The sequence below is a fragment of the Thalassospira sp. CH_XMU1448-2 genome (assembly GCF_037027285.1).
In the GTDB taxonomy this organism is placed as follows: Bacteria; Pseudomonadota; Alphaproteobacteria; order Rhodospirillales; family Thalassospiraceae; genus Thalassospira; species Thalassospira profundimaris_C.
Genome location: NZ_JAYMEA010000003.1, coordinates 286,228 through 341,894, shown reverse-complemented (window position 1 = coordinate 341,894; position 55,667 = coordinate 286,228). Strand labels below are relative to the sequence as shown.

General features: G+C 53.8%; 60 protein-coding genes (1 of these 60 running past the window's edge). 36 read left to right on the top strand and 24 right to left on the bottom strand.

Annotated features, from left to right (window positions below; genetic code table 11):
* Together WA318_RS14105 and WA318_RS14100 are read left to right on the top strand one after the other, a co-directional pair.
* On the top strand, positions 1-1,635 hold the final stretch of the coding sequence (locus tag WA318_RS14105; RefSeq protein WP_336082088.1) for a hypothetical protein. The gene continues 1,866 nt to the left of window position 1, outside the view; the window shows 1,635 of its 3,501 coding nt (coding positions 1,867-3,501); the start codon falls outside the window, past its left edge; the stop codon is at positions 1,633-1,635.
* A 99-nt stretch (positions 1,636-1,734) separates the two neighbouring features.
* On the top strand, positions 1,735-3,054 hold the full coding sequence (locus tag WA318_RS14100; RefSeq protein WP_114098498.1) for an SEL1-like repeat protein: 1,320 nt from the start codon (positions 1,735-1,737) through the stop codon (positions 3,052-3,054).
* A gap of 145 nt (positions 3,055-3,199) precedes the next feature.
* Here WA318_RS14100 and fliP read toward each other — a convergent pair whose 3' ends face one another.
* The 5 genes from fliP to csrA all read right to left on the bottom strand — a co-directional run bounded on the left by fliP (position 3,200) and on the right by csrA (position 5,877).
* Positions 3,200-4,018, bottom strand: a complete 819-nt coding sequence (fliP, locus tag WA318_RS14095; RefSeq protein WP_181850272.1) for a flagellar type III secretion system pore protein FliP — start codon at positions 4,016-4,018, stop codon at positions 3,200-3,202.
* Entirely contained in the window at positions 4,015-4,416 is a 402-nt protein-coding gene (locus WA318_RS14090) for a FliO/MopB family protein (protein ID WP_336082083.1), read from the bottom strand. Before WA318_RS14090 ends, fliP begins: the two co-directional genes overlap by 4 nt.
* Before the next feature lie 175 nt (positions 4,417-4,591).
* A complete protein-coding gene (locus WA318_RS14085; RefSeq protein ID WP_336082081.1) occupies positions 4,592-4,927 on the bottom strand; it encodes a hypothetical protein in 336 nt (111 codons plus the stop codon).
* Positions 4,924-5,352: an EscU/YscU/HrcU family type III secretion system export apparatus switch protein gene (locus WA318_RS14080; protein WP_114098501.1), complete on the bottom strand. Its 429-nt coding sequence runs from the start codon at positions 5,350-5,352 to the stop codon at positions 4,924-4,926. Before WA318_RS14080 ends, WA318_RS14085 begins: the two co-directional genes overlap by 4 nt.
* A gap of 246 nt (positions 5,353-5,598) precedes the next feature.
* A complete protein-coding gene (gene csrA / locus WA318_RS14075) occupies positions 5,599-5,877 on the bottom strand; it encodes a carbon storage regulator CsrA (RefSeq protein ID WP_114098502.1) in 279 nt (92 codons plus the stop codon).
* 282 nt (positions 5,878-6,159) lie between these two features.
* On the opposite strand from csrA, the gene flgB reads away from it, so the two are divergent.
* From flgB to WA318_RS14040, 7 genes are all read left to right on the top strand, one after another.
* Entirely contained in the window at positions 6,160-6,561 is a 402-nt protein-coding gene (flgB, locus tag WA318_RS14070) for a flagellar basal body rod protein FlgB (protein WP_114098503.1), read from the top strand.
* A gap of 23 nt (positions 6,562-6,584) precedes the next feature.
* Complete coding sequence (flgC, locus tag WA318_RS14065) at positions 6,585-6,992, top strand: flagellar basal body rod protein FlgC (RefSeq protein WP_044829525.1); 408 nt, start codon at positions 6,585-6,587, stop codon at positions 6,990-6,992.
* Positions 6,993-7,038: 46 nt separating this feature from the next.
* Positions 7,039-7,365 carry a flagellar hook-basal body complex protein FliE gene (fliE, locus tag WA318_RS14060; protein WP_336082074.1) on the top strand — a complete coding sequence of 109 codons (327 nt, stop codon included), beginning with the start codon at positions 7,039-7,041 and terminating at the stop codon, positions 7,363-7,365.
* Between the two features lie 166 nt (positions 7,366-7,531).
* Positions 7,532-7,801: a flagellar biosynthesis protein FliQ gene (gene fliQ / locus WA318_RS14055; RefSeq protein WP_068517466.1), complete on the top strand. Its 270-nt coding sequence runs from the start codon at positions 7,532-7,534 to the stop codon at positions 7,799-7,801.
* 68 nt (positions 7,802-7,869) lie between these two features.
* A complete protein-coding gene (gene fliR / locus WA318_RS14050; protein ID WP_336082070.1) occupies positions 7,870-8,634 on the top strand; it encodes a flagellar biosynthetic protein FliR in 765 nt (254 codons plus the stop codon).
* A 50-nt stretch (positions 8,635-8,684) separates the two neighbouring features.
* Positions 8,685-9,755 (top strand): flagellar biosynthesis protein FlhB, encoded by a 1,071-nt coding sequence (gene flhB, locus WA318_RS14045; protein WP_336082068.1) that lies wholly within the window; start codon positions 8,685-8,687, stop codon positions 9,753-9,755.
* A gap of 323 nt (positions 9,756-10,078) precedes the next feature.
* Positions 10,079-12,700 (top strand): hybrid sensor histidine kinase/response regulator, encoded by a 2,622-nt coding sequence (locus WA318_RS14040; protein WP_336082066.1) that lies wholly within the window; start codon positions 10,079-10,081, stop codon positions 12,698-12,700.
* A 60-nt stretch (positions 12,701-12,760) separates the two neighbouring features.
* On the opposite strand, the gene WA318_RS14035 is transcribed toward WA318_RS14040, so the two are convergent.
* Complete coding sequence (locus tag WA318_RS14035; RefSeq protein WP_336082063.1) at positions 12,761-13,660, bottom strand: DMT family transporter; 900 nt, start codon at positions 13,658-13,660, stop codon at positions 12,761-12,763.
* Positions 13,661-13,932: 272 nt separating this feature from the next.
* Between WA318_RS14035 and WA318_RS14030 the strand changes: the two genes are divergently transcribed.
* Together WA318_RS14030 and WA318_RS14025 are read left to right on the top strand one after the other, a co-directional pair.
* The gene (locus WA318_RS14030; protein WP_336082061.1) at positions 13,933-14,691 is read left to right on the top strand and encodes a substrate-binding periplasmic protein; all 759 of its coding nucleotides are present in this window, start codon (positions 13,933-13,935) and stop codon (positions 14,689-14,691) included.
* A gap of 675 nt (positions 14,692-15,366) precedes the next feature.
* Positions 15,367-15,987: a substrate-binding periplasmic protein gene (locus tag WA318_RS14025; protein WP_336082059.1), complete on the top strand. Its 621-nt coding sequence runs from the start codon at positions 15,367-15,369 to the stop codon at positions 15,985-15,987.
* Positions 15,988-16,000: 13 nt separating this feature from the next.
* Here the strand turns inward: WA318_RS14025 and WA318_RS14020 are convergent, their stop codons facing one another.
* A complete protein-coding gene (locus WA318_RS14020; RefSeq protein WP_114098512.1) occupies positions 16,001-16,762 on the bottom strand; it encodes a PH domain-containing protein in 762 nt (253 codons plus the stop codon).
* Positions 16,763-16,958: 196 nt separating this feature from the next.
* On the opposite strand from WA318_RS14020, the gene WA318_RS14015 reads away from it, so the two are divergent.
* Positions 16,959-17,858 carry a DMT family transporter gene (locus WA318_RS14015; RefSeq protein ID WP_336082055.1) on the top strand — a complete coding sequence of 300 codons (900 nt, stop codon included), beginning with the start codon at positions 16,959-16,961 and terminating at the stop codon, positions 17,856-17,858.
* On the opposite strand, the gene WA318_RS14010 is transcribed toward WA318_RS14015, so the two are convergent.
* Together WA318_RS14010 and WA318_RS14005 are read right to left on the bottom strand one after the other, a co-directional pair.
* A complete protein-coding gene (locus WA318_RS14010; RefSeq protein ID WP_336082052.1) occupies positions 17,841-18,365 on the bottom strand; it encodes a carboxypeptidase-like regulatory domain-containing protein in 525 nt (174 codons plus the stop codon). The two genes, WA318_RS14015 and WA318_RS14010, sit on opposite strands and share 18 nt — an antisense overlap.
* A complete protein-coding gene (locus WA318_RS14005) occupies positions 18,365-19,159 on the bottom strand; it encodes a DUF4198 domain-containing protein (RefSeq protein ID WP_336082050.1) in 795 nt (264 codons plus the stop codon). The genes WA318_RS14010 and WA318_RS14005 overlap by 1 nt, the downstream gene beginning before the upstream one ends.
* Before the next feature lie 98 nt (positions 19,160-19,257).
* Between WA318_RS14005 and nikR the strand changes: the two genes are divergently transcribed.
* The 3 genes from nikR to WA318_RS13990 all read left to right on the top strand — a co-directional run bounded on the left by nikR (position 19,258) and on the right by WA318_RS13990 (position 21,548).
* The gene (gene nikR / locus WA318_RS14000; RefSeq protein ID WP_336082048.1) at positions 19,258-19,737 is read left to right on the top strand and encodes a nickel-responsive transcriptional regulator NikR; all 480 of its coding nucleotides are present in this window, start codon (positions 19,258-19,260) and stop codon (positions 19,735-19,737) included.
* A 284-nt stretch (positions 19,738-20,021) separates the two neighbouring features.
* Entirely contained in the window at positions 20,022-21,095 is a 1,074-nt protein-coding gene (gene recA / locus WA318_RS13995) for a recombinase RecA (RefSeq protein WP_114098517.1), read from the top strand.
* Between the two features lie 105 nt (positions 21,096-21,200).
* Positions 21,201-21,548: an NIPSNAP family protein gene (locus WA318_RS13990; protein ID WP_336082045.1), complete on the top strand. Its 348-nt coding sequence runs from the start codon at positions 21,201-21,203 to the stop codon at positions 21,546-21,548.
* On the opposite strand, the gene WA318_RS13985 is transcribed toward WA318_RS13990, so the two are convergent.
* Positions 21,534-22,175 carry a helix-turn-helix domain-containing protein gene (locus tag WA318_RS13985; RefSeq protein ID WP_336082043.1) on the bottom strand — a complete coding sequence of 214 codons (642 nt, stop codon included), beginning with the start codon at positions 22,173-22,175 and terminating at the stop codon, positions 21,534-21,536. The two genes, WA318_RS13990 and WA318_RS13985, sit on opposite strands and share 15 nt — an antisense overlap.
* Before the next feature lie 511 nt (positions 22,176-22,686).
* On the opposite strand from WA318_RS13985, the gene WA318_RS13980 reads away from it, so the two are divergent.
* The 6 genes from WA318_RS13980 to alaS all read left to right on the top strand — a co-directional run bounded on the left by WA318_RS13980 (position 22,687) and on the right by alaS (position 28,038).
* A complete protein-coding gene (locus WA318_RS13980; protein WP_336082041.1) occupies positions 22,687-23,739 on the top strand; it encodes an alpha/beta hydrolase family protein in 1,053 nt (350 codons plus the stop codon).
* Positions 23,740-23,959: 220 nt separating this feature from the next.
* Entirely contained in the window at positions 23,960-24,100 is a 141-nt protein-coding gene (locus WA318_RS13975; protein WP_114098520.1) for an entericidin A/B family lipoprotein, read from the top strand.
* 78 nt (positions 24,101-24,178) lie between these two features.
* Complete coding sequence (locus WA318_RS13970) at positions 24,179-24,355, top strand: DUF1328 domain-containing protein (RefSeq protein ID WP_114098521.1); 177 nt, start codon at positions 24,179-24,181, stop codon at positions 24,353-24,355.
* Positions 24,356-24,562: 207 nt separating this feature from the next.
* Positions 24,563-24,706: an entericidin gene (locus WA318_RS13965; RefSeq protein WP_336082037.1), complete on the top strand. Its 144-nt coding sequence runs from the start codon at positions 24,563-24,565 to the stop codon at positions 24,704-24,706.
* The gene (locus tag WA318_RS13960; protein WP_336082035.1) at positions 24,699-25,214 is read left to right on the top strand and encodes a GNAT family N-acetyltransferase; all 516 of its coding nucleotides are present in this window, start codon (positions 24,699-24,701) and stop codon (positions 25,212-25,214) included. Before WA318_RS13965 ends, WA318_RS13960 begins: the two co-directional genes overlap by 8 nt.
* Before the next feature lie 169 nt (positions 25,215-25,383).
* Positions 25,384-28,038, top strand: coding sequence for an alanine--tRNA ligase (alaS, locus tag WA318_RS13955; RefSeq protein WP_336082033.1), 2,655 nt, complete (start codon positions 25,384-25,386; stop codon positions 28,036-28,038).
* Between the two features lie 94 nt (positions 28,039-28,132).
* Here alaS and WA318_RS13950 read toward each other — a convergent pair whose 3' ends face one another.
* The gene (locus tag WA318_RS13950) at positions 28,133-29,029 is read right to left on the bottom strand and encodes a DMT family transporter (protein WP_336082030.1); all 897 of its coding nucleotides are present in this window, start codon (positions 29,027-29,029) and stop codon (positions 28,133-28,135) included.
* Positions 29,030-29,172: 143 nt separating this feature from the next.
* Between WA318_RS13950 and WA318_RS13945 the strand changes: the two genes are divergently transcribed.
* Positions 29,173-29,613 (top strand): Lrp/AsnC family transcriptional regulator, encoded by a 441-nt coding sequence (locus tag WA318_RS13945; protein WP_114098527.1) that lies wholly within the window; start codon positions 29,173-29,175, stop codon positions 29,611-29,613.
* Here the strand turns inward: WA318_RS13945 and WA318_RS13940 are convergent.
* A complete protein-coding gene (locus WA318_RS13940; protein ID WP_336082027.1) occupies positions 29,602-30,525 on the bottom strand; it encodes a LysR family transcriptional regulator in 924 nt (307 codons plus the stop codon). The genes WA318_RS13945 and WA318_RS13940 overlap by 12 nt on opposite strands.
* A gap of 95 nt (positions 30,526-30,620) precedes the next feature.
* Here WA318_RS13940 and WA318_RS13935 point away from each other — a divergent pair, with 95 nt between their 5' ends.
* From WA318_RS13935 to WA318_RS13925, 3 genes are all read left to right on the top strand, one after another.
* Complete coding sequence (locus tag WA318_RS13935; RefSeq protein WP_114098529.1) at positions 30,621-30,851, top strand: DUF2798 domain-containing protein; 231 nt, start codon at positions 30,621-30,623, stop codon at positions 30,849-30,851.
* A gap of 228 nt (positions 30,852-31,079) precedes the next feature.
* On the top strand, positions 31,080-31,790 hold the full coding sequence (locus tag WA318_RS13930) for a TetR/AcrR family transcriptional regulator (protein ID WP_336082024.1): 711 nt from the start codon (positions 31,080-31,082) through the stop codon (positions 31,788-31,790).
* Positions 31,791-31,856: 66 nt separating this feature from the next.
* Positions 31,857-33,116 (top strand): MFS transporter, encoded by a 1,260-nt coding sequence (locus WA318_RS13925; protein ID WP_336082022.1) that lies wholly within the window; start codon positions 31,857-31,859, stop codon positions 33,114-33,116.
* 62 nt (positions 33,117-33,178) lie between these two features.
* On the opposite strand, the gene WA318_RS13920 is transcribed toward WA318_RS13925, so the two are convergent.
* The 8 genes from WA318_RS13920 to WA318_RS13885 all read right to left on the bottom strand — a co-directional run bounded on the left by WA318_RS13920 (position 33,179) and on the right by WA318_RS13885 (position 41,227).
* Positions 33,179-34,030, bottom strand: a complete 852-nt coding sequence (locus WA318_RS13920) for a tetratricopeptide repeat protein (RefSeq protein WP_336082020.1) — start codon at positions 34,028-34,030, stop codon at positions 33,179-33,181.
* Positions 34,031-34,199: 169 nt separating this feature from the next.
* The gene (locus tag WA318_RS13915; protein ID WP_336082018.1) at positions 34,200-34,973 is read right to left on the bottom strand and encodes a hypothetical protein; all 774 of its coding nucleotides are present in this window, start codon (positions 34,971-34,973) and stop codon (positions 34,200-34,202) included.
* Between the two features lie 12 nt (positions 34,974-34,985).
* Entirely contained in the window at positions 34,986-36,410 is a 1,425-nt protein-coding gene (locus tag WA318_RS13910; RefSeq protein ID WP_336082016.1) for an aldehyde dehydrogenase family protein, read from the bottom strand.
* A gap of 70 nt (positions 36,411-36,480) precedes the next feature.
* A complete protein-coding gene (locus WA318_RS13905; RefSeq protein ID WP_336082013.1) occupies positions 36,481-37,212 on the bottom strand; it encodes an MBL fold metallo-hydrolase in 732 nt (243 codons plus the stop codon).
* Positions 37,212-38,327, bottom strand: coding sequence for an ABC transporter ATP-binding protein (locus WA318_RS13900; protein WP_336082011.1), 1,116 nt, complete (start codon positions 38,325-38,327; stop codon positions 37,212-37,214). Before WA318_RS13900 ends, WA318_RS13905 begins: the two co-directional genes overlap by 1 nt.
* Positions 38,324-39,115 carry an ABC transporter permease gene (locus WA318_RS13895; protein WP_336082009.1) on the bottom strand — a complete coding sequence of 264 codons (792 nt, stop codon included), beginning with the start codon at positions 39,113-39,115 and terminating at the stop codon, positions 38,324-38,326. Before WA318_RS13895 ends, WA318_RS13900 begins: the two co-directional genes overlap by 4 nt.
* Before the next feature lies 1 nt (position 39,116).
* Positions 39,117-39,980, bottom strand: coding sequence for an ABC transporter permease (locus WA318_RS13890; RefSeq protein WP_114098538.1), 864 nt, complete (start codon positions 39,978-39,980; stop codon positions 39,117-39,119).
* 158 nt (positions 39,981-40,138) lie between these two features.
* Positions 40,139-41,227 (bottom strand): ABC transporter substrate-binding protein, encoded by a 1,089-nt coding sequence (locus WA318_RS13885; RefSeq protein ID WP_336082005.1) that lies wholly within the window; start codon positions 41,225-41,227, stop codon positions 40,139-40,141.
* A 142-nt stretch (positions 41,228-41,369) separates the two neighbouring features.
* Here WA318_RS13885 and WA318_RS13880 point away from each other — a divergent pair, with 142 nt between their 5' ends.
* The 9 genes from WA318_RS13880 to WA318_RS13840 all read left to right on the top strand — a co-directional run bounded on the left by WA318_RS13880 (position 41,370) and on the right by WA318_RS13840 (position 50,016).
* A complete protein-coding gene (locus WA318_RS13880) occupies positions 41,370-41,990 on the top strand; it encodes a TetR/AcrR family transcriptional regulator (protein ID WP_336082003.1) in 621 nt (206 codons plus the stop codon).
* A gap of 171 nt (positions 41,991-42,161) precedes the next feature.
* The gene (locus tag WA318_RS13875) at positions 42,162-42,737 is read left to right on the top strand and encodes a YdeI/OmpD-associated family protein (protein WP_336081999.1); all 576 of its coding nucleotides are present in this window, start codon (positions 42,162-42,164) and stop codon (positions 42,735-42,737) included.
* 219 nt (positions 42,738-42,956) lie between these two features.
* Positions 42,957-43,952 carry a helix-turn-helix transcriptional regulator gene (locus WA318_RS13870; RefSeq protein WP_336081997.1) on the top strand — a complete coding sequence of 332 codons (996 nt, stop codon included), beginning with the start codon at positions 42,957-42,959 and terminating at the stop codon, positions 43,950-43,952.
* A gap of 143 nt (positions 43,953-44,095) precedes the next feature.
* Positions 44,096-44,944, top strand: coding sequence for an AAA family ATPase (locus tag WA318_RS13865; RefSeq protein ID WP_114098543.1), 849 nt, complete (start codon positions 44,096-44,098; stop codon positions 44,942-44,944).
* A 5-nt stretch (positions 44,945-44,949) separates the two neighbouring features.
* Positions 44,950-46,137: a vWA domain-containing protein gene (locus WA318_RS13860; RefSeq protein ID WP_114098544.1), complete on the top strand. Its 1,188-nt coding sequence runs from the start codon at positions 44,950-44,952 to the stop codon at positions 46,135-46,137.
* Between the two features lie 137 nt (positions 46,138-46,274).
* The gene (glpQ, locus tag WA318_RS13855; RefSeq protein ID WP_336081993.1) at positions 46,275-47,324 is read left to right on the top strand and encodes a glycerophosphodiester phosphodiesterase; all 1,050 of its coding nucleotides are present in this window, start codon (positions 46,275-46,277) and stop codon (positions 47,322-47,324) included.
* A 108-nt stretch (positions 47,325-47,432) separates the two neighbouring features.
* Entirely contained in the window at positions 47,433-48,035 is a 603-nt protein-coding gene (gene wrbA / locus WA318_RS13850) for an NAD(P)H:quinone oxidoreductase (RefSeq protein ID WP_114098546.1), read from the top strand.
* Positions 48,036-48,217: 182 nt separating this feature from the next.
* On the top strand, positions 48,218-49,081 hold the full coding sequence (locus WA318_RS13845; RefSeq protein ID WP_336081989.1) for a pirin family protein: 864 nt from the start codon (positions 48,218-48,220) through the stop codon (positions 49,079-49,081).
* Positions 49,082-49,257: 176 nt separating this feature from the next.
* The gene (locus tag WA318_RS13840) at positions 49,258-50,016 is read left to right on the top strand and encodes a substrate-binding periplasmic protein (RefSeq protein ID WP_336081987.1); all 759 of its coding nucleotides are present in this window, start codon (positions 49,258-49,260) and stop codon (positions 50,014-50,016) included.
* Positions 50,017-50,092: 76 nt separating this feature from the next.
* Here the strand turns inward: WA318_RS13840 and WA318_RS13835 are convergent, their stop codons facing one another.
* From WA318_RS13835 to WA318_RS13825, 3 genes are all read right to left on the bottom strand, one after another.
* On the bottom strand, positions 50,093-51,088 hold the full coding sequence (locus WA318_RS13835) for a TapB family protein (protein ID WP_336081985.1): 996 nt from the start codon (positions 51,086-51,088) through the stop codon (positions 50,093-50,095).
* Positions 51,089-51,197: 109 nt separating this feature from the next.
* Positions 51,198-51,983, bottom strand: a complete 786-nt coding sequence (locus tag WA318_RS13830; protein WP_336081983.1) for a hypothetical protein — start codon at positions 51,981-51,983, stop codon at positions 51,198-51,200.
* Positions 51,973-52,503, bottom strand: a complete 531-nt coding sequence (locus WA318_RS13825; RefSeq protein ID WP_114098551.1) for a sigma-70 family RNA polymerase sigma factor — start codon at positions 52,501-52,503, stop codon at positions 51,973-51,975. Before WA318_RS13825 ends, WA318_RS13830 begins: the two co-directional genes overlap by 11 nt.
* Before the next feature lie 197 nt (positions 52,504-52,700).
* On the opposite strand from WA318_RS13825, the gene WA318_RS13820 reads away from it, so the two are divergent.
* On the top strand, positions 52,701-53,570 hold the full coding sequence (locus tag WA318_RS13820) for a hypothetical protein (protein WP_336081979.1): 870 nt from the start codon (positions 52,701-52,703) through the stop codon (positions 53,568-53,570).
* Positions 53,571-53,787: 217 nt separating this feature from the next.
* Here WA318_RS13820 and WA318_RS13815 read toward each other — a convergent pair whose 3' ends face one another.
* Entirely contained in the window at positions 53,788-55,002 is a 1,215-nt protein-coding gene (locus WA318_RS13815) for an NADP-dependent isocitrate dehydrogenase (RefSeq protein WP_114098553.1), read from the bottom strand.
* A gap of 421 nt (positions 55,003-55,423) precedes the next feature.
* Here WA318_RS13815 and WA318_RS13810 point away from each other — a divergent pair, with 421 nt between their 5' ends.
* The gene (locus tag WA318_RS13810) at positions 55,424-55,597 is read left to right on the top strand and encodes a hypothetical protein (RefSeq protein ID WP_181850277.1); all 174 of its coding nucleotides are present in this window, start codon (positions 55,424-55,426) and stop codon (positions 55,595-55,597) included.
* The last annotated feature ends 70 nt before the right edge of the window (positions 55,598-55,667 follow it).

Genomic DNA, 55,667 nt, shown 5'->3' with positions numbered 1-55,667 from the left:
GCCGAAAGCGGAGATGAACACCGCAACAAGGCCCGCCTTGAACTTGCGCAATATTATCTGGCCAACGGCCTTGGGCCAGAGGCCAATGCTGTTGTTTCCACAATGGAAGGCGACGATCCGCTGATTGCCCAGAAACTGCAATTCCGTGCGCTTAAGGCTGCTGTGAAGTTTCTGTATCGCGATTACGCCGAAGCGGAGCGTCTTCTTGAAGACGAACGGTTACGCGCCATTCCGGAAATGCAGTTGTGGCGGGCTGTGACCCTTGCTGCACTGGGGCGTCCGAATGAAGGTGCGCGTGATCTGCTTGAAAGTGTCCACATCCTTGATTTCTATCCGCCAGAGCTTCTGTCGCGGTTAGGGCCGCTTGCGACCGAGCAGGCCCTGATTGTTGGCAACCCGGAAGCCGGTATGGATCTGATCGACAAGATGCTGCTGACGGATGGACTTTCCGAGTCCAAGATCATGGATGTGCAATATCTTAAAGGGTTCTTTGAAGAAGAGGCCGGTGAACTCGAACAGGCGGTCGCCACCTGGGATCAGGTGGCCGAAGGAGATAACCGCAAGGCGCGCGCGCATGCAATTTTTGATCGTACCGAGCTTCTTATGCGTCTGGAACGCCTGACGATCGAAGATGCGATCGAACAGCTCCAGCAGCTGCGTTTTGCCTGGCGTGGCGACGGTTTCGAGATGGCGTTACTCAAACGCATTGGCGAGTTGCAAATCGAGAACAAGGATTTCCGCGACGGGCTTAATACGCTTCGTCAGGTTGCGATTTTCTTCCCGAACAAGCCGGTCGCAACCGAGGCGACTGACATGATGCATACCACGTTCGAGAACCTCTATCTCGGCGATGACATCAACAATATTTCGGCGATCAAGGCGGTTGCGCTTTATGACGAATTCCGCGAACTGACCCCGGCGGGCGAGAAGGGGGATGAATTGATCCGCAGGCTTGCCGACCGTATGGTCGATGTCGAGTTGTTTGAACGTGCCGAGGACCTTCTCGAGCATCAGGTCGATTTCCGACTGCAGGGGGTTGAAAAGGCCCGTGTCGGGGCCAGACTTGGTCTGGTCTATCTGCTTGATAGCAAGCCCGAGGAAACAATACGCGTCATTGACAATACGGAGACCCCCGATCTGTCCGACGAGCTGTCAACCCAGCGCCGTCACCTGAAGGCGCGGGCTTTGCTTGATACCGACCGGGGAGCTGAGGCAATTGCGTCTCTTGAAGGTGATTTTTCGAAGAATGCGGAGCTTTTGCGGGTCGATTATTATCGCCAGACGCGGGACTATATGTCGGCGGCTGAGACCTTCCAGCGTCTTGTCGGCGATGATGAAAAAAGCCCGACCGGTGAAATTTCGAATGAGCGCGCCCGCTATCTTTTGAACTGGGCGGTCAATCTTGCAATGGCTGGTCAGGAAAGAACACTTAACATGCTCAAACGCCGTTACGGCGAGGGCATGGCACAAAGCCCGTTCGCCGAGGCATTCAATCTGATTACGTCATCTCCGACGCAAGGCTTGATTGATTACCGTACCCTTGCCGACAAGGTCGACGAGGTTGAAAACTTTCAGGGCTTCCTTGCGACCTATCGCGACCAGTTGGAAAAGTCACAGCTTAGTGCTATAAATTAACGTTCGATAAATGTGTAACGTGGGTGACGTTCGCCAAAATGCGAGGTTTTCGCCCATTTTCTGCTGGTTTGAACGTGTGATTGCGAGTGTAGTGCTGTGATGGATCGTGCACTTAAAATGGTCTATTACGATGATGCGAATGTCGAAAAGGACATTTTTGCACAGCTTTCGCTTGCCCAGAAACATTTTCAAGGCGATGGAATGCCGCGCGACGAGTCTGCGACCCGTCGTATTCTGGACCAGATTCACCGCCAGAGCCGTGCATTTGCAGCCGTTTGCTATGGCTATATGCGTAGCAAGGGACTCGGTGTTTCCGAAGATCTGGGCGAGGGGCAGCAGTGGTATCGTGAAGCGGCCTACTGGTTCCATGAAGAAGCATCCTCTGGCGAACCGGTTTCGGCCAATAATCTTGGTTATCTCTATGCCAAGGGATTGGGCGTTCAGGAAAATGCCGAAACCGCCGCTCACTGGTTTGAAGAAGCCATCGAGTTCGGTTCGGTCGCAGCGCTTTATAATCTTGGTGTCTGCTATCTGAATGGCTGGGGCGTTGCCCAGGATGACGAAAAGGCAATCGAATATTTCGAACGCGCCAGCGACCTTAACGATCCGTCTGCGGCCAGCGTTCTTGCCTATCTTTATCTTGAAGGCCGCGGCGTGCGCCGTGATCCGGCAAAATCGTTTGAATTCAACATGCGCGCAGCACGCGCCGGCAGCATCGAAGCCGCATCCGCACTTGGCTATGCGCTGGGTGTCGGGCTTGGCGCGGAACGCAATATTGCCGAAAGCATCAGCTGGTTTGAGCTTGCCGCAAGCGAAGGCGATGCCTATGCGCAGGCAAACCTTGCGATGTATTTCTGTCATTCGCCGGATTTGAAGCTTTTCAATCGCGGCTGGACCATGTTGATGAATGCCTGCGATCAGGGCGATGCATCTGCGAAATATCAGATGACGCAAATCCTGATTTTCGGCGTGCCCCATCGCGAACCCGATTATTCCAGTGCGCTTGATCTGGCGATGGATCTGGCCGAGCTTGGGCATCCGGGCGGTTATCACCTGATCGGGGTGATGTATGAACATGGTCTTGGCGTGCCGGTTGATATGGCGCGTGCGGCCACCTGGTATGAACGTGCGGCCCGCAAGGGTTCCGCGAATGGTCAGGCAGCCCTTGGGCGTCTCTATGCGATTGGCAGTGGCGTCGAACAGGATAACATTCTTGCCTATTACTGGCTGCGGATGTCGTCACCGACAGAAGGCAGTCAGGCCCAGCGCGAGATGGGGGCAATCCATGCCCGCATGACAGAGCGTGAACGTAACATTGCGGAGAAATTCGTGGCCGACAACCCTGGTCCGCGCCGGGGCAGCTTTGGTCTGAAACCGCTGGAACAAGATGTATTCAAAACCGTCAGACGACGGTCCTGACGGTCTTGCGCACGATGTGCGTATGGGGATCTGGCAGCTGCCAGAGTGCCTGAGTCTAGGGAAGTAAAGGGGTGAAACCCCGAAAAAAGCCGCCAGCTTGTGCTTGGCGGCTTTTATCATTCCGGTCGATGCTGGGTTACCCTGGCTAACGCCCGAAACTTTCGACAAGCGATCCGGCAATCAGATACCAGCCATCGACCATTACAAAGAAGATCAGCTTGAATGGCAGGGAAATGATGACCGGTGGCAGCATCATCATCCCCATCGACATCAGGATACTGGCGACCACCATGTCGATGATCAGGAACGGAATAAACAGCAGGAAGCCGATTTCAAACGCGCGGCGCAATTCGCTGATCATGAAAGCCGGGATCAGGGAGCGCAGCGGAATGGTTTCGGGGGTGGTGACTTCAACGCCGGCCAGATTGACAAACAGCTGAAGGTCACGTTCACGCACCTGCGTCATCATGAAATCATGAACCGGTCTTACGGACCGCTCGAACCCTTCGAATTCGTCAATATTGCCGTTGATCATCGGCTGCAATCCCTCGTCCCAGACGCGTTCCAAGGTCGGCATCATGATAAACAGGGTCAGAAACATCGCCAGACTGATCAGGACCTGGTTTGGGGGAGATTGCTGAATGCCAAGAGCTGTCCTGAGCAGGCTGAGCACCACGATGATTCGGGTAAAGGATGTCACCATCATCAGGATGGCGGGCGCAATGCTCAGAACCGTGATCAGACCGATCAACTGAATAAGGCGACCCGATGACGTCACACCGGGGCCATCACCAAGATCAAAATTAAAGGTCTGTGCCTGAACCGTGTCGCCCCCGGCAATCAGTGCGATCAAAGGGATCAGCGACCAAGTCGCACACAAGGTCAACCAGCGCGGCGCGTGCCATCCTGTTTTGCCCGGTTGTGTCTTGGGGGCAGTGGGTGTCTTAAGGTCGGTGCGGCTCATGCAGGGTTGTTCCTGTCGTTGGTCGTCGGGCGCGGACCGGTCGGGGTTGCTTCGGGTATATCTGATGACGTATCGGCTTTGTCTTTTTCGGGGGCAAAGTCGGTGGTGGATGTGTCGATCAGATCAACAAAATGGGTGCCGATATTACGTTCAATCACCATATCGCCCTGCGGACCAAGCATGACAAGATGTTCGGTATCATCGCGACGCAGAAGAACAAGTCGTCTTTTTGTGTCGACCGGAACAACTTCAACCACGGACAGGCGACGCTTCGAACCCCGTCGGTTGATATTGCGCGCACCGGGAATAATCCGCCGTGCAACCAGTGCGAAGATGCCAATAATCCCCAGCACAAAAAGCAGAGCGGCAACAAACCGGTAATAGGCGCTTAAATCCATCAGGTCGCTTTCCCCGTGAACAATCCCGAACTCTGGTCAGAATGACCGATGTGATTGTTGTCTGTGTTTGCCATCGGTATTTCTGTTTACCGCGCCACCGACATACAGGCAAGTTGCCATCGAACAGATCATCGATGGCAGTTTGTTTGAAATCAGCCATTTGGCCGATCACGGCCTATTTGGTGCGGGCAGCCTGCGCATAGGCATTTGTTGCCTGTGCGGTGTTACTGATGCCGCGCAACTGGCGCTGAATATCGGAATATTCTTTTTGCATGTTGGTTTCGAGCTGTCCGAGTTCGTCACCAAGAGCAGCCAGAAGCGGCGCAATGTCGCTACGCTGTTCGGGACCCATGGCACGTGCCTGTTCACACAGATCGGCAATCCGGTGCTCAAGGGCCGATAACTCGACAACCTTGCCATCGTCCAGATATCTCTGTCCGGTCCGGATCAGGGACAGAACGCGTTTTAGATCCTTCTTGAACTGATCGGGCTTGAATTGTTCAGGGCTCATGACTGGCCTTCCCCGTTGCGATCAAAATTTCGATCAAATGATGTCGTCGCCTTGACCGTGTCTTGTGGTTCGGTCTTGCTGCGTGACGAACCACCGTAAATGCGGTTGATCCGATAGATGTAGTTCAGAATTTCGGCAACAGCCGCAAAGGCCTCCAGCGGGATTTCGCTATCGACATCGACTGCCATCAGAATTTCAGCAAGATCACTGTCCTTGCGGACCTTGATCCCGTTGGCAAAAGCGACTTGCAATATCTGTTCCGCAACGCTGCCTTCGCCCTTGGCACTTAGTATGGGGGCATTGTCACGTCCATGCGCATACCGAAGTGCGACGGCTTTCTGGCCATCTTCGCCCGGTGCCGCAAGATTGCCTGTCCTGCCTGCCGGTTCGTCGGTGATGTCATAGGTGGTTTTTTTCCCGCTCATACGACCCTTCAATTCAGGACGCTGTTGCCTGATCTCTTCATCAAGCCTCGACCATAGATCAGAGATGGTCAACAAATCGTTGTCGAACCAGCATCGGACAGTAGAGGAAATTCTCGAAGATAAAAAAGCGGGGGAGAGCCGGGTCGGGGGTCAATATCCTGGCTACCTGCCCGGAAGATGACGGTGCCTGTTGCCAGGCAAAAGATATATTACAGGCGCCGGTCATTCCGGCCTTGCCCGGATCAATCAGCTGTTACCGACATTCTCGTCGGTGTCTGCTTCTTTTTCGTTGGTGTCCTTGGCCGGACTGTTCACCCCGCCGAGATGGCGAATGATGTCTTCGCTAACGGCCGCCGAACGGTTTTCTTCCTGAATACGGTCATAGAGTTCGCGTCGAAGAACCTGAACATCTTCGGGGAAGGTAAAGCCAAGCTTGACGGTCTTGCCACGGACCTCAACGACGGTGACTTCGATATTGTCATCAATGACAACGGAGTCGCCAACTTTTCGTGTGAGATAGAGCATACAGTGTCCCGGTTTCGATAGATGGCAAACAAAATTTACCAGATCGGACACAATATGCCCGCTTTCAAACGCGGGGTCTAGTGCCCGCCGTTAATTGGGTGAAATGCCGTCAATTTCAAAGATCTTTTGGTCTTTGGCACGCTTCATGCATTTCAGTTTGCAAGGTCAATCGAGGCGGCAAAATCATCCGTCCGGGAGATCCGGTCCCGATGAGGGCGATGGCGTTAACGTCGGCTTTACCCGCGCGATCAATACTCGGAAAGCGCAGACAAGGAGCAGGAAATGGATATCGGCAAACTTGGCATGTTCGCCAACATGAAAGAAAAGATGGACTGGCTGACACAGCGCCAGGAAGTCATTGCGCAGAATATTGCCAACTCCGATACGCCAAACTACCGCGCCAGCGATCTCAAGAAATTCGACCCGAAGAATATTGGTCGTGACCGCCAGTTCATCCTTGCGATGGAGGCAACCACGCCGGGCCATAGTCAGGGGCTTCAAAAACCCCAGAACTTCAAGGATGAGGAAGTGCGCAAGAACTATGAAGTCGCGCCGGGCAAAAACGCCGTCATCCTTGAAGAACAGATGGTCAAGATGAACGAAAACCAGGTCGATTATCAGACCATGACCCGGCTGTATGCCAAACAGAAATCAATGTTCATTTCGGCCCTTGGTCGCGTGTAATCCGAAGCTGGAGAGTTAGAACCATGGAACTTTACAAGGCTTTTAAAATCTCGGCTGCCGGCATGCGCGCACAGGGAACCCGTCTTCGTATTGCTGCGGAAAACGTGGCCAACGCCGACAGTCTTCCGACCGCACCGGGTCAGGACCCGTATCGCCGCAAGCTTCTGACATTCAAGAACGTCATGGATCGTGAGGTCGGTGTCGAAATGGTCAAGGTCAATAAGGTAATGCCAGACCGTTCCGATTTTGGTATGAAGTACGAACCAAGCCATCCGGCGGCCAACGATCAGGGCTATGTTCAGACCCCGAATGTTGAAACGCTTGTTGAGATGATGGATATGCGTGAAGCGCAGCGTTCCTACGAGGCCAACCTCAATGTGATCCAGTCTTCGCGGAGCATGTTGCTCAAGACCCTTGATATTCTGCAATAGGCAGTCGATATCCAAAGACAGTTAAGACGCTTAAGGAACAAGACCCATGGTCGCCAGCTTCAACGATGCCATTTCTGCCTACCGCAATGCGGCCTCGGGCAAGACCAATACCGTTGCGGAAACCGTAACCGGCACCGGTACGAAGGTGAATCCGGGGGAAAGTTTTGCCGACATGGTTCGTGGTGCTGCTCATGATGCGCGCGCGACCATGGCCAACAGTGAACAAATGACCCAGAAGGCCATCACCGGTGACGCGGAACTCCATGAAGTTGTCACAGCGGTTTCGGCAGCCGAGGTAACCCTGCGTACTGTGGTCTCGGTTCGTGACAAGGCTGTTGAAGCCTATCAGAGCATTTTGAACATGCCGGTCTGATCTTTTATGTGATCGACATCCTGTGACAGAACCGCACGTCAATCGTGCGGTTTTTTGTTTTGGGCAGTCGGGGATACAGGAAATCATGGCAATCATGTCGCCAAATCCTGTATGAATAACAGTGGTACTTCAATGTACTGCGTATGAAGGCAAGGCGGGAAGACCGATGGATCAAGCTGAAATCATGGATGTGGCCTATGACGCGGTGTGGACACTGCTGAAGGTGACCACGCCGTTGATGCTAATTGCGCTTGGTGTCGGTCTGATTATTGCGCTGTTTCAGGCCCTGACCCAAATTCAGGAAATGACACTGACCTTTGTTCCGAAAATCCTGGTGATTTTCATTGCGCTTCTGGTGTTGCTGCCGTGGATGATCACGGAGATGACCGAGTTTATGGGGCGGATGGTCGATCATTTCATCGGGTTACCCAATTAGCGACGAAACGGGGATTCTGGCCCAGAGCGCGTCCGGAACGCTTCTGATGCAAGGCGGTCAAAGACAAGATGGATCTTCAGGAGCTTCTTACGCTTAATGTCTATGTCGTCCTGATGACATTCGCCAGGGTGGGGGCGGCGTTTGCCTATATGCCCGGCATTGGTGCGCGTTCGGTTCCTGCGCGAGCACGTCTTGTTTTTGCGTTCTGGGTTGCCGTGGTGATTTCACCGCTTGCCGGGCCGTTATTCCCGCCACAGCCGGCCGATGCGCCGTCGCTTTTGCTTGTGATCGGTTATGAGGTTACGGTCGGGCTGTTTTTTGGTCTGTTTGCCCAGGTCATGATGGCAGGTATTCAGACAGCCGGGTCAATTATTGCCTATCTGTCCTCGATGGCGAACGCCTTTACCGCTGATCCGCTTTCCGGGGCGCAAAGTGCGGTGACAGGCAACCTTCTGATGCAGATCGGTCTGGTGTTGCTGTTTGCGACCGGGATGGATCATCTGATGATCCAGGCCGTTTTCGAAAGCTATACACTGTTCCCGCCGGGGGGCGTCCTTCCTGTCGGCGACATGAGTGAATTCTTTTCAAGGGCATTGAACGACAGTTTTGTGATCGCAATGCAGATGTCGGCTCCTTTTCTGATCGTTGCCATCTGTCTGCAGGTTGCCTTGGGTTTGCTCAACAAGCTGATGCCGCAACTGCCCGTATTCTTTGTTGCGATGCCAATTCAGATTGCGCTGGCCTTGCTTTTGTTGACCTTGGCCCTGCCATCCATGATGATGGCCTATCTTGGATATTTCGAGAACGGGCTTGAGGCGTTTCTCAATCCGTAAGGCGTGATTGGCCGGTAAGGTTCCGGTATCCGCCCAGCATGAGTGTATGCATGGCAGAAGAAGACGACAGCCAAAAGACAGAAGACCCCACAAGTAAAAAGCTTGAGGATGCCCGAAAAAAGGGTCAGGTACCGGTTTCCAAGGAAGTCGGCAACTTCATGCTGTTGTTTGGTGGTGGTCTGGTCATCCTGATGATGGGGCCAACCATGGCCCAGGGGGTGCGTGACCTTGCTGTCGGCTTCATCGAACATCCCCATATGCTCGATGTTTCGAATGCCGGGATACCCTTGTTATTCAAGGACGTCATTCTGGGCATGTTATTGGTTTTGGGTATTCCGTTTGTACTTTTGGTCTTTTTTGCTGCCGCCGGCCATATCATGCAAAACGGCATTATTGTTGCGACGGAGCGTATCGAGCCAAAACCTGACAAGCTTAATCCGCTCAACGGGCTCAAGAACCAGTTTTCGCTAAAAACTCTGGTCGAGTTTGTGAAAAACGTCAGCAAGATTGTGCTTGTCGGGGTGGTGCTCACTCTGGTGATCATGCCCGAAATGCTGGATATTGAGCTGTACCCCCAGATGTCACTCGGTCTGACGCTTGAACGGCTTTACGACATGATTGTGATCTTGCTGATCGCGACAATTTCTCTGACAGCGGTGATAGCCGGGCTCGACTTTGCCTATCAAAGGTACGAGTTCAACAAGCAGATGAAAATGTCCAAGCAGGAAATCAAGGACGAATATAAACAGACCGAAGGTAGCCCGGAAATCAAGGCAAAGGTCCGTCAGATCAGGATGGAACGCGCCCAGAAGCGCATGATGTCAAACGTGCCAAAAGCCGACGTTGTCATCACCAACCCGACGCACTATGCGGTCGCCTTGCAATATGATGTTGGCGCGATGGCAGCCCCGGTTTGCGTCGCCAAGGGGCAGGACAATATCGCGCTTAAAATCCGTGAAGTTGCCGAAGAGCACAAGATCACCATCATGGAAAACCCGCCGGTGGCACGCGCGCTGTTTGCAACCGTCGAAGTCGATCAGGAAATCCCGCCAGAACACTACAAGGCCGTGGCCGAGATCATCTCCTTCGTCTTCCGTCAAAAAGGCAAGAAGCTGGGCTAGGGATCGTAACAATGGTGTGCGCTGTCTGCGTCGAGTTTGATGCAACCAAACTTGACGCAGCACAGGTCAAGCGTCTGGCGTGCCAAAAGACAAAGCATCGCAACGGGCTTGCATCGTTGCGGGTGCCCGACACTCTGATGAACAGGCAGGGCCGGAAATGGTTCTGCCTTTTTGCTTTTTGATCAGGGGGGGGTCCTGTTGCTGACGGAAAGGGTGGCCGCGCGAGATAAGGGTGTCGGCAAAACTTGCCGGTAGCCAGTCGCGTGATAACCAGCTAAAAGTATAGACTATTTTGATAAGTTATTGTCGTTAAAGGCGGTCGCGTGCTGTTTCGGGGGCTCATCCTTGCTGTAAGTGTCGCATTCGTTGTGTTTGTCTTTGTCCTGATGGATGTTCTGGCAAAGGCAGGCCTTGATGCGCGTTTAATGTGGATCATCGGTGCGATGGTCACAGGTGTTGCCATTATTTCGGTGGCGGCACTGGCCCTGTCTGCGCGGTGGCGCAATGGCGGTCATTCCGAACTTGGACCGCTGATTTCCGGTTTTGGCAAATCCGACATCGGCATTGCGCTGATTGATGCCTATGGCCGCACCCTTTATGCCAACGCTGCCTTCTCACGCAAACTTGGTATCGAACCCGGATCGGACATGTTGTCCGCGCTTGAAGCGCGCCTGTCGTTTCTGGGGATCGGGAGTGACGATCTGGCCGAACTGCGCACACGTGCAATGCGTGGTGAGAGCGGTCAGATGTTTGTTGATCTGTCGCGTTCTGAAAAGTTCGAAGCCGATAACGCAACTTCCGAAGATGCTGCCGCGCCTGACGGCGGCGAAGCAGAAAATACTGACGTCGATAACAGGGTTGATGCAGCCAAAAATGCGGAAGCGGGAGCAGTTGTCTGCCTGCGCATTTCCGTGACCGAGGCAAATGCCCGTGCCGGTCAGATGCTTTGGACGGTTGATGGTGTTGATGGCTCTGTCATGTCGGAAAGCGGTGCTTCGCTGTTGCTGCCATCGACCGAAAGCCAGCCCAGCTTTGCCCTGTCTGCGCCGATTGCGCCTGAAATGGTGTCGAGCTTGCCGGTTGCCCAGGCCGCGGGCGGGTTTGAGCATGCCGATCAGATGATTGAACGGCTTCCGGTCGGGGTATGCGGGCTGGATGAAGAAGGCCGCATTCTTTATCTCAACCGTCGTCTGGCAAGCTGGCTTGGCGGGGAACCCGAAGAGTTCAATGACGGTACGGTCGAACTGGCTGACCTGATTGTTGGCGACGGGATCAACGGTGAAGTCAAATTCAAGGTGTCTGGCGGTGAACCCATTCGCTGCTTTGTGACCCATTCGATCAATGCACCGGGTACAGGCCCGGTCCGCAGTCAGGCCGTGATCTTCCCTGATCCGATGCCAGCCCATGAATGGGAACACGCCCTTGCCGAGACCGAGCGCCGGGTGCGCTGGTTCTTTGATGAAAGCCCGCTTTCGATCGTTCTGGCTGATATGTCGGGCACGGTGACCGATGCCAACCGTGCATTTATGCAAACCGCCGGGCAGAACCATTCCAATGTCGTTGGTCGCTCGATCCTTGAGCTGATCCTGCCCGAGGATCGTGATGAAGTGGCCCGCTATTTGTCCAAGGCCGTGATGGGCATGGGCAAGGGCGGTCAGATCGAAGCCCGCCTTGCAGGTGCCCGAGGGGTGGCCGCGCAGATTTATCTGCAACGTGTGGCGGGCCGTTCAGGCGAAGCCGGGGCGCTGCTTCTGAACTTCCTGGATACGACCGAACAGAAGAACCTGGAAGAACAGTTTGCCCAGTCCCAGAAAATGCAGGCTGTCGGTCAGCTTGCCGGTGGGGTGGCCCATGACTTCAACAATCTTCTGACCGCGATGATCGGGTTCTGTGATCTGCTGCTATCGCGCCATGGGCCGGGTGATCCGAGCTTTGCCGATATCATGCAGATCAAACAGAATGCCAATCGTGCTGCCAATCTTGTCCGGCAGCTTTTGGCGTTTTCCCGTCGTCAGACCCTGCAGCCGAAAATCATCAATATCACTGACGCGCTTGCAGAAATGTCGAACCTGCTGCGTCGTCTGATTGGCGAGAAGATTGATCTTAAAGTCACCCATGGCCGTGACATTGGTCTGGTCAAGGTCGATCCGGGCCAGCTTGATCAGGTGATCATTAACCTTGTCGTCAATGCGCGCGATGCCATGGCGGGTGAGGGCGGAACGCTGACGGTTCAGACCAGCAGCGAGATCGTCGATGAACCGACAGCAACCGGCACCGAAGTCATTCCGCCGGGCGATTATATCGGCATCAAGGTGACCGACACCGGCATCGGCATTCCCAAAGACAATCTGACCCGCATTTTCGAGCCTTTCTTCTCGACCAAGCAGCGTGGCGAGGGGACCGGTCTTGGTCTTTCGACGGTTTATGGCATCGTCAAACAGACTGGCGGCTTTATTGCGGTCAATAGCGAGGAAGGCAAAGGCACGACCTTTACCATCTATCTTCCGCGCTATGAGGCGACCGAACAGGAACTGGCCGAAACCCAGGCCGTAACCGAAGAAGCCCCGTCACGCGATCTGACCGGGACCGGTGCGATCCTTCTGGTCGAGGATGAGGATGCAGTGCGGACCTTTGGCGCGCGTGCCTTGCGCAGCAAAGGCTATGACGTGCTCGAAGCCAATAATGGTGAAAACGCGCTTGAGGTCCTCAACAAGACCGACAAGACCATTGATCTTGTGATTTCCGATGTCGTCATGCCCGGCATTGACGGCCCCAGCCTGATCCGCATGCTGCGCGAGAAAAAACCGGAGCTCAAAGTTATCTTCATCTCGGGCTATGCCGAAGATACCTATCGCGACGAGCTTGACGAGGAAAACGGTGTGCATTTCCTGCCCAAACCTTTCTCGCTCAAGGATCTTGCGACCAAGGTCAAGGAAGTCCTCTAATCACAAAAAAGGCGACCAGCATGTGGTCGCCTTTTTCTTTTGTTCTTCGGCGTGATCTTGTCACGGGATATCGGGCATTTGGGCGCGCGGGCGCATCCAGGCGGGCACAAGATTCAAGACCAGTGCGCAGCCAACCATGATCGTGATCCCGCCTGCGAACTGCATGGCGGAAAGCTTTTCATCAAGTACGGTGGCACCAATAAATACCGCGATCACCGTCACCAGAAACTCCACACTGATAGCCCGTGTCGGGCCAATGGATGCGACCAGTCGGAAATAGACGATATAGGTGCAAACACTCATCAGCACGGCCGCGATGATCAGATACATGTAGTCTTCTGCGACCGGTGTGCGTTCAAGCGGTACGGCAAGGATCAGTGGCAAGGTCATCAATCCGCCAGTCAGAAATGCGCCGATGGTGGTTTCCCAATTGCCCGTTTCGCGCAAGTGACGGCTGGCATAGTTGCTGCCAAAGGCGGCGCAGAATGCAGCAAGGACGGATGCCACACATCCCAGTGCAAATTCGGTCGTAACCGGAACAGCTGGAAAACCAACCAGAAGCACTATGCCGCCAATACCCAGAACAAGACCGGCAAAGCTTTGACGGGTGGCGCGTTCAAGGCCCCAAAGCTGGCTGATGATCATGGAAAAAAGTGGAATGGCGGCAACAAAGATCGCCGCCATGGCGGTTCCGATCCGCGGGGCGGCATAAGACAGCCCGATCAATTGTCCGGCAACCGTGGTTGCCCCGACAATGGCAAACGGACGCCAGCCAGCCGCGAAATCCAGCTTCCGACGAAACAGACGGGCCAACAGATAAAGCGATCCGGCAGCGATCAAAGCGCGGAACGTGACAGCGCCCACCCAGCCAAAGGCTTCAACGATTTTGATAACAACAAGGAATGAAAATCCCCACACGATGGCAAGGAACAGGTAACGGGCAATATCCCCGAATTTCATTTGGTCGACGTCCGGCGTTGGGGCACCTTCATCCGTCAGGGATGTGGCGCGACATTTTGAAAGACCGGGGACGTGTCATGGTGGTGGCGCAGGCCCCGAAATTGCGGCAGGTCACCGCGACGCGATGGTGCGTGGGGCAATGGATTTGGTCAAGCGCGAAAAGACATCATGATGTCGTATTTCTAGATATAGCCAAATGACCGCAGCCGTCCTATCCTGACGAACAGCAAATCAGAATCGCTTGATAGAATGTAAAAGGTGTCGCTGAAATCGTGACGATTTGTTTGGGCCGCCATAGCCGGGAAAGCGGACGCCGTGCGACAAACAAGGTGACGCCAAATCACAAACGCGGTTTCGAACGAAACTGTGTTTTTGCAGCATACACTTTGCTCGGGCTGGTTTTGTCACTGGCTTTTATGTCACCGGTTCAGGCTGATCAGGTTTGTCTGCGTATTGCATTGCCGGAAATTCACGTCGATGAGCAGAAACTGGAACTGTATCGTCAGGTGATGGAAGATGCCGGTCTGTGTGTTCGTCCCGTCGCATTGCCACAAATAAGGGCCTTTTCCGAGATCCGTTCCGGGGAAATTGATGGTGTGTTTGCCGCGCGGGATGATCTTCCCGAACAGTTTGACGTGCCGATGGTGCATGGTGAGGTCGTTCTTGGCAGGCTTAAAGGTTTTCTGGTCGTACGCAACGGCCCGATAGCCGACATCCAGGATCTGAACAACGAGGTTCTTGGCGTGCCATTAGGCGCGACCTGGCCAGAGAAGCTTATTGCGAACTATCCGAATGTCGCCAAAGTCCCCAAAGGGGCGGATATGCTAAAGCAGATGCTTCAAGAAGGGCGGATTGATGCCATGTTGCTTGACGCCTATTCGCTGGAAATCTCGGGGGGTGTTCCCGACGGGTTTAAGGCTGTCCCCGTTGACGAGTTCCTTGTTTATAGCTGGCTGAAAGCAGAATTTGCCTATTTGATGCCCCGGTTTGACATGGCAACTGCGAATTATCTTCGGATCGTGAATCCCTAGGCCGCGACGCTACAAAGCCATGTGATGTGCGCGATGTCCCGACTGGATATTTTAAATCCATGGTAGTGATTTAGATTTCTTGCATGTTTGTTTCGTTTTTATCTATAGTTGAATCCGGTTGGCGGTAACATTCCGCCGACAAGACCAAAAAAGAATACGAACAGGTCCGGTACTCAATAAATGAAGACCGGAAAACAGGCGAGAAACAGTACATGGACAAGGTTCGATAAATGAACCTGTCGTGATGCTGGCTTGGGGGTAAGAATGGCGAAACGCACGTCGACCGGGATCGCACGATCCTGCATGGTGGCTATTATTTTTATCGTGGCCTTGTTGCTATCATTTGAATTGCTACCGTCTGCGCAGGCAGATGGGATTGATGCGCCAGCATCCTTCGTGACCGTGTCAGAACATAATTGATTCCGACAGGTGTCCGGCGCAATTACAATGGCTTTGCCTTCCCGGTTGTGCCATACAGACAATCATATGTGTGCAGTCGGCACCAAGGGCATGTGAACACCGACAACCAGAACAACTGAATTCCTTGCCTGATACGGAGCTGATCTGCTAAGTGCCTGATCCAAAGTGATTGAGAAGGTTGAGACCGGAGTTGCGTTGTTGCCGTTATCGTCCGTTGCCCGGGTTTTTCTGGCCTCGTTAGTGTGCTTGACCTTTATGTCGTCAGCACAGGCGCGCAACTGTCTGTCTTTATCTTCACCAAACGACTATCTTGGCTTGAAAATCGGCGAAGAGCTTGAACATCTTTTTGCCCTGCAGAGTCCCTGTTTCATTGTCAGTTACAATCCGTCTGCCAGATCTGCACAAATGCTGCTTGATGGTGAAGTGGATGGTGAATTACTTCGGATAGAAGGGTTCGAGCCATACAAGACAGCAGGCATGGCTATGGTGCCGGTTCCCCTGATCATCGGTGAGGCCATTCTTGTCACCCGTGATTTCAAGGTGTCAGCGATTGAAGATATCTCTCAGGCTACTCTCGGGATACGTCGCGGCACAGAATGGTCAGATAGTTTGTCGCAAGGCCATGAAAACAGGATCACTGTGCCGAGCTACGAATTGATGGTCGAGATGTTCAAAAAGGGTCGTATTGATGCCTTTCTGATCGATGATCTGAACCTTCGCGAATACAGGGATACACTCGCCGGGGTGAACAAGGTCGTCCTGAAACAGAGCGGTGTCTATATCTGGCTTTCCAAAGAACATGAAAATCTGGTGCCGGACGTCGCCCGTATTCTGCGTGAATTTTACGCCCAAGGACATTCATTCGCAGGCCTGTAAGCTTAGATATTCCTTACATTTCCGGTGTGCGTGTGGATTGAGGATCAGCTTCAATCGCCTGATTTGAGCCCAGATGGGTGATGTCGATCGGGGCGTTCTGGTTCTGATTGGCGTAAACACGCCCAAAGAAATCCGACAGCTGCTTGGCGACATCTTCGGGATGGCTGACCTGATGCAGGGTGAAGGTATGCCCGATCCGGTCGGTGATATGCAGATCACCATAATCAAAGATATTGCCGACAACACTTTTGCTGATGCGGGTGGATTTGATCGCCTCGAACCCGCGATCATCCTGATCTTTGCGCAAAACACCGCTGCGCGTGACAATCCGGTTATTGGTAATGACGCGTTCAAAAAAGAACAGATCACGGATCGCGGTCAGGGGCAAAAGCAGGCTGTCTTTTGCGGCCCGTGTTGAAACACCAAGGACGCGGCGCAGGATGCTCCAGACAATCGAAATGGCAGCCAGGATCAAACCGATCAGGGCAAAGGAAAAGACGAATTCATATTCCTCCCAGATCCGGTCAAGGGCGGCAAATGCCTCCGGCCCGGTCAGAAGGCTCCGGAATTCCGGCATCAGGAAATTGTAAATCTCACGCCAGTGATAGGACGCATAGATCAGGGCGGCAATCCAGATGATCTTGATCAAACCGGGGACGAGAACCGACACCGCCGATATCGGCAAATCCATGATCACGACTTCACCGTCATGAAGGTATCGGCGAATTCCCTTGAACGGTTTACCGTTGCTGTCTTTTTGTCGGGCCTTGGTCATGCTTGGATCCTTACATGCGTGATTTCATGAACATACGATGCATGCAGAAATTCGCAAGAAGTTGCGACCGCGATGCCGTTAGCCCCGATAATTCAGATTGCAAACGCCCCCGAATTTGCGCTTATGGATAGCTGGCCACCAACGCCCGAAGCCGGTCAAAAGTCCGGTATGATATAAATGACAGGAAACGCGCCCCATGATCCCCCTGTTTGGTGAGGCAGCCGCCTTTACCGCCGCCCTGTGCTGGGCAACATCAAGCATGATCTTTTCCAATATTGGCGGCAAGGCCGGGGCCCAGACGGTCAATCGCGGGCGGTTGGCCTGTTCGATTTTCTGTCTGACGATTTTGCATTTGCTGCTTGAAGGATCCCCCTGGCCTGCGGCCGTAAGTTGGGAACAGCTTGGCTGGCTCAGCCTGTCTTCCATTGTCGGGCTTGTTATCGGGGACGCCATGCTGTTTCAGGCCTTTGTCCTGATCGGGGCGCGGCTTTCGATGTTGTTGATGTCGACCGTGCCGATCATGGGGGCAGTTCTGGCATGGTTGCTGTTTGACGAAACTCTGCGCCCGATTGAAATTGCGGGCATCGCCTTTGGCGTCAGTGGTGTTCTGATTGTTATTCTTGGTAAAAAGGGGCGACCTGTCGGCCTCGGCAGGCGCAACTATGTTCTGGGGATTTTGTTCGGGCTTGGCGGGGCGATCGGGCAGGTCGCCAATCTGATCACCGCGAAATATGCATTGATTGATGGCTATTCCGCCTTGTCAGCGACCTGGATCAGAACGCTGGTTGCCGTCATTGTCATGTGGGGCATTGCCATCCTTTTGGGTCGGGTGCGACGGACCGTTACTGCCTGTATTGCACCTGATGTTGGCAAGTGGTTGCTGCTTGGGGCGTTAATCGGGCCTGCTATCGGGGTGTGGCTGTCGATGGCGGCGGTTCAGAATGCCAATGTCGGGATTGCCTCGACATTGATGGCTTTGCCGCCAGTCTTGCTGATCGTCTATGAAGGACTGGTCATGCGCAAGCCGGTCGGCTGGCAGGCCGTTGCTGGAACCTGCCTTGCCTTTGCCGGTGTTGCACTATTGTTCATGCATTGACAGTTTTTTCCAGGCATGTTGGCGCCAGATCAGCAAGCCGCCAAACAGGTTGGCCAAAAGGCTTAACCCGAACAGGATATCTGCCCAAAGGGGCAGGTCAAACAGCGCAGAGGTGCCTTGCATTGCATTGGATGATGCATGTTCGGTTTGTTCGGGGTTCGGTGCGCTGTCCGGCTGATGGCTGAGTTGCACGATATGCCCCATGCCGTCAGCGACCTTTAAGTGCCATTTCCCGGCGGGACCGTCCGTTTCTGAGGCGGGGTCTACGGCAAAGGCGAAATGGCCGGTCCGGTCTGTACGCGCCTTTTGCCAGATTTTCCCGTCCGGAGCGGTAATAACAATTTCGGCAAAAGCCATCGGGCTTCCGTCGGTATAGCCAAAGCGATAGCGAACCGTCGTATTGCTATCGACCAGCTGCCATCCAGCCCCATGGGCAAAAGCATCTTCTGGTCCGGCAAAAAGCAGGACCAGAAGAACTGGCAGCCATCGAAGAGGGCGTGCGAACATTATTCCTGACCATCCACATAGAAGCTCAGCGTGGCACGCAGGTTGTGAACCCGAACATCTTCTTGCGGGTCGGAAACGTCGGCTGCCACACGAACAACCCAAAGACCCGGTGACGAAATGCGGACTTTGGCAATTGCACTGCCGCGCTCGTCGGTGAGTGTTTCACTGTAATAGGCCCAGGATGACGGGGTATCGGTGAACCCGGCATAGGTCGCAAGAACAGTTGTCGTTAAAGGGTGGCCATCCAGCAGAATTTGAAACTCGGCATCGGCCCCGATTGCGGTTTTGCGCGGATCGGCAAGCGGCACGATTTCAAGTTTGTCACCAAGTGATGCGGTGATGAGGCCGTTATCTTGTGACCAGCCAACCAGGTGTTTGGCGAATTTTTCATACCGCGTTGATGTGATTGCATCGGCATGCTGATCAAGCCCGCCTTCAAGCCAGCCGTCAGGCGTTTGCGACCACACGACCGGAAGGCGATGGCTATGGAGCCAAGCTGATTGATCAGGATAGGTAAAGGACGCCACAAGATTGGGGGCATCGGGGTTTGTGACCACTTCAAGGTCGGTTTTTCCCGCTGGTGTGATCAGTTGGGCGCGCACATGGCTGGTGGCTTCGGCCTCTTCGGGAATGCCGAACTGATGGGTCGAATCCATCGTCAGGACCGCACTGCTGCCGGGGGCGACATCTGTCTGGCTCGTGCTGGCAATGAATTCATGGGCTGCCGCTGCACTGCCCAAAAGGCATCCGGTCGCACCAATTATCAGGGCGCGTGCGAACTTTGATTGAAACATCTGCTATCCTTTGGGAAATTAGGTCTGTAAAACAGGTGGTATGAATTTTTCAAAATTGTTCATACATGTCAAGACGATGATTCTGAAAGGGAATTGCCATGACCCGCGTGACGGTATCGATTGAAGACGATCTGATGGAGGCCTTTGACGCCTTCCTCGAAGGCCGTGGCTATACCAATCGGTCCGAAGGGTTCCGCGATCTGATCCGGGAAAAGCTTCAGAACACCAAGCTCAACGAGGATGCCGACGGCGTCGGTATCGCCGTTCTGAATTATGTCTATGACCATGAAGAACGCATGCTGGCATCCCGTCTGATGAGTACCCAGCATGAACACCACAACCTGACGGTCTCGACGGTGCATTTCCACATTGATCACGATACCTGTCTTGAAAGCGTGACCCTGCGTGGTGCGTTATCGGAAATTCGGACCTTCGCCGACAAGGTTCTTGCCCAGCCCGGTGTCCGTCACGGACAGCTTTATACGGTTCCGGGCGAACTGCATGTTGAAACCCATCATCATGGCAATGATCATCATGGTCATGCGCATAAGCACGAACACCTGAAAATCACCAACTAAAGCCAGGTTTATTATCCGGAAATGCTGCACCCCGACCGAATTCTGGTCGGGGTTTTTGATTCTGGCGATAAATTCTGGCATCGAAGAGAAAAAGAACAAACTTGCAACATCCGATTTTTTATGAGAGTGTTCGCATTATGTTCTCAAACGTTCTGCTGACGTGAACAGGGAAAACAGTCTGTCTGGGCAGCAGGTTCTTCAAGCGGTGGCGTTCCGCATTATAGGTCCGGGGAACCGCCTGCGTTGCATCCTACCCGGCCCTGTGGAATAAGAGAGTTCGAGCAATGATTCAGACCGCGCTGCATTTGGTGGATAAGGATACTATGGATAAGCAGAAGGCACTCGAAGCCGCCCTTGGGCAGATCGAACGGGCATTTGGCAAAGGTTCGATCATGAAGCTGGGTCAGCGGGATAGCGCCGTTGACATTTCAGCCATTTCGACCGGTTCACTCGGTCTTGATATCGGTCTTGGGATCGGCGGTTTGCCGCGTGGCCGTATCGTTGAAATTTATGGTCCGGAAAGTTCGGGTAAAACCACGCTGGCCCTGCACACCATTGCCGAGGCGCAAAAACTTGGCGGGACCTGTGCCTTTGTCGATGCGGAACACGCGCTTGACCCGGGCTATGCCCGCAAGCTGGGTGTGAATACCGACGAACTTCTGATCTCGCAGCCTGATGCCGGTGAACAGGCTCTTGAGATTGCCGACACGCTGGTCCGTTCCGGGGCGATTGATGTTCTGGTCGTTGACTCGGTTGCTGCCCTCGTACCGCGTGCCGAGCTTGAAGGCGAGATGGGCGACACCCATGTTGGTCTGCAGGCCCGCCTGATGAGCCAGGCCTTGCGTAAACTGACCAGCTCGGTTTCGCGGTCGAACTGTATGGTGATCTTCATCAACCAGATCCGTATGAAGATCGGTGTGATGTTTGGCAGCCCGGAAACCACCACCGGTGGTAACGCGCTTAAATTCTATGCCTCGGTTCGTCTTGATATCCGCCGTATCGGCCAGATCAAGGATCGTGACGAGGTCGTTGGTAACCAGACCCGCGTCAAGGTCGTCAAAAACAAGATGGCACCGCCCTTCAAGCAGGTCGAATTTGACATCATGTATGGCGAAGGCGTCTCCAAGATGGGCGAAATCCTTGATCTTGGTGTTAAAGCCGGGATTGTCGAGAAGTCGGGTTCATGGTTCTCCTATAACTCGACCCGGATCGGTCAGGGCCGCGAGAATGCCAAGACCTTCCTGCGCGAGAATCCGGAAATGACCCAGGAAATCGAAAAGAGCATTCGCGAGAGTGCCGGTCTGATTGCCGAAAGCATGACCAATATGAGCGAAGATGAACCGGTCAATGACGATTGATCGAGCTGGTTTTTCAGCTTAGTTTTCCAAAGGACGGGCCGTGATTGCGGTCCGTCCTTTTGCTTTTGGACGTTAACATAGCTGCCACCGGTCAGGAGCCCCGCCATGATCACCTGCTATCTGAAATATATCATCGACAGCCATAAAATCCCCGAGTTCGAGGAATATGCCAAACGCTGGATTCCCATCGTCAACCGCATGGGCGGCACGCATCATGGCTATTTCCTGCCCCACGAAGGGGCCAGTAATGTCGCCTATGCGTTGTTCAGCTTTCCGAGCCTTGCCGAATATGAAGATTATCGAACTCGCATGGCTGATGACGGGGAATGTCAGGAAGTCCTGAATATGGAAGTTCGGAACCGCTCGATCATTTCCTATGAGCGCAGCTTCATGCGCCCGGTAATGGCTGACGACGGTAAAAAGGGATACCCTACAGGGTCAGTCAGCTTGTGACTGTTGTTGCCACTGGCTGGGCGTCTTGCCAGTAATGCGCAGAAATTCCCGATTGAAGTTTGACTTGGTGTTAAAGCCACTCGAAAGCATGGCCGTTGTCACATTCTGACCGCGGCCAAGTTCGTTGCAGGCATGTTCGATCCGGAATTTGTTGATATAGCGCGATACGTTTTCACCGGTCGTGGCGTTGATCGCGGCCGAAATCTGCTTTAGCGGTATACCCATACGCCGCGAAATGCGCGCAAGTGTCAAATCCGGGTCGAGATAAAGCCGCTGCCCCACCAATAAATCCTCAAGCTGGATCATTGTGGATTTGTGTTCTGTGATGTCGACGTTTCGGGGAATGTGGCTGGATGCCGGATTTTCCGGCGGATCGTTTGTATCGATATCAATTGCAATATCCGGGGAAAGACACAGAAAGCCGATGGTGAGCAGAGCCATCGAAGATGTGACACTTAAAATGACACCGACAATCTGATCATTTCCGCCTGTCTTTGCGGCAATGATCATAACGTCACTTATGGCAGAAGCGATTAATGCCAACGCGATGAAACGCCAAACCAGTGATGGTATGTGGCCCGAGGCCAGTCGCATATGTGCAAAATCGCCAGCTTGGCGATGAAGCATGACCAAGATCGCGCATCCATACCCTACAAAAAGACTGCAAAGTACCACATCAATGATTGCAGGCAAAAAAAGCACGCACAGTAAAACAACGGCCGGTACCAGAAAATGCAACCAGTCCCGGCTATGCAGTCGGATACGGATACTGGCTTCGACAAATGCAATCCATGCCAGGGCGGGAATTACCGACGCAGTAACGGGTTGAAGCCACCTTAGACTGGTGAAGCCATAATATTGCACAGTCCCAACCAAAACACTTTGCCCTGCAGACGCAAGCAGGAGCGCCATAAGCATCTTGGGGGTTTTTCCCCCCACGGCCGCGCGGACAAAAAGAAAAACCAGAACCAGGGCAACAATGATTGGGACAGGAAGGACAAGCATCGGACAGTCAGTTCCCGACAAAAGGTATCAAAACCGGTTTTGATACGTTCACAAACCCGTTCGAGGACGCAGGAAATTCTAGTTTGCGCCAGAAGGTTCCCACAAGCTTAAACTGCGAACAAGGAACCTGATCATGAAACTTAATTATGTCGTCGTCCTGCTTTCCCATCTTCTGGTGGCGGGTTTGTCCCCATCGTTTGTTCACGCAAAACAGCAATCAGATTACCCCGGATATGATCGGTTCGATGTGCGGGCAGCCCATCGTTCCATGCCATTGGCAGCCTCAGTCTGGTACCCCGCTGATACCTTCATTTATCGTGCTCCTGTTGGCGGGAACGTCATCTGGAAAGGTACGGATGCTTATATTGGTGCTGCAATTGCGCCGGGACGCCATCCCCTGATCCTTCTGTCCCACGGTTCAGGAGGAAATATGGACGGGCTTGGCTGGCTGTCTTCACAATTGGCTTTGCGCGGGGCGATCGTTGTTGCGCTAAACCATCCAGGTACAACATCGGGGGACTCTTCGCCCCGACGGACGCCATTTATAGGTGAACGTGCTGAAGATATCAGTGCCACTCTTGATCAGATACTCTCCAATCCGGCTTTTGCCCCGTACATTGATCCTCGGAATATCGCGGGAATCGGGTTTTCTTTAGGGGGGACGACGGTGCTGAGTCTTTCCGGGGTGCAGTTCGATCAGGCGCTTTATGCTCAATATTGTAAAAGACTTGGTGATGCGGCGCAGGATTGTGACTTTTTGCGCAAAGGCGGTGTCGATGTCGATCATTTGCCAAATGACTTCGCCGCTTCGAAGCCGGACGACCGGATCAAACGCATCGTCGCAATCGAACCGGGCATGGGGTTTGCAGCCACGCAGGCCAGCCTGTCGAATGTAAGCAATGCCATATTGTTTGTTGGCCTTGGTGATGAAGACAGGTGGGTGGCTACCGACTTTGGCCCTTCGGGCAGCAATCTGGTTGCACGGATCAAAAACGCATCCTCGGCAATCTTTGCACCGGCAAATCACCTGACGTTTCTTGCGGAATGTGTGCCGGGGGCGGTTGAACTTCTGAAAGAAGAAGGAAGCGATCCAATTTGCTCTGATCCTCCGGGCACAGACCGTGGCCAGATTCATCAAAGGATTGTTACAACGATTGCTGAATTCCTGAACCTGCCGGGGTCCTGAATTCGGGAAAGCTTCAAGGAAAAAGGAGGACCAATATGTCCTCTTTTTTTCCCTGCCTCAAAATGATCACGATTGGTCAAGGGGCCCGGAAATAAAAGGGTTGAGGCTGCCTTAATTGTTTCAAATCAGGCAATTGGCGTGAGTTGCGGGAACATCACCCGTTTCTTCCCGTTTTGAGTGTTGTGAAACATTTCACTTACGAGCAAACAGGAGAACAAACATGTCGGACCTGATGAAAAAGATTTTTGCCGTTCTGATGATTGCGGGTATGGGCGTTGGCCTGGCCGCTTGTGAAACCGCCGAAGGTTTTGGCGAAGACGTCGAAGATGCCGGTGAAGCCATTCAGGATAGCGCACAGTAAATGTGACCGTCTGAAAGTGTGACGGTCTGATCCGTTGCCAGATGTGCAACATCCCCCGCTCATCACAGGAGACAGGCCATGTTAGGTTGGGCCATATTCTGTCTGATCCTTGCCCTTATTGCCGCCGTTCTGGGATTTGGTGGTCTGGCCGGGACATTCGTCGGGATTGCCAAAGTCCTGTTCTTTGTCTTTATCGTGCTTTTTGCCATTTCACTTCTGGTGAATGCGCTGCGCGGTCGTCGTCCGCCGATGTAGGCCGATGATGCAATTCCAGGATTGGCCGTCCGGAACCCGGATCGGCACAAGGTCAGAAGGGCGCCATAATGGCGTCCTTTTGGTCTGTAAGGGTGATCGGGGCAAAGGGCTGCGTTATCAGTTGCAAGCTGTGCGCGGTCACGCCAGAATGGCCCCATAATCAATAAGCGGCATCTGATCCGCCCAGCTACGGAGCAACCTGGTACGATGGTAATGATAACGAAGCGTTTGTTGGCACTTGCACTGGTTCTTGGCTTTGGCATGGCTCTTTCAGCCTGCGAAACCGCTCAGGGATTCGGCCGCGACGTGGAAAAGCTTGGTCAGCAAATTCAGGAAGGCATCAATGACTAACTCCTTTGTGGAGTTCTCAAGCGAACGGTTGTTCTATACGTCGTTGCAGGTCGCCGATATTGGCGACCTTTTTGCGTTCCTGGGAGATCCCGTCGCAATGCGCTTTACCCATTGCGACAAAACAATTGATGACTGCGAAAGGCGATTGAGTGCCTTTGAGGCGCGCCGCAAATCTGACGGTTTCGCCCCCTGGGTCATCCGGTTGCGTCAGGATCAAAGAATAATCGGCTGGGGTGGATTGTATATCGATCCGTTCGATCCGGACTGGGGGCAGGAACTGGGATATTTCTTTAATCCCGATTTCTGGGGGCAGGGCTATGCCACAGAGCTGGCAAAGACCGCAATTGATCATGCCCGCCACCAAACAGCCATTCCCGTGTTGACGGCTTTTGCCCATCACGAAAACAGATCATCTGCCAAGTTATTGCGTCGACTGGGTTTTGAGAAGCTTGGCTTTGTGAGGCAAATGAACAGGGATCGGTTTTCAATGGTCTTGAAGCCTGTATAGCATCCAGCGGTTTCGAGCATGAGCCAAGCCGTAATCTCATAAATCTTGATACAATTGGCGCTGAACGCTTTCGCCTGACTGGACAGGGCAGGGCCGACCCGCTAAATAGGGCAGTCCGTCCGCCAACACGGCGGATGAATTTGTTCCGCGTTTTCCGGGTTGGAGAGATATGCAGACCGTTAACGATATCCGCACCACGTTTCTGGAGTTCTTCCGCAAGAACGGCCACGAAGTCGTTTCTTCCAGCCCGCTGGTGCCGCGCAATGACCCCACCCTGATGTTTACCAATGCCGGGATGGTCCAGTTCAAGAACGTTTTCACCGGTCAGGAACAGCGCGATTATACCCGCGCGACCACCTCGCAGAAATGCGTGCGTGCCGGTGGCAAGCATAACGACCTTGAAAATGTCGGTCATACGGCCCGCCATCACACTTTCTTTGAAATGCTCGGCAACTTTTCGTTTGGCGATTATTTCAAGGAAAACGCGATTGAATTCGCATGGAACCTGATCACCAAGGAATATGGTCTTCCCAAGGACAAGCTTCTGGTCACGGTCTATCACACCGATGACGAGGCCCATGGTTTGTGGAAAAAGATTGCCGGTCTTTCCGATGACCGCATCATTCGTATTCCGACCTCGGATAACTTCTGGTCGATGGGCGATACCGGCCCGTGTGGTCCGTGCTCGGAAATCTTCTTTGACCATGGCGATCACATCTGGGGTGGCCCTCCGGGCAGTGCCGACGAAGACGGTGACCGTTTCATTGAAATCTGGAACCTCGTCTTCATGCAGTATGAACAGATGGCAAATGGTGATCGCGTTGATCTGCCCAAGCCGTCGATTGATACCGGCATGGGTCTGGAACGTATTGCTGCCGTCCTTCAGGGCAAGCATGACAACTATGACATCGATCTGATGCGCGCACTGGTCGAAGCATCGGCCGACGCCACCAATACCGATCCGGATGGTCCGCATAATGTGTCGCACCGCGTGGTTGCCGACCATCTGCGTTCGACCAGCTTCCTGATTGCGGATGGCGTTCTGCCGTCCAATGCCGGTCGCGGTAACGTTCTGCGTCGTATCATGCGTCGCGCCATGCGCCACCTGCATATGGTCGGCACCCAGGATCCGGTCATGTATAAGCTGGTCCCGGCACTGGTCCGCAAAATGGGCGGTGCTTTCCCGGAACTGGTGCGTGCACAGGCACTGATCGAAGAAACGCTCAAGCTTGAAGAGCAGGGCTTTAAAACCATGCTGGACCGCGGTCTCAAGATGCTTGATGACGCGACCGATGGCATGGGCGAGGGCGCGACCCTTTCGGGTGATGTTGCTTTCAAGCTTTATGACACCTATGGCTTCCCGCTTGATCTGACCGCTGATGCGCTTAAGGCGCGTAAAATCGGCATCGATGAAGACGGTTTCTCGTCGGCCATGGAAGAACAGAAAGCCAAGGCCCGCGCTGCATGGTCGGGTTCGGGCGAAGCGGCCACCGAAGAAGTCTGGTTTGACATCAATGACCGTGATGGCGCGACCGAATTCCTTGGTTATGAAACCGAAACCGCCGAAGGCGTTGTGACCGCGCTGATCAAGGATGGTGCCGAAGTCAAATCCGCATCGAAGGGCGACGAGGTCGCTGTTCTTGCCAACCAGACCACCTTCTTTGGTGAGTCCGGTGGTCAGCAGGGCGATGCCGGTGTGATCAAAACCGAAAAGGGTGCGGTCATTGAAATCACCGACACCCAGAAAAAGCTTGGTGCCCTTCATGTGCATCTGGGCAAGGTTGTCGAAGGCAATGTTGCTGTTGGTGATGCTGCGGAGTTCCGCGTTGATCATACCCGCCGCTCAAGCTTGCGTGCCAACCACTCGGCAACGCATCTTCTGCATGCGGTCATGCGCAAGCATCTTGGTGGTCACGTGACCCAGAAGGGCTCGCTCGTCGCACAGGACCGCCTGCGCTTTGACGTATCCCATCCCAAGGCTGTCACCGCCGAGGAAGCCGCACTGATCGAAGCAGACGTTAACCGCCTGATCCGTGAAAACAGCGAAGTCACCACCCGTCTGATGACCCCGGACGAGGCGATTGAACTGGGTGCGATGGCGCTGTTTGGTGAAAAATACGGCGATGAAGTCCGTGTTGTTTCCATGGGCCTGCCCGAAAGCAACGAACACGCTTATTCGCTCGAACTTTGCGGCGGTACGCATGTCAAGCGCACCGGCGATATCGGTATGTTCAAAATCGTGTCCGAAGGTGCGGTTTCAAGCGGCGTGCGCCGTATTGAAGCCTTGACCGGTGCCGATGCTGCCAAATACATGGCCGCACGCGAAAACGTGCTGGCAACTGTGGCAGCTGATCTTAAGGCCGTAGCCGAAGACGTCCCGGCGCGCGTGAAGGCGCTTCAGGAAGAACGTCGTCGTCTTGAACGCGAAGTATCCGATCTGCGCAAGAAACTTGCGACTGCCGGTTCCGGTGGTGCATCGGGTGGCGATGCCTTCAAGGAAGTCAATGGCGTCAAACTTGCCCTGCGTTCGCTGGACGGTATTCCTGCCAAGGAACTCAAAGGCATGGTTGACGAACTGCGCGATCAGATGGGTTCGGGCATCGTGGCCCTTGTTTCGGGTGATGGTGGCAAGGCGTCCATCGTGGTTGGCCTGACCGAAGATCTGACCGCAAAATTCAGCGCGGTTGATCTTGTCCGTATCGGTGTCGAGAAACTCGGCGGCAAAGGCGGCGGTGGCCGTCCGGACATGGCACAGGGTGGCGGTTCCGACCCGTCGCAGGCTGATGCCGCACTGGCTGCCATCGAGGCGCACGTGGCTGGCTAATGCCGTCACAGACAAAAGTATGAATAATGAAAGGGCCCCCGTTCGGGGCCCTTTTGTTTTGTATGATGAATGTGCCGATGTCAGGTTTGCCAGTTCAGGGCACCGCTTTGCGCGGAGTGCGCGGGCGGATGATCTGCCAGCCAAGATTCATGCCCGCCGCTGCAATCAGAATGGCAATTGCGCCGATGATCTGGCCCATATCCGGGCGATAGCCAAAGGCAATCAGATCGACAATGATCGCGACCACCGGATAGATGAAGCTGAGTGATCCTTGCAAATGGGTTGGCAGTTTCTGAACCGCCCCATACATCAGCACATACATGATCCCGGTATGAACCACCCCGACCGTGATCAGTGATCCCCAGCTAAGCGCGCTGTCTGGCAGATTTTCAAGATCGGCAAACGGGACAAGCATCAGGATGCCGACACAGACCTGAATAAGGGCGATCAGATGCGGCGGCGTGCCTTTGAGTTTTTTGGTGATGATGGCTGCCGTTGCCCAGAAAAGTGCCGCACCAAGCGCCATCAGAATGCCCCCGGCATAGTCCGATCCGCCAAGGCCGCCCTGGGGTTTTCCGGCAATGATCAAAAGCAGTCCGGCAAAGGCGATGCCGAGCCAGATGAATTTGTTGGCAGTCAGTTTCTCGCCAAAGAAGGCTGCACCAAACAGCACCAGCATGAAGGGCTGGGTGTTGTAAACCGCGGTCGATACCGAGATCGAGGCCATCGAATAGGACTGAAACAGCATGTACCAGTTCGTCACAATGGCAACACCGCCAAGTGCTGCCCAGCCCAGCATGCGCAGGTTCAAAAGCCCGCGCAAAAGACCCATCACGGTGCAAATCACCAGAAGGGATGCCGCGCCAAACACGCAGCGCCAGAAAACCACATCCATTGCCGGGCGGTCAGACATCACCACAAACCAGCCAATGGTCCCCAGAATTGTCATGGCAGCCGTCATTTCGATGGTGCCGCGTACTTGTTCTTTCATCGGAAAGCTCCGTTCAGGAGTTCATTTGATGGCATTACTTTCCGCTTTTTGCGACCGGTTTTATATGGCTTGTGAAAGGTAAAATTGCCATGTAGCCTTTTTAATGAAAGCACGGTTACGATTTTTACGGGATTTATAAAGTCATGGATGAAATCGATCAGAAGATTCTTAAAATCCTGATGCGCGATGCCCGAATCTCGCAAAAGGAACTGGCGGCCAAGGTCGGCCTGTCTGCACCCGGTGTGGCCGAGCGGGTCCGTCGGCTCGAAGAACGCGGGGTCATTCGTGGATTTACCATCGATGTCGATCCCGAGGCACTGGGCTATCCGCTTCAGGCCATTGTGCGCATCCGGCCACTTCCGGGGAAGTTACATATCGTACAGCAGCTGATTTCCGAAATTCCCGAGTTTGGCGAATGCGACAAGGTAACGGGCGATGATTGCTTTGTCGCACGGCTTTATATCCGGTCGATGAAGGAGCTGGACGGTTTGCTTGATCAGATTGTCGACAAGGCCGAAACCAATACCGCCATTGTCAAATCCAAGCCGGTAGAACGGCGCATGCCGCCCCTGTCACCCAGATAGCAACGCATCCTTGTCAGGCGGATTGCGCAGTGCAAAGGCCGCCAGTTCGTCGATAAACACCCGTTGGCGCATCGGCATGAAATCGGTTTCATGCCAGACCGCATAGAAATCGCGCATTTCCGTATCCCAGTCGGAAAGGATCGGGACCAGAGTGCCTGCGGCAAGATCATCGGCAATGATGTTATGGGCAAACAGTCCAAGCCCGTGGCCTTTGCGGACCATTTTGATGGCCATTTCCATTTCATCGACATTGAACCGGCCTGTCGCGGGAACGCTTTCTTCGTTCCCGGTCTTGCGATCATAAAATCGCCAGGTCAGAAGCGGGCGGGAGATGATCATGTCGTGATTGGCAAGATCGGCCGGTGATGTCGGGTATCCCTTGCGTGCCAGATAGGACGGTCCGGCGCAGGGGACAAGCCAAGTGCCTGCCAGCCTGCGCATCATCAGGGACGGGCGGGTTTGTTTGCCGACCCGGATGGCGATATCAAACGGAAAGTCTTCTTCGGGCAGAATGGCGTTGGACAGGGTCAGATGCAGCTCAATCCGCGGATAGCGCGTCATAAAATCCGAAAAGAAATCGGGCAGCCAATAGTTGGCAAGATTGACCGGAAGCGCCAGACGCAGAAGTCCGGCGCATTGGCTTTGGCGCTGATCGATCTCGTCCAGCTGCAGGGCAAGTTCGGACATGATCGGCTTGATGCGGTTATAATATTCCCGTCCTGCCTCGGTCAGGGAAAAGATTCCGCCACCCCGATCAAGCAATTTGCAGCCAAGGGCAGCTTCAAGCTTTTGCAAGCGCCGACTAAGGGTCGCAACCGGAATGCGCATCTGGGTTGATCCGCGGCGCAAGCTGCCCGCATCTACCAGATTTGCGAAAATCGCGAGATCATCAAGATTTTGCAGGTGTTCCATTTATGGGAATTTATCTTCCAGTATTATCGTCTTTTCTCAAAAACAAGAATAGGGGATGTTTGACCCAGACGACAGCCCCAATATGAGGATCCGATATGTTCCCCCCGCAGATGCAGCGCTTTGTGTTTTCCTTCTTCATGTCGCTTTGGCTGTGTTTCCTGATGACCGGCATTGTCACCCTGATCAATACCGGCATTGATGCCGGATACCCGTCCCGTTGGGCGCGTGCCTTTATCGTTGCATGGCCGATCGGTTTTACGCTGGTGATGATCAGCGCGGGCACCGTCAACAGGATTACATCGCGCCTTGTTCGGCAGATTGCCTGAAACACAACAGACCCCCGACGCGCCACCAAAGACGCGCTTGAAAGCCCGGCAGTTCTGATTGCCGGGCTTTTTCTATGTTTTCCTGTTCTTCGTAATTTCAGTGTTCTGTCGACCTGTCATGCGGGCGTGAAACCCACCCATGCAAAAACGGTGATTGTTTAAATCAAGAAATTGAACCAAATTCGATTTTACGTCAAAAATGATCCATTGGCAGAGGGCTGCATTGGCATGGTTGCGCAAAACCGCATGGAAAAACGCAGGCAACGCGAAAAAATGATCCTTGATGCTGCGGGGGAGCTGATTGCAGAAGTCGGCTTTTTCGAGCTCAAGATGTCCGATCTTGCGCGGGCCTGTGATATCTCGGTCGGCACCCTTTATGGCCATTTTGCCAGCAAGGAGGATTTGCTGATCGGGCTTGCCGTCATGGCCGGTGCCAAACGGGCCGACAAGTTCGATATCGCACGCAATCACGATGGCAGCGCGATCGAGAAATATATCATCGCCAATTTGCTTGATCTGAGCTTTTCCATCGATCATCCACAATTGTTCGAGGCCGAATATCTTGCCCTTGCGCCGTCGGTCTGGAAGCGTGCCACACCGGCCCGACATCAGGCGCAGCTTGATCAGATCAATGCCATTACCACCATGTTTCAGACCTTCCTGACAGAGGGTGAGGACGAGCTTGGCATTGCATCGGACATGACCAGTCGTAGCCGCAACCTTAACCTTGGAAGTTGGGGGCTTGGTTACGGGATCAATGTGCTGGTTCTGTCTGAAATTACCGACCGGCATTACGGTCAGGAGCTGCGCAAGAACGCGCTGGGTATCCTGTGTGACGGCCTTGCAGATCTGATGATCGGGGCAGGCTGGCAGGTGGATGATGCCCGCGAAAAGGTCCGCGCCCTTGCTGTCACCTATGCCAGTGCCAGCGCCCTTTGATGATGACTTGAATACCCCCTTTTACCCCTTTTACGATGCCACCAATAGCGCCCCACGGAGTTCCCCATGTCGCAGGAAAACAAGGCAATGTCGGCAGTCTTTCTGACTGTGCTGTTTGGCTTTGCCGGTTTCAGTTTGCCCTATCCGGTGTTCGGTCCGATGTTCCTGAAACCCGAACTTGGTTTTCTTGATCCCTCGGTACCTGAACAATATCGCACCATCCTGCTGGGTGTTGCGATGGCGCTTTATCCCATCGGGCAATTTATTGGCGCTCCCTGGCTTGGTCGACTTTCAGACAGGGTCGGGCGCAAGCCGGTTTTGGTGGCATCCCTTCTGGGCGCGGCGAGTGGCTATGTCGTGGTTGCGGTCGGCGTGGCGAATGCCAATTTGCCGATGGTTCTGATCGGCCGTTTTGTGTCGGGTCTGTGCGAGGGCAATATGGCAATCGCACAGTCGATTGCATCGGATATCAGCAAACCTGAAAACAAGGTGCGCAATTTCGGCCTGATCACGGTTGCGATCAATGTCGGTTGGATCATCGGCCCCCTGATGGGGGGCTTTTTCTCGGACCCGTCCATTCATCCGTCCTTTAACGTGTCCTGGCCGTTCTTCTTTGCCGCAGGCATGTACGGGTTTAACCTTCTGGTTGTCGCGGTTGTTCTGCATATTCCCGAATATGCGCGCCGTCGCGGGCGGACCAAGGATGATCAGATCGTTGCCGGGCGTTCGGTATGGGCGACGCTGCGTGATCCGGTATTGCTGCCGGGCTATGCGGTGTCCTTTGCCAGCTATTTTGCGATCTATCTGTTCTTCTGCTTCTTTGGCGTCTATCTGGTCCAGACCCATGACGTCACCAGCAGCTTCCTTGGCATGTGTTCGGCGATCATTTCGATCCCGCTTATTCTGGCCGGATTGACGGTGGAACGCGCGCAACGTCCGCTCGGGCTTCGCGGGGTTGCGACCCTTGGGCATCTGTTGCTGGCCATTGGCCTGATTACTTTTGTTTTGCCGGATGGTCTGGTCTGGGTGTTTGTGCCGATGTGCATTGCCGCCTTCGGGATCGCATGGTGCGAAGTCACCACCAGCCTGTTCATTTCAAACGGGGCCGGGGCCCATGAACAGGGGCAGGCATTGGGTATTTACAGATCCGTCCATGTTCTGGCCGAGGCTGCAGCCGTTCTGACCGGCGGTGTATTGGCGGGGCTCAATAACACGTCGCCCTTCATGGTCGGCGGGGTGGCGGCCATGATTTGTGTGATCGGTATTCTGAGCTGGGTAAAGTCGCGCGCACTGACACCCGCACCGGCGGAAGTCGCCGCCGAATAATCCGGGTCTGATGATCATGGAAAATCATGAAACGCCCGCATCGTTTGCGGGCGTTTTTTGTTTCAGATATCTGTGAGATCGTAAGGGGCAAGGGCGGCGCGTGCCATCAGCGCACTGGCGGCATCAGTTCCCTTGCGTTTGTCATCGGGCATTTTTGCCAGATCATCGGCAAGGCTGCGGGTGATATCGAGTTCATCAAGATCAGAGCATACCTCCATCACGCGCGCCCAGATCGCATCATGATCCATCCCGCCCATGACGGTCAGGGCAATGGCCCGGTTCAGGGTGGCTTCGATATGGTCGGGATCCTGCGACAGGATTTGTTCGAAAGCTTCAAAGGCTGCGATCAGATGGCCTTCGCGCAGATTGATCACGCCCAGATCATTCGATGCGGCAAGCGACGAAGGATCAATCCGAAGCAACTGTTCAACCGCTCGCCTTTCGCCTTCAATATCGTCATTGGCGCGATAACAGGCTGCCATCAGGCGATGGATGGTTTGCGAACCCGGACGGTGATGGGCGGCGGTCTGAAGTGATGACAGGGCCGTTTCGCTGCGATCAAGTTCCAGCAAAGCCTGCGCACGCAGCGTCAGCAGCGCAGCATCGGTCGGTTTGGTTCGCAGAACAATATCGACATGATTGAGTGCGCTGCGCGCATCGCCATTTTGCAACAGGGCGCGTGCAATGTGATAGAGGCAGTCGGCATTGTCCCCATCAGATTGCAGCACCGTGCGATATTCGCCAAGAGCTTCGGTAATCCAACCTTTTTCGTGAAGGGCGCGCGCCAGACCAAAGCGGGCCTCAAGATTATCCATATCTTCGCCAAGGGCTTGACGCAGCATATTGATGGCGGCATCAAACTGTCGCCTTTTCAGTGCTGCAAGCCCCATATCTGCAAAGGACATTGCATTCATAACCGGTTTCCCAATCCATTCCTGATCCGTTGCCCGGATCTTTAGATTTATCGATCAACGATAGGATTATAAGGTCCGGGACGGGCATTGCCAGCCCTATGTCACCAGCCTTATGTCATAAGTGGTGATTGATTGCGGGCGATGCTTTGGAAATGTCGCGAAACCGCGATCATCGGTTCACAAATGCACGATGGATTTCTGTTTTCGTGGCCTGTGCCCAATCCACAACAAGATCAAAATTGGACTGTCGCGTCAGATCTGAATAGGGACCGTCATAACGGGTATCGTTTGACGGCGCGTATCCGGGCAGCATTTCGGTTGGTGGCAGGCGGAAGTCAAAGCCGTAGGAAACCGAAAGGAATTGATGGTCGCGGGCGATCTGAAATGTCGCAAAAAACATCGTGTCGGGATGCACTATTTTGCGATCGGCAAGATAGCTTGATGCTTGTTTGAAGTGTGGTGGTGTCAGATTGTCAAACCGGCTGACCAGTTCTTCAAGGACAAGGCAACCGGTTTCCGATGGGGCAGATGGCGCTATTTCCCTGAAGAACAGGGCGTTGGAGTTTCGCGCACACCATTTTTCAGTGCCGGGATGGTAATCCGCGCCGTCATTGAGCGAAACTGTCAGAAAGATCAGGCCATCAAGGGTGTGGTCCTGCCCGATCCGGGCAAGAACAGCTTTGCCAAGGGGGTATGGGCCATCAGCGTCAAAGGTTTTGACACCGGCAAGTATCCAGTTCCCCTTTGGCAACATGACCTGACCGTGTGGCGTTTCAATTTGCTGAACCATCACTGTCCCGATGGGGGGATTGTCCTTAAACAGGCTTTCGGCAAAGGCCGAAAATGACATCAAGAGACCCGTTAAAAACACCAGCAACAGTTTGATCATCGGTTTCCCCGCAATGGTCGTGCCGGGGGCATTGATATGCCGCCCGTCACGCATGCATGAATTCGCTTATGGTTTATGTAGCATCTTGATTTCCATGAAATCTTCAAGGCCAAACAGGCCGCCTTCGCGCCCGATACCCGATTGTTTATAGCCACCAAACGGGCTTCCGGGACGCGGGAAGGCACCATTGATGCGGATCATGCCAGCACGCAATTTTCGGGCAACGCGATCGGCCTTTGCGGCATCCGGGGTCTGGATATAGGCCGCCAGCCCATAGGGCGTGTCATTGGCGATCTTGATCGCTTCTTCTTCGGTGTCGAACGGGATCATGGCGACAACCGGGCCAAAGATTTCCTCACGCGCGATGCGCATCGTGTTGTTCACATCGGCAAAGATGGTCGGCTTGGTGTAATAGCCTTCATTGATCCCGTCAGGTCTGCCAACTCCGCCAGCCAAAATGGTCGCACCTTCATTGATGCCCGCCTGAATAAGGGTTTGTACCCTTTCAAACTGAATATGGCTGACCAGCGGGCCGATATGATTGCCTTCCAGGGACGGATCGCCGACCTTTGCGGCTTCGCCAACGCGTTTTGCAACCTTGAGGGCCTCGTCATAGATGGATCGCTGAACAAGCATCCGGGTCGGTGCGTCGCAGGTCTGGCCGGTATTGTTAAAGACATCAAGGACGCTAAATGTGATGCGGTCTTCGACATCAACATCGTCAAACACGATATTTGGCGATTTGCCACCAAGTTCCAGCGTGACGCGCTTGATGTTTTCCGCGGCATCGCGCGTAATCGCCTTGCCCGCGCGGGTCGATCCGGTAAAGGACATCATCGAAATATCGGGATGCTGCGAAAGGGTGGCACCGGCAACCGGGCCTGCGCCTTGCACAAGGTTGAATGCCCCGGCCGGGAATCCCGCCTCGTGGATCATTTCGGCATAAAGGGTGGCATTAAGCGGGGTGAATTCGGACGGTTTAAGCACACAGGTGCAGCCGGTTGCCAGGGCCGGAATGACCTTGAGCACGATCTGGTTGATCGGCCAGTTCCATGGCGTGATCAGACCGCACACGCCTATCGGTTCGCGCAACAACGTTTCACCATTATGCAGGGTTTCTTCAAGCTTCAGATCGCGCAGCACATGAATGAAATCTTCAAGATGGGCGGTACCGGCATCGGCCTGCTGTTCGCGGGCCATGGTGATCGGCGCGCCAAGCTCCATGCTGATGGTTCGGGCGACTTCCTCGTAGCGGCGCTTGTAGATCGCAAGCAGGTTTTCAAGCCAGCCAAGGCGCTGATCAATCGTCGTCTGGCTATAGGTTGAAAAGGCACGCTTGGCCGCGGCAACTGCAAGGTCGACATCTTCTTCGCTGGCCAGCGTGATCCGGGTGATGACTTCTTCGGTGGCCGGATTGATGACATCCATTTTCTGGGACGAGATCGGATCAACCCATTTGCCATTGATGTAAAATTTGCCTGCGTTTTCCATTAAGGAAGCCTTCCTGATCATATGGTGGTGACTGGTCGGGTTATGTGTTCCCGACGCTGAGTGCCTGAATTCAGGTCCGTTCCCTCAGCCAGTTTTTGATAATCTCGCGGTGGCGTTCGCCGCTGTAACTGGCAAAATGTCCGCCATGGACGATCTGGACCGGCAAATCATAAAGCCGCTCCATTGATCGCACGTAATCCTTTGCATTTGCATGATAAGTGTCTTCGATCAAAGGTCCATCATAAACAATATCGCCAGAAAACAGAATGCCGGTGGCCGCTTCCCAAAGGGCGATGCCGCCCGGCGAGTGACCCGGTGTGTGAATGACCTCAAAATGCCGGTCGCCAAGATCAATCACATCGCCATCCTCGACAATCCGGGTTGCCGGTGCCGCCTTGACCGCATAGGTGGTTGATGAATATGGCAGCGGCGGCAGTTTGGTGAAAATCTCGTCGGTGACATAGGGATCGGCCAGCGTGTTTTTGCGGGTTGGTGCAGCCAAAAGGTCGGCCTCACAGCGGTGGCAAATCCGGTGATCAAATTCGTGGTGGCAACCGATATGGTCAAAATGGGTGTGACTGGCAACCGCCTGAACCGGGCGTTCGGTTACCAGCGGGACCCACTCGGTCAGTGACACCACGCCCATACCGCTATCGACAAGCATGTCACCGTCGCGTCCGCGCACATGCCAGATATTGCAGCGATAAAACTCCTCGATAAACGGTTCGCTGATATTGGTGACATCATCGCCGACGGTTTTCGTGCTGTACCAGTCTTCGGGTTTTGCATGATCAAGGGGCATTATGCGGCGTCCTCTTGCGCTGTGGCGGCGGGATGACCGGGCAGGATTACCACCGATGCGGGATCAATGGTCAGATCAACCCATGCGCCCGGTTCGATGATGGCCGATTGCGGCATATGGGCGGTGATCACCATATTCGGATAATCCAGCGGGCTCAGATGGGCACGATGATGGGTGCCGAAAAACGATCCGTCTTCAACCTTGGCCTTGCCCAGCGTGATGCGCGGGCCGGTCCCCGTGCTGGCACGAAAATGTTCCGGGCGAATGGCAAGGGTGATCTTTTGCCCGGGCTTAAGGGCCTGATCACCAAGCGCCGCGTTCGGCAAGGTGACCGCACCAAGCACCGTCTTGACCGAAATGCTTTCATTGCCAGCGGCCTCAAGTGTGCCGGGGATAAAGTTGACTTCACCCATGAAGCTTGCCGAAAACAGGGTTCTGGGCCGCATATAGATATCTTCCGGGCGACCGACATCTTCGATCTTGCCAGCATTCATCACCACAATCCGGTCGGCAATTGCCATGGCTTCTTCCTGATCGTGGGTGACATGAACGAATGTGGTGCCAACACGTTTCTGGATCGCCTTGAGTTCATCCTGCATCTGACGGCGCAGTTTCAGATCAAGCGCACCAAGCGGTTCATCAAGCAACAAGACATCAGGTTCGACGGCAAGCGCGCGGGCAAGGGCAACACGCTGGCGCTGACCACCGGAAAGTTCATGGGGCTTCTTGCCTGCTGATGCCTTAAGCCCGACCATATCAAGAAGTTCCTCGGCTTTTGTCTGGCGTTCGCGCTTTGCGACATTGCGCATCTTGAGGCCGAACGCGACATTGTCGCGCAGGGTCATGTGCGGAAACAGGGCATAGTCCTGAAACATCGTGGTGGTCGGGCGTCTGGCGGGTGGAACATCGCCCATATCGCGCCCGGCGATTTCTATCACCCCCTTGGTTGGTGACAGGAACCCGCCCAGAAGGGACAGCAAAGTGGTTTTGCCACAGCCCGATGGGCCAAGCAGGACAATGAATTCGCCAGCGGCGATTTCAAGGCTGACATCATTAAGGGCGGTAAAATCGCCAAAGGTTTTCGTTGCATTGCGAATGGATACAGGGGCGGTCATTTCTTTGCCGTCCTTCTAAAGACAATCAGTTCAAGAATAAGCAGCAGCGCAACCGATACCAGAAAGACAACGCTTCCGACCGCGTTGGTTTTCGGGTTCAGACCTGAACGCAGCATGCTCCAGATTTCGACAGGCAGGGTGACGTCAAAGCGCGACAGCAAAAATGCGATGATGAATTCATCCCAACTGAACGTGACCGACAGGAAGAATGCGGCAAGGATCGATGGCATCAGCATCGGGGCGGAAACTTGCGTCATGACTTGCCATTCGGCGGCACCAAGATCTCGCGCGGCGCGTTCGATGTTCTTTTGATGGTCGCCCATGGATGCATAAATGATCGCAAAGCATAGCGGCAAGTTGATCACCACATGCCCGATCCCCACCGTCCAGAGTGACAGGGAAATCCCCACCCAGTTAAAGGTCGAAAGCAGGCCAAGGGCAATGATCAGATAACTTACCGTCATCGGGGCGACCAGAAGCCCGCGCTGCAAGCGCGATGCCGGAAGCATATAACGTGCAAGACCATAAGCCGCACAGAAACCAAGCACACAGGCAACCAGCGACGATCCGATGGCAACCATCAATGAATTGCCAAGGGCAGACATCAGGCGACTATCGGCAAAGACCTCGCCATACCATTTAAGGGTCGCACCGTTAAAGGGCGGGACGGGCAGGCGGCCATCCTGAAAGGAAAACAGGACAAGGACCGCTACAGGTAAAAAGATAAAGCCATACAGCGCGATCAGATAAGACCAGGACAGCAGTTTGGAAAAGCGTGAAGAGATCATTTTATGTTCTCTCCATCTTGAGCCAGCGCGCGCAGGCAATATAGGCCAGTGTCACAACCGCCATCAGAATGATCGAAAGCGTTGCTGCCATCGGGAAGTCGGCCCGGCGACCAAGTTGCAGCATGATGACCTGTGGCAGCGCCAGTTCGTTATTGCCGCCCAGGATTTGGGGCGTGATATAATCCCCGATGCACAGAACAAATGTCAGAAACGCCCCGACCATGATACCGGGCAGGGTCAGCGGCAAGACCACATGCCAGAACACCTGAAACCCGTTGGCACCAAGATCGGCTGCGGCACGGCGATAGTTTGGCGGCATCTGCACAAGATTGGCATAGATCGTCAGGGTCAAAAGCATGACAAAGAAATGCACAAATCCAATCACGGTGGCGGTGCGTGTACTTGCCAGTTCAAGCGGTTCGGCAATCAGGCCGATATGAAGAAGCGTGTTATTGATCACGCCGTTCTTGGCCAGAACCAGAAGCCATGAATAGGACCGCACGACATAGCTGGTCCAGAATGGCAGGATCGCCATGATCAGTGCCATGCGCTGCCATTTTTGCGGGACACGCTCGGCAATGATCCATGCCAGCGGATAGGCCAGAACGACCGAGATGATGGTGACGGTGAATGTGATCTCAAGCGAGACGAAAAGCCCCTTAAGCAGATGGGCTTTTTCAAAAAACGTGATGTAATTGTCCAGATTGAACGCCATGACGATTTCGCGGCCCTTGCGGGTGGCAAGGCTGATCGCGGCCATGACGATGAACGGAATCACGAAAAACGCGATGGTCCACAGCAAGGCAGGGGTCACAAATCCCCATGCGCGGCGGTTTTCGCGTGTTTCAAGGGTGGCTTGGGCCATCACGGTGTCCTTTGCTAGCAACGTATCGGGCAATGGATCCGGTTGCTATTTTGGGTGTCGTGGAGGGTTTGGTCGCCGTTGTGGCAAGCTTAGCGCAAGTCGGAACCATTGCCCCGCAAAAAGCGGGGCAATGGCAGGTGGCAATAAGCAAGGGAAGCTTACTGCTGGAGCATCTCGACCCAGGCATCCTGCATCTGGGCATCCAGATCGGCATCCGGGATCGGATAAAGCTGCGAGTTTTGAAGGTATCCCGCCTGATCATCCCATCGCAGGGCAGCTTTTTGCGCATCGGTCAAATTTGCCCCTGCCTTGGCATTGGCGGGCATTCCCCAGTAACAGGACGAGGTCGCAAGACGTGCCTGTCCTTCGGGGCTCAGGATGTATTGAACGAATTTAAGCGCAAGGTCGGGCTTGGCGGACTCTTTCATCACGCCAATCGACTGGGCCCAGCGCAGACCGCCCTGTTTGGGGATGACCCAATCAAGGTTCGGTTTGTCCTCGGACAGAACCGCCGTGATCCATTCACCACCACCAACAAGAATATCGACCTCACCCGTGGCCAGAGCCGTTTGCGAGGAGACAACTTCACCAACCTGCTTGGAAACCTTCTTCATCGCAAACAGCTTGTCCTTGATGGCGTCCATATCGTCCGCACCAAGATCAGCCGTATCGATACCAAGTCCCAGTCCGACAAGACCGATCACCGGCAGGTAATAATCATAAATGGCAATGCGTCCGGCATATTTGTCCGACCAGATCACCGACATGTCTTCCATGTCCTTGGGATCAACCTTGGTCTTGTCGAACGAAATGGTGTTGTAGCCGAACTTTTCAGTGACGGCATAGATCTTGCCATCCACCACATTGTTTTCCGCCATCACGACTTCGGGGAAGATATCAGACGTCGGCAGGGCATCTGCCGGAATTTCCGCCAGAAGATCCATTTCAACAGCGCGATGAACATCAACGCCGTCAATCACAAACACGTCCCAGTCCCCCGGACGCGATTGTTCGATGATCGAAAGGCCCGCACCGGTCCCTTCATATTCCTTGAGATTGACTTTGACGTCGTATTTCTTTTCGAACGGCTCGATCAATGCCGGATCGGTGTGATCACACCAGACAAGCGCGTTCAATTCTTCGGTCGCCTGTGCGCCCTGGCCAAATGCAACAGCAGTCAGCAAGAAGGTCGCAGCACCACCCAAAAGCTTATTGCGGGTCTTCCCCGTGGAAACGTGACGAAACATAGGCTCTCCCTGATTTCATATTGAGGCCTCCCTTTTCTTGGGTAAATCGGCACTCATTGCGGTGCCGTTGAAAAAATATTGAACGCGTTCATTTTTTGAGTCAATGTAATTTTTGAACCCGTTCAGTTTTATCGGAGTAACGATGCCAAGTCTGCGCGCCCAGAAAAAAGCCGATAAAAACCGCCGAATTCTTGAGGCGGCGACAACCCTGTTTCGCAAGGTCGGTTATGACAGCGCACGCATAGAGGACATTGCCGAAATGGCCGGTGTGTCGGTCGGAACGTTCTATAATTACTATAAAAACAAGGGCGACATGCTGATGGCAACCGTCTCGATGGAGGTCGAGGAAGTGCTGGCAGCAGGTGACGTAATCATCGCCAAAAAGCATGATCAGGTTGCCAATGCCCTGTTTGAACTGATCGGAAAATATTACGACCACTCACTGACATATCTGTCCAAGGAAATGTGGCGCACGGCGATGTCCCTATCAATCGCGCAGCCCGAAACACCGTTTTCCAAACGCTATACGGCCCTTGATCACCGGCTTTCAAAACAGGTCTGCGATCTTTTCCGTGCGTTGCAGGATCGCGGGATTGTACGCAAGGATGTCGATTGCAGCGCGATTGGCGAATTGGTCTTTAACAATGTGAACATGATGTTCATCGAGTTCGTCAAGGACGAGGACATGGATGTTGACGGCCTCAAGGATCAGGTCGCACGCCAGAATATCCCGCTTGCCCATCTGGTGTCACAAACCGGCTAGGACCGGGGGTTTCCGCATCACAGACATAAGTCCGAATATATCGATATTCTAAAGTCGTCAGCAGATTGGCAGGAGCCGTTTATGGCCTGCTATTATTTATGGTTGTGTTCGCACCGTGATGTTATGACTTTTAATCCTTAGGGTTGAAACATGTGAACGGAGCCGAAAATAATGAGCTCACCGGCAGATGGTTATTTCAAGAAGGACGAAAACTGGCCGCTTGAGACCGCCCGCCTTCGCGAAATCCTTTTGGGATGTGACCTTGAAGAAGACCTGAAATGGGCCAAGCCTTGCTATACCCATGATGGCAAGAACATCGCGATCATTCAGGGGATGAAGGATTTTCTGGCCCTGATGTTCTTCAAGGGGGCACTGATGGATGATCCGGCAAATATTCTGGTTCCGCCCGGTCCCAATTCAAATTCCGGTCGTCAGATCCGCTTTACCAGTGTTGATGAAGTTTCCGGATGCGAGAACAGCATCAAATCTTATATCGCAGCGGCCATCAAAATCGAGCAAGCAGGCCTGAAGGTCGAAAAAAGCAGCGAGATCGATTTGCCTGCTGAATTGCTTTCCCGGCTTGAACAGGATAGCGCGTTAAAAGCAGCGTTCGAAGCTCTGACGCCGGGACGTCAACGCGGTTACGGTCTTTACATCGGTGGGGCCAAACAATCTGCGACACGTATGGCCCGGATCGACAAATACCGTCCCAAAATCCTTGAAGGCAAGGGCATTCACGACCGCTAGGGCGAGGCCGTTGTCACCGGACAGCTTGGAAACGTCGTTCCAATGGCTTGCCCATTTACGGCCAAAGTCCTAGGCTGTCATGATTATAAGCCATTGTTACAAGGAACAAATAAGGGTTCAGGGTGTTGGGGCACCGATGAAGCCAAGGACACCTTACCGGCCATCAGTCAAAAAAATCGACGGTGGATAGTATGAGCAAACTGTCAGGAACAAGCAGTTATGAGCGACCTTCGGAAAGGCGCGGGAGATGCGTTTGATATTCTTTCAAACGATGACCGCGTAGAAGGCATTGGCGAGCTCAGGCTTGCCGACGGGGATTTGTTTGAATTACCCGGTGTCAGCGGACGTCTTGAACGGATCGATTTTGGCAATGGTATCTGTTTGCACCGCGCAGAACTGAATGTCCGTGAAGATTCCATATTTGATGTGCAAAATGCCCTGACGCCGGGTTGGGTGGCAGGGTCGGTGAATATTCTAGGCAATCTTGATTTCAATAGTCCGGATGGTCGTCAACACATGATGTCACCCGAGATCGGTTTGATGATGCGGGTTGATGTGGCTGGGACGCGCTATTTTCTTCCGGCCGGGCAGTTGATCCGTCACGCTGGTGTAACCATCAAGCTCGATGCGCTTCGGCAACGGTTTGGTCATGAGTTACCGGATGCACTTGCTCCGTTTCTGTCTGATGAACAGAGCGTGATCGAAATCCGGCCACTTGTCCTTAACAGCAAGATCAGAAGCATCGTAAGCGCCATGTTCTCGGCACAGATGACGGGGATCGGGCACAAGTTCAAACTGGAAGGGTTGTCTACCCTGTTTCTGGCCGAGATGATAGATGCCTATTGTCTTGTTTGCGAAGATGCCGAAAGGGCACCCGAACCAAGTGTTCTTGAGAAGACGGTGATTGAGGACGCAATCGCCAAAATCACCGACGATCTGGCTTCACCGCTGGCAGTAGCGCAGTTGGCAGATGTGGCTGGTATGGCCGAAAGTCGCCTGAACACCCTGTTCAAGCGTGAGACGGGCAAAAGCTGTGCCGACTTTATTCGATCCCAAAGGATGGAACGCGCACAGGAACTGCTGGCATCTGGTGAATTCACCGTCAAGCAGGTTGCCGCAGCGGTTGGTTTTAGCCATGTCAGCAACTTTTCAAGATCATACCGGGACTGGTATGGGGAAAGCCCCGCACAGGCGCTTAGTCGCAATAGCGCGTGATTGCGACGGGCAAACAGTTGATGCGATTGCATTCTTGGATGGTTGTTGCCTGTTGGTGCAAGGGAAGGTCGGTTTGGCCTCTTGCCCAAATTTCTTCAACGCCCTAGGTTAACGCAAACGTCAACTTATGTTGCAGGGCAAAAATGAAGTTTCAGGGTACGGAGAATTACGTCGCAACCGAAGATCTGATGGTGGCTGTTAATGCCGCGATCACGTTGCAGCGTCCGCTTTTGGTCAAGGGGGAACCCGGAACCGGCAAAACCGTTCTGGCCGAAGAAATCGCCAAATCCCTTGGCAAAAAACTGATTACATGGTCGATCAAATCGACCACCCGCGCCCAGCAGGGGCTGTATGAATATGATGCGGTGTCGCGTCTGCGCGATAGTCAGCTGGGTGACGAGCGTGTCCATGACATTGGCAATTACATCGTCAAGGGCAAGCTGTGGGAAGCATTCGAGGCCGAAGAAGATGCGCCGGTTCTTCTGATTGACGAGATCGACAAGGCAGATATCGAATTCCCCAACGATCTGTTGCAGGAACTCGATCGCATGGAATTCTTTGTCTATGAGACGCAGGAAACCATCAAGGCAACCAACCGGCCGATCGTCATCATCACATCAAATAATGAAAAGGAATTGCCCGACGCGTTTTTGCGCCGCTGTTTCTTCCATTACATCCGTTTCCCCGATGCCGATACCATGGCCGAAATCATCGAGGTCCATTATCCCGGTATCCAGAAACGTCTGGTCGCCGAGGCCTTGAACCTTTTCTATGACATTCGCGATGTATCCGGGCTCAAGAAGAAGCCGTCAACGTCCGAGCTTCTAGATTGGTTGAAGCTTCTGATGGCCGAGGATCTTTCACCAGAGGCCCTTCGCGCCAAGGATGCCAAAACCGCCGTGCCGCCATTGCATGGTGCGTTGCTCAAGAACGAGCAGGATGTGCACCTGTTTGAACGGCTTGCATTCATGGCGCGCCGCGAAGGGCGTTAAGCATTATGTTCACCGGCTTTTTCTATAAGCTAAAGGATATGCGCATTCCCGTTTCATTACGGGAATACCTGACGCTGCTTGAGGCGGTGGAAAAGGGGCTGGCGGGGTATTCGGTTGAGGATTTTTATTATCTGGCGCGATCCGCACTGGTGAAGGACGAACGCCACCTTGATAAGTTCGACAGGGTGTTTTCCGAACATTTCAAGGGCGTGGTCAATCTGGCCGATGGCATGGACGAGGTTGCCGAAACCGAAATCCCCGAAGAATGGTTGCGCAAGCTTGCCGAGAAATTCCTGACGGACGAGGAAAAAGCCGAAATCGAAGCGCTTGGCGGCTGGGAAAAGCTGATGGAGACGCTCAAACAGCGTCTGGAAGAACAAAAGGGCCGTCATCAGGGCGGCAATAAATGGATCGGTACGGCCGGGACATCACCGTTCGGCGCCTATGGCTATAACCCGGAAGGCGTACGCATCGGGCAGCATGAATCGCGTCATCGGCGCGCGGTCAAGGTCTGGGACAAACGCGAATTCAAGAATCTTGATGACAATGTCGAGATCGGAACGCGCAACATCAAGGTCGCACTGCGTCGTTTGCGCAAATGGGCGCGCACCGGGGCCGCCGATGAACTTGATCTGCCCGGCACCATTACGTCAACCGCACGCCAGGGGTGGCTTGATGTGCAGATGCGCCCGGAACGCCATAACGCGGTCAAGGTCTTGATGCTGTTTGATGTTGGCGGATCAATGGATGATCACATCAAGGTCTGCGAAGAACTGTTTTCGGCGGTCAAAACCGAGTTCAAGCATCTTGAATATTATTACTTCCACAATTGCCCGTACGAGGGATTGTGGAAGGACAATGCGCGGCGCTGGAACGAACAGGTTTCCACTTGGGATGTGATCAATACCTATGGGGCGGATTACAAGCTGGTGATTGTGGGCGATGCTACCATGAGCCCCTATGAAATCACCTATCCCGGTGGTGCGGTAGAGCACTGGAATCAGGAGGCCGGGGCTGTGTGGATGCAGCGCCTTGTCGATCATTTCCATCATGCCGCCTGGATCAACCCGCAACCGGAAAACTGGTGGCGGCATCACCAGTCAATCCAGATCATGCATAAGCTGATGGAAGGCCGGATGTTTCCTTTGACGCTGGATGGTCTTGATCGCATGACCGGGGAACTTAACCGCTAGGTCCGCGTTACCCAGACAGGGTAACAGTTTCATGAAGATTGTTGTCAGGTGCCCTGCGGGCATTCCTGAACCATGAAACCGCGCCTATAGTCCTGAACCCCTGCCAAAGGGGCAGCGATAAAAAAAGGAATTCTGGGATGCCGGTGAAAAAACTGATCAAATCGGGTCTGCTTGTTGTCGGGTTGCTCGTCACAAGTGCCATAAACCCTGTCCAGGCACAGGATATTCAGGCCGAAATGGTTGTGATTGCCCATCGCGGGGCATCGGGATATCTGCCTGAACATACATTGCCGGCCAAGGCGCTGGCCTATGGCATGGGCGCGGATTACATCGAACAGGATGTCGTGTTGTCCAAGGACGGGGTTCCGGTCATCCTGCATGACATTCATCTTGATACGACAACCGATGTCAGCACCAAATTCCCGGATCGCAAGCGCGAGGACGGGCGCTATTACGCAATTGATTTTACGCTTGATGAACTTAAAACCCTGACCGTTACCGAACGGTTCAAGGCCGATAGCGGCAAACAGGTTTATGAAAACCGGTTTCCCGGTGATTTCGGAATATTCAAAATTCCGACCCTTGAAGAAGAAATCAAGCTTGTCCGCGGTCTGAACCATTCAACCGGGCGCGATGTCGGGATTTATCCGGAAATCAAGGATCCCGCATTCCATCACGCCGAAGGTCAGGACATTTCCAAAGCCGTGATCTCGGTTTTGGAAAAATGGGGTTATAACAACCCGGATTCCAATTCCTTTGTTCAGTGTTTTGACTGGGCAGAAACCAAACGTATCCGCAATGATCTCCGTTATCAGGGCAAACTGGTTCAGCTTCTGGGGGAAAACCGCTGGGGGCCGCCAGAAGGCACGGATTACGATTATCTGAAATCCGGTGATGGCATCCTTGAAATGGCCAAGATCGTTGATGGTATCGGTCCATGGTTGCCTCAGGTGATTTCAGGACTGGGTGAAAATGGCAAGGCGGTGATGACCCCGACACTGATTGCTGCCCAGCGCGCCCAGTTGCTGGTGCATCCATACACGCTGCGTGCCGATCAGTTGCCGAAATGGGCAGGGGACATGAATATTGCCCTCAAGGCGATTTTCGATGACGCGGGCATTGACGGCATCTTTACCGATTTCCCCGATCAGGTTGTTCAGTTTCTGGCGCAAAACCCGGCGTCATAAGGGCGATCTTTTCGATTTTCGAAGCAGTCTGTTTCCAATCTGGTCATTATCAGGGGAACAGCAGCAAGTCATTATTGTACTTCGTCAAATTCAACCAAGGAGGTAGAAATGGCCAAGGTACTGGTTCTTTACTATTCGATGTATGGTCACATCGAAACCATGGCAAATGCGGTCGCCGAAGGCGCGCGCGGCGTTGCGGGAACGCAGGTCGATATCAAACGCGTACCTGAAATCATGCCCGAAGATGTGGCAAAGGCAGCCGGTGCCAAACTTGATCAGGCTGCCCCGATTGCAGATGTCTCCGATCTTCCGGAATATGATGCGATCATCTTTGGTGTTCCGACCCGCTTTGGCAATATGTCCGCACAGATGCGCAACTTCTTTGATCAGACCGGTGGTCTGTGGGCCAAGGGTGCGCTGATTGGCAAGATCGGTTCGGTCTTTGCATCAACCGGCACCCAGCATGGTGGTCAGGAAACGACGATCACCTCAACCCACACCACGCTTTTGCATCATGGCATGGTAATTGTTGGCGTGCCTTATAGCTGCGCAGGCCTGACCAATATGGACGAAATCACCGGTGGATCGCCTTATGGTGCTTCGACCCTTGCTGGTGCAGACGGTTCGCGTCAGCCATCCGAGAACGAGCTTGAGATCGCCCGTTTCCAGGGCAAACATGTTGCCGAACTGGCTGCCAAGCTTGCCGGTTGATCCGCAAGACATTTATCTGAATGAAGTGGCAGTATCGGGTCAAACCGGTACTGCCCTTTTTGTTGCATCTGGGTAAACAATCAGGTGCCTGATTGTGCCTTGTTTGGCGACAGTTTTATGCGAAAGTGTCAGTCATGAAATGGTATCCGGTGTAACACACCGGCAGGAAGAGGAGTTTTGAAATGACTGATGCCATCAGTAATGCACGTTCCGTTGATCGCGTTTTACGTGCCATGGATACATCGGATGGTGCGGGTGTGTCGCTTAAGCGTTCGATTGGAACGCCACAGCTTGATATGCTTGATCCCTTCCTGATGCTTGATTCCATTTCGACCGACAATGCTGACGATTACATTGCCGGTTTCCCCGAACATCCCCATCGTGGCTTTGAAACCGTGACCTATATGGTCGAGGGGGCGATGGGCCATGAAGACAGCATTGGCTCCAAGGGCGTTCTGCGATCTGGTGGCGTGCAGTGGATGACCGCAGGGTCGGGGATCATTCATTCCGAAACGCCGATGCAGGAAGACGGTCTTTTGCAGGGCTTTCAGCTCTGGATCAATTTGCCGGCCAAGGACAAGATGATTGATCCGCGCTATCAGAATATCGAAGCGCCTGATGTTCCCGAGATTGCGGTTTCCAAGGGGGCAGACCTTCGCCTTGTCGCAGGCGAGATGTTTGGCAAGACCGGTCCGATCAACGGTATTTCAACCGATCCGGTCTTTGTTGATGCCAAACTTGATGCCGGTGCCGAAGTCAGCATTCCGGTTCCGCAGGGGCATGCCGCAGTGGTTTATGTCTTTATCGGTGATGCGGTGGTGAGCGGCAAAGATGTTCCGACCCATCATCTGGCCATTTTGAAAGATGGCGATGGTGTCACGCTTAAGGGTGGCAAGAATGGTGGCCGGATGCTGGTGATTGCCGCACGTCCGATTAACGAGCAGGTGGTTCGCTATGGTCCGTTTGTTATGAGCAGCAAACAGGAACTCATGCAGGCCTTTGACGACTATCAGCGCGGAAATTTCGTGCGCAAGGCGGCGTCCTGACCAAATCGTATCAGCTATGCTTCTGGAGCATTTAAGAAGAAACACCCTGGTTCATGCGGATCAGGGTGTTTTTGTAATGCTTCCAATAAGCAGTCAATCAAGAGGCTTGTCGCCTCGGGATGGCGGCCCTATTGTCCGGGCTTTTGAGGCAAGGCAATAGAAAGGTAGCCGTCAGAATGATGAAGTCGCGGCAATGCGCGGTTATGTGGTTTTTGGTGCTGGTGGCAGGTGTTTTTGTACCCCCGGCCCATGCCGGAAACCTGCGATTTGTAACGGGTGATGCGTTTCCGCCCTTTGCTGATCGTGAAATGGATCATGGCGGCGTTGTGACCGATATTGTTCGCAAGGTGTTTGAGCGCGATGGTCATGACAGTGTCGAGATCATCTGGCGATCCTGGCTTAAGGGGTTTGAAATGACCATCGACGGGGAAGTCGATGGAACATTTCCCTATGCCTATACACGGGCTCGAAGCAAAAGCGTTCTGTTCTCAGATCCGATTACCAACCTGACGGCTTATGGGTGGTACGCGGTAAAGCGCGGATCTTTTGATGCCAATAGCGATCTGATTGGTAAAAACCTGTGTCTGCCGCTGGGGCATGCCGAACTTGGATTTACCGGAAAATTGTTTGCCAATGGCCGGGCCAAGCGCGTTTCCCCACCGGACATGAAAACATGTTTCAAACTTCTGGCAGCAGGCCGGGTTGATTGTGTCATCAGTCCGCGTCCCGAAGCTTTAAGCTCCATTCAGGCTGCCGAACTTTCCACAGATGATTTTGCCCATATCGAAGAAGGGCTTTCAAACGTGCCGCTGCATTTCATCGTTGGTAAAACCCATCCGGATGCCGAAACCATTATCAGCCTGTTCAATGCCGGTCTGAAGCAACTGCGGCAAAACGGGGAGCTTGACGCCATTCTTGATGCCGTCGAGTACTGATCCTCGGTCGAAAATGTTGCTTAAACCCGGATAAAAAGCCCCAACCCGTTAAGGATGGGGGCTTTGATATTCAGGTTTATTTCGTGACTGCTGTCTTGTCGGCAACTTCGTCCTCGATCACCCAACCGTCATTGGTGCGACAGGCAGATTTGATTTGCTGGCTGGTGCGGTTGTGGGATGAAAGTTCCTGACGATAAGTCCGGCACCAGACCCCCTTGTCGGTCTGAACGGTTTTGAGCGGAGTGACGGCAATTGTGAGCCCTGCAACTTTGGTTCTTTCCTGATCGCCGGAATTATTGCTTTCAAGTGCGGTCTGAACCGTCATGGCAAGCTGATCGCGGGCCTTTTTCGGGATCTTTGCCGGTGCCGGGCCATAAGTCAGAAGCTCTTCGCTATGATCGGTTCCCGAATTCCATGAACGGTCACGTTTGACGTAAAATCCGATTTCTGGCGCGTACCACCATTTTGTGGTCTGCATCCACCATTGTTTGTAATAGCGCGAACATTCGATGACATAGGTGTCAAAGGTGCCAGCAGGGACGTCAACCGTCTCGGTCGCGGGCACCTTGCAGGTCAGCCACTGGTCATAGCTGCTGGTTTTTCCTGTATCGGGATCAATGTTTTCCGAGACAGTCGAAATACGAACCATCTTGCCATATTCCAGCGGCCACAGGCTTTCGGAGCCTTCCTTGATGGAGGCTGATCCGGACCGCTTGCGATCTTCCTTGTCGGTATAGGACCATTCAAGATTAGGACCGGTGAAATCGGCGCTGGTCTGGAACAGATAATCACCGCCGCCATTCCAGACAAAGTTTTCGCCCTTGATATCCTCGACATAGATTGCGCGTCCGCTGTCATAGACAAAGGCATCCCCGATGCCGAAATCAGGAAGCGATGCAGGGGCAAGATCGGGGCCGGTATTCTCGGTCTTTTCGGCATACTGACCCATGCCGTCATTGAGTTCATTGAGCTTCGCGCCAAATTCATCAAGCGTTTGACACGCTCCGAGTGATGCGATGCCCAAAACGCAAGAAAGCGCCATAAGGTGGCGCTGAATAGTCGGCTTATTCATCTTCCTGATCCTGCATATTCTTTTGGTAGATTTTATGTCGCTTTTTTATCTGGTGTCTTGTGCCGCAACCGACAACGACGAAACCCCTTCTTCGTCGTTGTCGGCTGTCTTATAGTTTTTGTTTCGAGGGGGGCGCTTCCTCAAGGTCGGGAAGTTCAACGCCGGGGATCAGGCGATAAACCGTTTCCCACTGTCCTTCGCCCGTGCGACAGGCACGGCCATAAAAACCGTCTTGGGTTGCAGTGGCCGCATCGACCGGGAAAGTCACCCGATATTCACGGCAGAAACGCCCGCCCTGACGGAAGGTCCGCAAGGGTTCGATCTGGATGTCGGATGCGCTGTCGCGGGTCTGGTTCTGCGCCAGTGCAACATGACGGATGTCACCGCTCAGGGTTTTTTCAAGGGTCAGGCTGATTTCGTGATCAAGAACCGGATTACCAATCTGCGAGAAGGACGCCAGATGGGTGTCGGTCTTTGGGGCCAATACCACCTGATCATTGGTCAGGTTTTCATTGAACCAGTTGCCTCCAACAAAGGCCAGCAAGACAGCCGCAGCCGCACCGATGCCGGTCCAGATCGCGGTATTATTGTTTGCTGCACGCGCCTTAAGCGGACTTTCGGTCTGCTCATGGGCGGGATTTCTTTTGGCAACCGGCTTCTGATCAAGGATGTCGGCGATGCTTTTGCTCAGTTCCGGATAGACCCGGTCATTCAGCAAGCGGTCAGACTGGTTGCGCAAGACAATCGATTGCCCGGCCATGATGTTGAATTGCCGCGTCAGGACAGGACAATTTGCAATCCGGTCTTCAAGCTTGCGGCATTCCGTCGGTGCAAGTTCACCGTCGATATAGGCTGACAACAGGACGTAATCCTGTTCCTTGAGTTCAGTGGTCATGGCGAACCTCGCTGGATGCCGTCATATTTGTCAAATTGCTATCGTCGTCATGCAGGGCGGCCAGTATCTTGCGGGCGCGTGCAACGCGGCTCATGACCGTGCCATCGGGAACGCCCAATATGTCGCCAGCTTCGCGATAGCTGTATCCTTCAATCAAAACCAGTGTCATTGCCGCACGCTGATCTTCAACCAGTGATGCCATGGCTGCTTGCAGGAAAATCCGGTCGGTTCCGCCATGGTTTTGCATGGGAAGAGCCGTTTCACGCGCATCTTCAAACGAAATGACATTGCCACGTCGCTGGTCACGGCGCTTCTCGTCAATCCAGCTTGTCTGGATGATGCGATAAAGCCAGCTGTCAAGTCGCGTGCCCGGTTCGAATTGTTCGATCCGTTCGACCGCCTTTATATAAGCAGTCTGTACTAGGTCCTCGGCAGCGACGGCGTCGCGCGTCAATGACCTGGCAAACCGCAAGGCACGTGGCAGAAGATCAGCCAATTCTGAGCGAAGTGCGGTGTCCAAACCTGATGTCCCGTTTCGGTTTTCTGGGTTCTATTGTGCATATAACGTTCGCGCGGGGCTGTTTCTTCCGTCACAGTTTAAAAAAGTTTTGAAAATTATTTTCGGGGTTGAGGAAGAATTTGTTCAACCGGTGCGTTGTCCCAGCAAAGAACGCGAAATTCTGGACAATGGACTGGAGCTTTAAGATGGCAATCCAAATGAACAAATCACTTCGCAACAAGATGGTGACGGCTGGAATTCTGGGCTTTGGTGCCTTTGCACTGGTTGCAGCTCCGGTCTCCTTTGATTTCACGAAGTTTGACCTGTCGGGCAATACCGCCGTTGCGCAAGGCAATGGTAATGGCGGTGGCAATGGAAACGGTGGTGGTAACGGCAACGGTGGCGGTAACGGCAATTCCGGCGGCAATGGCGGTGGCAACGGTAATGGTGGCGGCAATGGCGGTGGCGCCAATGGCGACAGCGGTTCGGGCGGCCCCGATGGTCCGGGGAACAGCGGCAATGGCGGCGGCAATGGCAATGGCGGCGGCAATGGCAATGGTGGTGGCAACGGCAATGGAAACGGTGGTGGCAACGGCAACGGTGCCGATGGTCCAGGCAACAGTGCCGCAGCACGGTCAAGCGCACAGGGTCTTGGTCTCCAGTCCGGGGGCGTAGGACGGGGTGCGGCTTCGGCCGAAGGTGAAGAAGGCGAGGAAGGCGAAGTTGATGGAAAAAGCATGCCGCGGGGTATTGCAAATGCGCCTGGACTTGCCGGCGCGTTGCCGCCTGGTATCCAGCGCGTCTTTGGCGCGGCGACTGGCCCTGACGTTGATCCTGATGTCGAGCAGGAAATTATCACCCATGGCTGGAAAGAGCTGACCCGCCCGGATTCCGGCGATACCGGGGACACCCCCGATGATGGCGAGCCGGATACCGGTGACACGGGAGATACAGGTGATACCGGTGATACCGGTGACACAGGCGATACCGGTGATGCGGGTGACACAGGTGATGCCGGTGATACGGGAGACACAGGTGATACCGGTGATACGGGAGACACAGGTGATACCGGCGATACCGCAGCATAATAGTTCCCACGCAAAGCAGCTGATCCTGCTTTGACCGCTGCGGTCTGCACCCAGACCGCAGGTAACTGGAAACCCCGTCTGGTCCCCCGCCGGCGGGGTTCTTTTTATCCGCAATCAACGGGCAGAAATGCAAACCAGGGTGACAAAGAAAAAGCCCTCGCCGAGTGATCGGCGAGGGCCTTGATATTTGGCAAAGCAGCCAGCGTGATCAGATTGATCAGGCCATTGCAGCTTTCAGACCTTCGTCCAGTTTGTCGAGGAACTGGGTGGTGGTCAGCCATTTCTGGTTCGGACCGATCAGCAGTGCCAGATCCTTGGTCATGAAGCCTGCTTCGACGGTATCGACGCAAACTTTTTCAAGGGTTTCTGCAAACTTGACGACTTCCGGGGTACCATCGAACTCACCACGGTACTTGAGACCCTGGGTCCATGCAAAGATCGACGCAATCGGGTTGGTCGAGGTTTCTTTGCCCTGCTGGTGCTGGCGATAGTGGCGGGTAACGGTGCCGTGGGCCGCTTCTGCTTCAACGGTCTGCCCATCCGGGGTCATCAGAACAGAGGTCATCAGACCAAGCGAGCCAAAGCCTTGCGCAACGGTGTCAGACTGAACGTCGCCGTCATAGTTCTTACAAGCCCAAACGAAACCACCGTTCCATTTCATCGCACATGCAACCATGTCGTCGATCAGGCGGTGTTCGTAGGTGATGCCAGCGGCTTCGAACTTGTCTTTGAATTCAGTCTGGAAAACTTCTTCAAACAGGTCCTTGAAGCGACCGTCATAGGCTTTCATGATGGTGTTCTTGGTCGACAGGTAAACCGGCCAACCGAGCGACAGACCATAGTTCATGCAAGCACGTGCAAAGCCCTTGATCGAATCATCAAGGTTATACATCGACATCGCAACGCCCGAAGACGGGAAGTCGAAGACTTCGTGTTCGATGGCTTCGCCGCCGTCTGCCGGCTGGAACTTGATGGTCAGCTTGCCTGCGCCCGGAACCTTGAAGTCGGTCGCACGGTACTGGTCACCAAATGCGTGACGGCCGATAACGATCGGCTGGGTCCAACCCGGAACCAGACGCGGAACGTTGTTGCAGATGATCGGCTGGCGGAAAACGGTACCGCCGATGATGTTGCGGATGGTGCCGTTCGGTGACTTCCACATCTTTTTCAGGCCGAATTCTTCAACGCGCTGCTCATCAGGGGTGATGGTTGCGCATTTGACGCCGACGCGGTGTTCCTTGATGGCGTTTGCCGCATCAATGGTGATCTGGTCGTCGGTCTCGTCACGTTTCTGAACCGAAAGATCGTAGTATTTCAGGTCAACGTCGAGATACGGAAGGATCAGCTTGTTTTTAATGAAGTCCCAGATGATCCGGGTCATTTCGTCGCCGTCAAGTTCGACGATCGGATTCTTAACTTGAATCTTGCTCATAGAATACTCCCTTGCTGGCCGCGGCCAGAATACAGCGCGGCTGCCATTCAAGATGGTTAATCTTTGTCTTCCGGCGCGCGAGGGAGCGCCCTGGCCGCGTCGGGAGCCCGCAACATACAGGAACCCATCAGAAAATCAAAGAGGGCGACGCAACTTACCTGTAGTCATTCGTTCAATTGCGTATTCTTGTGTCGTAAGAAGGTGCGTTTGTGCGGGTTTGCGCGTTGGAAAAGCGCATGTTTGTCCGGCATTTACGGGCATGATTGCGCAAATTTCAAAGCAGGTGACAGATCAATTGTATTTTGCAGTCGCATGATCCGGATCAAAGAAGGTCGAACCGAAATGGTTCTAAACTGCATGCATTGATGCAAGGCGGCGAAGACTCCGCCACGCATTAAGGTTTGGCAAAAAGGGGGCTGTCATGAACTTGGCGACCGAAAACATCATTGTTCTGATCATCTGCGTTATCGGCTTTTGCCTGCTTGGTTTCGGCTTTACCAATCGTGATCGTAACTGGGGCGTCACTATGATGTGGGGCGGCGTCCTGACCATGCTTGGTCCGATAGCTTGGCGACTGCTGACCCTGTTTGCATAAAAAGTGTCAGATACTTTTAGACACGGGCATGCTCGCAGATCGGGCAGCTCTTGAAATCTTCTGATCCGGT

Excerpts from the sequence above, each read along its gene's own strand:
- csrA (WP_114098502.1), bottom strand. The coding sequence starts at position 5,877 with ATGCTCTATCTCACACGAAAAGTTGGCGACTCCGTTGTCATTGATGAC.
- WA318_RS13890 (WP_114098538.1), bottom strand. The coding sequence starts at position 39,980 with ATGGCCCAAGCCACCCTTGAAACACGCGAAAACCGCCGCGCATGGGGA.
- WA318_RS13860 (WP_114098544.1), top strand. The coding sequence starts at position 44,950 with ATGTTCACCGGCTTTTTCTATAAGCTAAAGGATATGCGCATTCCCGTT.
- WA318_RS13985 (WP_336082043.1), bottom strand. The coding sequence starts at position 22,175 with ATGCTTCATCGCCAAGCTGGCGATTTTGCACATATGCGACTGGCCTCG.
- WA318_RS13970 (WP_114098521.1), top strand. The coding sequence starts at position 24,179 with ATGTTAGGTTGGGCCATATTCTGTCTGATCCTTGCCCTTATTGCCGCC.
- WA318_RS14085 (WP_336082081.1), bottom strand. The coding sequence starts at position 4,927 with ATGAGCCCTGAACAATTCAAGCCCGATCAGTTCAAGAAGGATCTAAAA.
- WA318_RS13900 (WP_336082011.1), bottom strand. The coding sequence starts at position 38,327 with ATGACCGCCCCTGTATCCATTCGCAATGCAACGAAAACCTTTGGCGAT.
- WA318_RS14025 (WP_336082059.1), top strand. The coding sequence starts at position 15,367 with ATGTCGTCAGCACAGGCGCGCAACTGTCTGTCTTTATCTTCACCAAAC.
- WA318_RS13865 (WP_114098543.1), top strand. The coding sequence starts at position 44,096 with ATGAAGTTTCAGGGTACGGAGAATTACGTCGCAACCGAAGATCTGATG.
- WA318_RS13950 (WP_336082030.1), bottom strand. The coding sequence starts at position 29,029 with ATGAAAGAACAAGTACGCGGCACCATCGAAATGACGGCTGCCATGACA.
- WA318_RS13870 (WP_336081997.1), top strand. The coding sequence starts at position 42,957 with ATGAGCGACCTTCGGAAAGGCGCGGGAGATGCGTTTGATATTCTTTCA.
- WA318_RS14010 (WP_336082052.1), bottom strand. The coding sequence starts at position 18,365 with ATGTTCGCACGCCCTCTTCGATGGCTGCCAGTTCTTCTGGTCCTGCTT.
- WA318_RS14100 (WP_114098498.1), top strand. The coding sequence starts at position 1,735 with ATGGATCGTGCACTTAAAATGGTCTATTACGATGATGCGAATGTCGAA.
- WA318_RS13960 (WP_336082035.1), top strand. The coding sequence starts at position 24,699 with ATGACTAACTCCTTTGTGGAGTTCTCAAGCGAACGGTTGTTCTATACG.
- WA318_RS13930 (WP_336082024.1), top strand. The coding sequence starts at position 31,080 with ATGGTTGCGCAAAACCGCATGGAAAAACGCAGGCAACGCGAAAAAATG.
- nikR (WP_336082048.1), top strand. The coding sequence starts at position 19,258 with ATGACCCGCGTGACGGTATCGATTGAAGACGATCTGATGGAGGCCTTT.
- WA318_RS13835 (WP_336081985.1), bottom strand. The coding sequence starts at position 51,088 with ATGAATAAGCCGACTATTCAGCGCCACCTTATGGCGCTTTCTTGCGTT.
- WA318_RS13945 (WP_114098527.1), top strand. The coding sequence starts at position 29,173 with ATGGATGAAATCGATCAGAAGATTCTTAAAATCCTGATGCGCGATGCC.
- WA318_RS13810 (WP_181850277.1), top strand. The coding sequence starts at position 55,424 with ATGAACTTGGCGACCGAAAACATCATTGTTCTGATCATCTGCGTTATC.
- WA318_RS13895 (WP_336082009.1), bottom strand. The coding sequence starts at position 39,115 with ATGATCTCTTCACGCTTTTCCAAACTGCTGTCCTGGTCTTATCTGATC.
- WA318_RS14035 (WP_336082063.1), bottom strand. The coding sequence starts at position 13,660 with ATGAAATTCGGGGATATTGCCCGTTACCTGTTCCTTGCCATCGTGTGG.
- WA318_RS13915 (WP_336082018.1), bottom strand. The coding sequence starts at position 34,973 with ATGCGTGACGGGCGGCATATCAATGCCCCCGGCACGACCATTGCGGGG.
- WA318_RS13905 (WP_336082013.1), bottom strand. The coding sequence starts at position 37,212 with ATGCCCCTTGATCATGCAAAACCCGAAGACTGGTACAGCACGAAAACC.
- WA318_RS14005 (WP_336082050.1), bottom strand. The coding sequence starts at position 19,159 with ATGTTTCAATCAAAGTTCGCACGCGCCCTGATAATTGGTGCGACCGGA.
- fliE (WP_336082074.1), top strand. The coding sequence starts at position 7,039 with ATGGTCGCCAGCTTCAACGATGCCATTTCTGCCTACCGCAATGCGGCC.
- WA318_RS14080 (WP_114098501.1), bottom strand. The coding sequence starts at position 5,352 with ATGAGCGGGAAAAAAACCACCTATGACATCACCGACGAACCGGCAGGC.
- fliP (WP_181850272.1), bottom strand. The coding sequence starts at position 4,018 with ATGAGCCGCACCGACCTTAAGACACCCACTGCCCCCAAGACACAACCG.
- flgB (WP_114098503.1), top strand. The coding sequence starts at position 6,160 with ATGGATATCGGCAAACTTGGCATGTTCGCCAACATGAAAGAAAAGATG.
- WA318_RS13980 (WP_336082041.1), top strand. The coding sequence starts at position 22,687 with ATGAAACTTAATTATGTCGTCGTCCTGCTTTCCCATCTTCTGGTGGCG.
- WA318_RS14090 (WP_336082083.1), bottom strand. The coding sequence starts at position 4,416 with ATGGATTTAAGCGCCTATTACCGGTTTGTTGCCGCTCTGCTTTTTGTG.
- WA318_RS13910 (WP_336082016.1), bottom strand. The coding sequence starts at position 36,410 with ATGGAAAACGCAGGCAAATTTTACATCAATGGCAAATGGGTTGATCCG.
- flhB (WP_336082068.1), top strand. The coding sequence starts at position 8,685 with ATGGCAGAAGAAGACGACAGCCAAAAGACAGAAGACCCCACAAGTAAA.
- WA318_RS13885 (WP_336082005.1), bottom strand. The coding sequence starts at position 41,227 with ATGTTTCGTCACGTTTCCACGGGGAAGACCCGCAATAAGCTTTTGGGT.
- WA318_RS13840 (WP_336081987.1), top strand. The coding sequence starts at position 49,258 with ATGATGAAGTCGCGGCAATGCGCGGTTATGTGGTTTTTGGTGCTGGTG.
- WA318_RS13935 (WP_114098529.1), top strand. The coding sequence starts at position 30,621 with ATGTTCCCCCCGCAGATGCAGCGCTTTGTGTTTTCCTTCTTCATGTCG.
- WA318_RS13815 (WP_114098553.1), bottom strand. The coding sequence starts at position 55,002 with ATGAGCAAGATTCAAGTTAAGAATCCGATCGTCGAACTTGACGGCGAC.
- WA318_RS13965 (WP_336082037.1), top strand. The coding sequence starts at position 24,563 with ATGGTAATGATAACGAAGCGTTTGTTGGCACTTGCACTGGTTCTTGGC.
- WA318_RS13990 (WP_336082045.1), top strand. The coding sequence starts at position 21,201 with ATGATCACCTGCTATCTGAAATATATCATCGACAGCCATAAAATCCCC.
- WA318_RS13845 (WP_336081989.1), top strand. The coding sequence starts at position 48,218 with ATGACTGATGCCATCAGTAATGCACGTTCCGTTGATCGCGTTTTACGT.
- WA318_RS13920 (WP_336082020.1), bottom strand. The coding sequence starts at position 34,030 with ATGAATGCAATGTCCTTTGCAGATATGGGGCTTGCAGCACTGAAAAGG.
- WA318_RS13880 (WP_336082003.1), top strand. The coding sequence starts at position 41,370 with ATGCCAAGTCTGCGCGCCCAGAAAAAAGCCGATAAAAACCGCCGAATT.
- WA318_RS13830 (WP_336081983.1), bottom strand. The coding sequence starts at position 51,983 with ATGACCACTGAACTCAAGGAACAGGATTACGTCCTGTTGTCAGCCTAT.
- WA318_RS13820 (WP_336081979.1), top strand. The coding sequence starts at position 52,701 with ATGAACAAATCACTTCGCAACAAGATGGTGACGGCTGGAATTCTGGGC.
- flgC (WP_044829525.1), top strand. The coding sequence starts at position 6,585 with ATGGAACTTTACAAGGCTTTTAAAATCTCGGCTGCCGGCATGCGCGCA.
- glpQ (WP_336081993.1), top strand. The coding sequence starts at position 46,275 with ATGCCGGTGAAAAAACTGATCAAATCGGGTCTGCTTGTTGTCGGGTTG.
- WA318_RS14020 (WP_114098512.1), bottom strand. The coding sequence starts at position 16,762 with ATGACCAAGGCCCGACAAAAAGACAGCAACGGTAAACCGTTCAAGGGA.
- fliR (WP_336082070.1), top strand. The coding sequence starts at position 7,870 with ATGGATCTTCAGGAGCTTCTTACGCTTAATGTCTATGTCGTCCTGATG.
- WA318_RS13925 (WP_336082022.1), top strand. The coding sequence starts at position 31,857 with ATGTCGCAGGAAAACAAGGCAATGTCGGCAGTCTTTCTGACTGTGCTG.
- WA318_RS14015 (WP_336082055.1), top strand. The coding sequence starts at position 16,959 with ATGATCCCCCTGTTTGGTGAGGCAGCCGCCTTTACCGCCGCCCTGTGC.
- WA318_RS13940 (WP_336082027.1), bottom strand. The coding sequence starts at position 30,525 with ATGGAACACCTGCAAAATCTTGATGATCTCGCGATTTTCGCAAATCTG.
- recA (WP_114098517.1), top strand. The coding sequence starts at position 20,022 with ATGATTCAGACCGCGCTGCATTTGGTGGATAAGGATACTATGGATAAG.
- alaS (WP_336082033.1), top strand. The coding sequence starts at position 25,384 with ATGCAGACCGTTAACGATATCCGCACCACGTTTCTGGAGTTCTTCCGC.
- WA318_RS13875 (WP_336081999.1), top strand. The coding sequence starts at position 42,162 with ATGAGCTCACCGGCAGATGGTTATTTCAAGAAGGACGAAAACTGGCCG.
- wrbA (WP_114098546.1), top strand. The coding sequence starts at position 47,433 with ATGGCCAAGGTACTGGTTCTTTACTATTCGATGTATGGTCACATCGAA.
- WA318_RS13975 (WP_114098520.1), top strand. The coding sequence starts at position 23,960 with ATGTCGGACCTGATGAAAAAGATTTTTGCCGTTCTGATGATTGCGGGT.
- fliQ (WP_068517466.1), top strand. The coding sequence starts at position 7,532 with ATGGATCAAGCTGAAATCATGGATGTGGCCTATGACGCGGTGTGGACA.